This is a genomic window from Hyalangium ruber, from assembly GCF_034259325.1.
GTDB lineage: Bacteria > Myxococcota > Myxococcia > Myxococcales > Myxococcaceae > Hyalangium_A > Hyalangium_A rubrum.
The window spans coordinates 1-57,671 of the sequence record NZ_JAXIVS010000029.1 but is presented as its reverse complement, the minus strand read 5'-3'; the positions used below and the strand labels follow the sequence as shown (position 1 = coordinate 57,671).

45 protein-coding genes (1 of these 45 running past the window's edge) are annotated in these 57,671 nt (G+C 69.7%); 16 read left to right on the top strand and 29 right to left on the bottom strand.

Annotated elements, in window-relative coordinates:
* A protein-coding gene (locus SYV04_RS42815) for an amidohydrolase family protein (protein WP_321551907.1) crosses the window boundary here: on the top strand, positions 1 to 1,486 show its 3' portion. Its footprint begins 140 nt before the window's first position; only the last 1,486 of its 1,626 coding nucleotides appear in the window; its start codon lies beyond the left edge, outside the window; its stop codon occupies positions 1,484 to 1,486.
* Positions 1,487 to 1,812: 326 nt separating this feature from the next.
* Here SYV04_RS42815 and rsgA read toward each other — a convergent pair whose 3' ends face one another.
* The 8 genes from rsgA to SYV04_RS42775 all read right to left on the bottom strand — a co-directional run bounded on the left by rsgA (position 1,813) and on the right by SYV04_RS42775 (position 13,281).
* A complete protein-coding gene (rsgA, locus tag SYV04_RS42810; protein WP_321551906.1) occupies positions 1,813 to 2,898 on the bottom strand; it encodes a ribosome small subunit-dependent GTPase A in 1,086 nt (361 codons plus the stop codon).
* Positions 2,899 to 3,129: 231 nt separating this feature from the next.
* Positions 3,130 to 5,877 carry a beta-propeller fold lactonase family protein gene (locus SYV04_RS42805; protein ID WP_321551905.1) on the bottom strand — a complete coding sequence of 916 codons (2,748 nt, stop codon included), beginning with the start codon at positions 5,875 to 5,877 and terminating at the stop codon, positions 3,130 to 3,132.
* Positions 5,878 to 6,141: 264 nt separating this feature from the next.
* The gene (locus SYV04_RS42800; protein ID WP_321551904.1) at positions 6,142 to 6,585 is read right to left on the bottom strand and encodes a response regulator; all 444 of its coding nucleotides are present in this window, start codon (positions 6,583 to 6,585) and stop codon (positions 6,142 to 6,144) included.
* 79 nt (positions 6,586 to 6,664) lie between these two features.
* Positions 6,665 to 8,038: a sigma-54-dependent transcriptional regulator gene (locus SYV04_RS42795; protein WP_321551903.1), complete on the bottom strand. Its 1,374-nt coding sequence runs from the start codon at positions 8,036 to 8,038 to the stop codon at positions 6,665 to 6,667.
* Positions 8,007 to 9,491: a sensor histidine kinase gene (locus tag SYV04_RS42790; protein WP_321551902.1), complete on the bottom strand. Its 1,485-nt coding sequence runs from the start codon at positions 9,489 to 9,491 to the stop codon at positions 8,007 to 8,009. Before SYV04_RS42790 ends, SYV04_RS42795 begins: the two co-directional genes overlap by 32 nt.
* 142 nt (positions 9,492 to 9,633) lie before the next feature.
* Positions 9,634 to 10,155 carry a DUF3592 domain-containing protein gene (locus SYV04_RS42785; RefSeq protein WP_321551901.1) on the bottom strand — a complete coding sequence of 174 codons (522 nt, stop codon included), beginning with the start codon at positions 10,153 to 10,155 and terminating at the stop codon, positions 9,634 to 9,636.
* Between the two features lie 342 nt (positions 10,156 to 10,497).
* Complete coding sequence (locus SYV04_RS42780; protein WP_321551900.1) at positions 10,498 to 11,736, bottom strand: MFS transporter; 1,239 nt, start codon at positions 11,734 to 11,736, stop codon at positions 10,498 to 10,500.
* A gap of 75 nt (positions 11,737 to 11,811) precedes the next feature.
* Positions 11,812 to 13,281, bottom strand: a complete 1,470-nt coding sequence (locus SYV04_RS42775) for a CapA family protein (RefSeq protein WP_321551899.1) — start codon at positions 13,279 to 13,281, stop codon at positions 11,812 to 11,814.
* A gap of 185 nt (positions 13,282 to 13,466) precedes the next feature.
* Here SYV04_RS42775 and SYV04_RS42770 point away from each other — a divergent pair, with 185 nt between their 5' ends.
* Positions 13,467 to 14,621: a hypothetical protein gene (locus SYV04_RS42770; RefSeq protein ID WP_321551898.1), complete on the top strand. Its 1,155-nt coding sequence runs from the start codon at positions 13,467 to 13,469 to the stop codon at positions 14,619 to 14,621.
* Positions 14,622 to 14,705: 84 nt separating this feature from the next.
* Here the strand turns inward: SYV04_RS42770 and SYV04_RS42765 are convergent, their stop codons facing one another.
* From SYV04_RS42765 to SYV04_RS42735, 7 genes are all read right to left on the bottom strand, one after another.
* Complete coding sequence (locus tag SYV04_RS42765) at positions 14,706 to 16,175, bottom strand: serine/threonine protein kinase (protein ID WP_321551897.1); 1,470 nt, start codon at positions 16,173 to 16,175, stop codon at positions 14,706 to 14,708.
* A gap of 29 nt (positions 16,176 to 16,204) precedes the next feature.
* Positions 16,205 to 16,993, bottom strand: coding sequence for a hypothetical protein (locus tag SYV04_RS42760; RefSeq protein ID WP_321551896.1), 789 nt, complete (start codon positions 16,991 to 16,993; stop codon positions 16,205 to 16,207).
* Between the two features lie 62 nt (positions 16,994 to 17,055).
* A complete protein-coding gene (locus SYV04_RS42755) occupies positions 17,056 to 17,421 on the bottom strand; it encodes a hypothetical protein (protein ID WP_321551895.1) in 366 nt (121 codons plus the stop codon).
* Positions 17,422 to 17,485: 64 nt separating this feature from the next.
* Positions 17,486 to 21,361, bottom strand: a complete 3,876-nt coding sequence (locus SYV04_RS42750; protein WP_321551894.1) for a DEAD/DEAH box helicase — start codon at positions 21,359 to 21,361, stop codon at positions 17,486 to 17,488.
* Positions 21,362 to 21,462: 101 nt separating this feature from the next.
* Entirely contained in the window at positions 21,463 to 22,242 is a 780-nt protein-coding gene (locus SYV04_RS42745) for a tRNA1(Val) (adenine(37)-N6)-methyltransferase (protein ID WP_321551893.1), read from the bottom strand.
* Positions 22,239 to 23,195 (bottom strand): glutathione synthase, encoded by a 957-nt coding sequence (gshB, locus tag SYV04_RS42740; RefSeq protein WP_321551892.1) that lies wholly within the window; start codon positions 23,193 to 23,195, stop codon positions 22,239 to 22,241. Before gshB ends, SYV04_RS42745 begins: the two co-directional genes overlap by 4 nt.
* A 49-nt stretch (positions 23,196 to 23,244) precedes the next feature.
* Complete coding sequence (locus SYV04_RS42735) at positions 23,245 to 25,047, bottom strand: serine/threonine-protein kinase (protein WP_321551891.1); 1,803 nt, start codon at positions 25,045 to 25,047, stop codon at positions 23,245 to 23,247.
* 429 nt (positions 25,048 to 25,476) lie between these two features.
* Between SYV04_RS42735 and SYV04_RS42730 the strand changes: the two genes are divergently transcribed.
* On the top strand, positions 25,477 to 26,286 hold the full coding sequence (locus SYV04_RS42730) for a hypothetical protein (protein ID WP_321551890.1): 810 nt from the start codon (positions 25,477 to 25,479) through the stop codon (positions 26,284 to 26,286).
* Positions 26,283 to 27,035, top strand: coding sequence for a hypothetical protein (locus SYV04_RS42725; protein WP_321551889.1), 753 nt, complete (start codon positions 26,283 to 26,285; stop codon positions 27,033 to 27,035). The genes SYV04_RS42730 and SYV04_RS42725 overlap by 4 nt, the downstream gene beginning before the upstream one ends.
* Before the next feature lie 29 nt (positions 27,036 to 27,064).
* Here the strand turns inward: SYV04_RS42725 and SYV04_RS42720 are convergent, their stop codons facing one another.
* Positions 27,065 to 27,358, bottom strand: a complete 294-nt coding sequence (locus tag SYV04_RS42720; protein WP_321551888.1) for a hypothetical protein — start codon at positions 27,356 to 27,358, stop codon at positions 27,065 to 27,067.
* 36 nt (positions 27,359 to 27,394) lie between these two features.
* Positions 27,395 to 27,679 carry a hypothetical protein gene (locus SYV04_RS42715; protein WP_321551887.1) on the bottom strand — a complete coding sequence of 95 codons (285 nt, stop codon included), beginning with the start codon at positions 27,677 to 27,679 and terminating at the stop codon, positions 27,395 to 27,397.
* A gap of 400 nt (positions 27,680 to 28,079) precedes the next feature.
* Between SYV04_RS42715 and SYV04_RS42710 the strand changes: the two genes are divergently transcribed.
* Both SYV04_RS42710 and SYV04_RS42705 read left to right on the top strand, forming a co-directional pair.
* A complete protein-coding gene (locus SYV04_RS42710; RefSeq protein WP_321551886.1) occupies positions 28,080 to 30,236 on the top strand; it encodes a tenascin-X in 2,157 nt (718 codons plus the stop codon).
* Between the two features lie 62 nt (positions 30,237 to 30,298).
* Positions 30,299 to 31,159 (top strand): trypsin-like serine protease, encoded by an 861-nt coding sequence (locus SYV04_RS42705; protein ID WP_321551885.1) that lies wholly within the window; start codon positions 30,299 to 30,301, stop codon positions 31,157 to 31,159.
* Positions 31,160 to 31,371: 212 nt separating this feature from the next.
* Here the strand turns inward: SYV04_RS42705 and SYV04_RS42700 are convergent, their stop codons facing one another.
* Positions 31,372 to 32,031 (bottom strand): DUF429 domain-containing protein, encoded by a 660-nt coding sequence (locus tag SYV04_RS42700; protein ID WP_321551884.1) that lies wholly within the window; start codon positions 32,029 to 32,031, stop codon positions 31,372 to 31,374.
* Positions 32,032 to 32,136: 105 nt separating this feature from the next.
* On the opposite strand from SYV04_RS42700, the gene SYV04_RS42695 reads away from it, so the two are divergent.
* Complete coding sequence (locus tag SYV04_RS42695) at positions 32,137 to 33,156, top strand: aldo/keto reductase (protein ID WP_321551883.1); 1,020 nt, start codon at positions 32,137 to 32,139, stop codon at positions 33,154 to 33,156.
* Between the two features lie 9 nt (positions 33,157 to 33,165).
* Here the strand turns inward: SYV04_RS42695 and SYV04_RS42690 are convergent, their stop codons facing one another.
* Positions 33,166 to 33,786 (bottom strand): acyltransferase, encoded by a 621-nt coding sequence (locus SYV04_RS42690; RefSeq protein ID WP_321551882.1) that lies wholly within the window; start codon positions 33,784 to 33,786, stop codon positions 33,166 to 33,168.
* A 67-nt stretch (positions 33,787 to 33,853) separates the two neighbouring features.
* Here SYV04_RS42690 and msrB point away from each other — a divergent pair, with 67 nt between their 5' ends.
* Positions 33,854 to 34,378 carry a peptide-methionine (R)-S-oxide reductase MsrB gene (gene msrB / locus SYV04_RS42685; RefSeq protein WP_321551881.1) on the top strand — a complete coding sequence of 175 codons (525 nt, stop codon included), beginning with the start codon at positions 33,854 to 33,856 and terminating at the stop codon, positions 34,376 to 34,378.
* A 1-nt stretch (position 34,379) separates the two neighbouring features.
* Here the strand turns inward: msrB and SYV04_RS42680 are convergent, their stop codons facing one another.
* Entirely contained in the window at positions 34,380 to 34,823 is a 444-nt protein-coding gene (locus tag SYV04_RS42680) for a DofB protein (protein ID WP_321551880.1), read from the bottom strand.
* A gap of 107 nt (positions 34,824 to 34,930) precedes the next feature.
* Positions 34,931 to 36,256: a hypothetical protein gene (locus tag SYV04_RS42675; protein ID WP_321551879.1), complete on the bottom strand. Its 1,326-nt coding sequence runs from the start codon at positions 36,254 to 36,256 to the stop codon at positions 34,931 to 34,933.
* A gap of 252 nt (positions 36,257 to 36,508) precedes the next feature.
* On the opposite strand from SYV04_RS42675, the gene SYV04_RS42670 reads away from it, so the two are divergent.
* Positions 36,509 to 37,960: an alkaline phosphatase D family protein gene (locus SYV04_RS42670; protein ID WP_321551878.1), complete on the top strand. Its 1,452-nt coding sequence runs from the start codon at positions 36,509 to 36,511 to the stop codon at positions 37,958 to 37,960.
* Here SYV04_RS42670 and SYV04_RS42665 read toward each other — a convergent pair whose 3' ends face one another.
* Positions 37,961 to 38,674: a head GIN domain-containing protein gene (locus SYV04_RS42665; protein WP_321551877.1), complete on the bottom strand. Its 714-nt coding sequence runs from the start codon at positions 38,672 to 38,674 to the stop codon at positions 37,961 to 37,963.
* 100 nt (positions 38,675 to 38,774) lie between these two features.
* Entirely contained in the window at positions 38,775 to 41,483 is a 2,709-nt protein-coding gene (locus tag SYV04_RS42660; RefSeq protein ID WP_321551876.1) for a serine/threonine-protein kinase, read from the bottom strand.
* A 99-nt stretch (positions 41,484 to 41,582) separates the two neighbouring features.
* On the opposite strand from SYV04_RS42660, the gene SYV04_RS42655 reads away from it, so the two are divergent.
* From SYV04_RS42655 to SYV04_RS42635, 5 genes are all read left to right on the top strand, one after another.
* Positions 41,583 to 42,938 carry a restriction endonuclease fold toxin 5 domain-containing protein gene (locus SYV04_RS42655; RefSeq protein WP_321551875.1) on the top strand — a complete coding sequence of 452 codons (1,356 nt, stop codon included), beginning with the start codon at positions 41,583 to 41,585 and terminating at the stop codon, positions 42,936 to 42,938.
* A 13-nt stretch (positions 42,939 to 42,951) separates the two neighbouring features.
* On the top strand, positions 42,952 to 43,665 hold the full coding sequence (locus SYV04_RS42650; RefSeq protein ID WP_321551874.1) for an immunity 52 family protein: 714 nt from the start codon (positions 42,952 to 42,954) through the stop codon (positions 43,663 to 43,665).
* Between the two features lie 31 nt (positions 43,666 to 43,696).
* Complete coding sequence (locus SYV04_RS42645; protein WP_321551873.1) at positions 43,697 to 45,280, top strand: Kelch repeat-containing protein; 1,584 nt, start codon at positions 43,697 to 43,699, stop codon at positions 45,278 to 45,280.
* 420 nt (positions 45,281 to 45,700) lie between these two features.
* Entirely contained in the window at positions 45,701 to 47,761 is a 2,061-nt protein-coding gene (locus tag SYV04_RS42640) for a PilZ domain-containing protein (protein WP_321551872.1), read from the top strand.
* Between the two features lie 121 nt (positions 47,762 to 47,882).
* Positions 47,883 to 48,311 carry a hypothetical protein gene (locus SYV04_RS42635; RefSeq protein WP_321551871.1) on the top strand — a complete coding sequence of 143 codons (429 nt, stop codon included), beginning with the start codon at positions 47,883 to 47,885 and terminating at the stop codon, positions 48,309 to 48,311.
* A 6-nt stretch (positions 48,312 to 48,317) separates the two neighbouring features.
* Here SYV04_RS42635 and SYV04_RS42630 read toward each other — a convergent pair whose 3' ends face one another.
* The 3 genes from SYV04_RS42630 to SYV04_RS42620 all read right to left on the bottom strand — a co-directional run bounded on the left by SYV04_RS42630 (position 48,318) and on the right by SYV04_RS42620 (position 51,054).
* Complete coding sequence (locus SYV04_RS42630) at positions 48,318 to 49,334, bottom strand: ABC transporter substrate-binding protein (protein WP_321551870.1); 1,017 nt, start codon at positions 49,332 to 49,334, stop codon at positions 48,318 to 48,320.
* A 69-nt stretch (positions 49,335 to 49,403) separates the two neighbouring features.
* Entirely contained in the window at positions 49,404 to 50,165 is a 762-nt protein-coding gene (locus SYV04_RS42625; RefSeq protein ID WP_321551869.1) for an ABC transporter permease, read from the bottom strand.
* A 13-nt stretch (positions 50,166 to 50,178) separates the two neighbouring features.
* The gene (locus SYV04_RS42620; protein ID WP_321551868.1) at positions 50,179 to 51,054 is read right to left on the bottom strand and encodes an ABC transporter ATP-binding protein; all 876 of its coding nucleotides are present in this window, start codon (positions 51,052 to 51,054) and stop codon (positions 50,179 to 50,181) included.
* 175 nt (positions 51,055 to 51,229) lie between these two features.
* Here SYV04_RS42620 and SYV04_RS42615 point away from each other — a divergent pair, with 175 nt between their 5' ends.
* Both SYV04_RS42615 and SYV04_RS42610 read left to right on the top strand, forming a co-directional pair.
* Positions 51,230 to 53,965 (top strand): CHAT domain-containing protein, encoded by a 2,736-nt coding sequence (locus SYV04_RS42615; protein ID WP_321551867.1) that lies wholly within the window; start codon positions 51,230 to 51,232, stop codon positions 53,963 to 53,965.
* Positions 53,966 to 54,006: 41 nt separating this feature from the next.
* Positions 54,007 to 54,657, top strand: a complete 651-nt coding sequence (locus SYV04_RS42610; RefSeq protein ID WP_321551866.1) for a hypothetical protein — start codon at positions 54,007 to 54,009, stop codon at positions 54,655 to 54,657.
* Between the two features lie 68 nt (positions 54,658 to 54,725).
* Here the strand turns inward: SYV04_RS42610 and SYV04_RS43860 are convergent, their stop codons facing one another.
* The 3 genes from SYV04_RS43860 to SYV04_RS42595 form a co-directional block, all read right to left on the bottom strand.
* Positions 54,726 to 54,848 carry a hypothetical protein gene (locus SYV04_RS43860; RefSeq protein ID WP_422724031.1) on the bottom strand — a complete coding sequence of 41 codons (123 nt, stop codon included), beginning with the start codon at positions 54,846 to 54,848 and terminating at the stop codon, positions 54,726 to 54,728.
* 230 nt (positions 54,849 to 55,078) lie between these two features.
* The gene (locus SYV04_RS42600; protein ID WP_340371391.1) at positions 55,079 to 55,810 is read right to left on the bottom strand and encodes an immunity 52 family protein; all 732 of its coding nucleotides are present in this window, start codon (positions 55,808 to 55,810) and stop codon (positions 55,079 to 55,081) included.
* Between the two features lie 15 nt (positions 55,811 to 55,825).
* Complete coding sequence (locus SYV04_RS42595; RefSeq protein ID WP_321551865.1) at positions 55,826 to 57,310, bottom strand: Tox-REase-5 domain-containing protein; 1,485 nt, start codon at positions 57,308 to 57,310, stop codon at positions 55,826 to 55,828.
* Positions 57,311 to 57,671 lie beyond the last annotated feature (361 nt).

Below are 57,671 nucleotides of genomic sequence, written 5' to 3'. Positions count from 1 at the left end.
CGAGCTCTCGCCGCCCACGCAGCGGTTCCCGGACTACCAGGCGGAGCTCCAGAGGCCGATCGAGTGGCCCCGTCCTCAGAAGAGGCCGGCGCTGGCCATCACCCATGTGACGGTCATCGATGTGACCGGGGGTCCTCCACGTCCGGACATGACGGTGCTCGTGGAGGGGAATCAGATCACGGACATCACCCCGAGCCAGGGGGCCCCCTCCCTCGCTGGCGTCATGGTCGTGGATGGACGGGGGAAGTTCCTCATCCCCGGGCTCTGGGACATGCACGTGCATACTACGTACTCCTTCTTCTGGCAGCCGGGCGAGAAGGAGCTACCGAGCGTGGAGGACACGTTGGCCCTCTTCGTCGCCAGCGGTGTCACAGGCGTGCGTGACATGGGCGGCTGGGGCACCTACACGGTCGATCTCAAGCGCCGCGCGAATGCAGGGCTCATCCTCAGCCCGACCATGGTGGTGGGCGCCATGGTGGATGGTCCCAACGGGGTGGCCGGGAAGCACATCCGGCTGGTCAGCGGCCCGAAGCAGGCGCGTCGGATGGTTCGCAAGATCAAGGAGGAAGGCTTCGACTTCGTGAAGGTGTACTCGTTTGTCCCGCGCAACATCTACCGCGCCATTGTCGATGAGTGCCGGCGTAATGACATACCCTGGGTAGGCCATGTCCCCTTGGATATGCCGTTCGCGGAGGTGGCCAAGGAGGGCCAGCGCAGCATCGAGCACATGGGGGACGTGTTCACGCTCGCGATCGCGTGCTCCCGCCGAGAGGGGGCTGTGCGCACGCTCCTGAGTTCCCCGCTCAAAGACGGCGAGACGGTGTATGATGCCCTGATCGAGATCGCTGATCTGGCGATGGAGACTTATGACGAGAAGAGGTGCGCGGCGCTCTACGAGCAACTGGCGCGGTCGCACACCAGGCTGGTCCCCACGCTCAGCGCCTTCGCGATACCCACCACCCAGGAGCGCCAGATCGCCGAGCGCCGCTTCCTGCCCTACTACATCGAGCGCTACTGGAGTTGGGGGCGCTTCGACTCGACCACGCTTCCCAAACCGTACATGGAGATGCTCAAGCGCAACTGGCAGTACTACACCGCGCGGCTGAAGGAGATGGTGAATGCGGGCGTGCCCGTCATGACGGGGACGGACACACCGCTGTACCCGCTCTACCCGGGGCTGAGCCTCCACTACGAGTTGGAGCATCTGGTCGCCGTGGGGCTCACCCCCCTGCAGGCGCTCCAGGCGGCCACGATGGAGCCAGCGCGCTTCCTGGGGAAAGAGGGGATTCAAGGCACCCTCGAGAAGAACAAGGTGGCGGACATGGTGCTCCTGCGGGGCAACCCGCTGGAGGACATCCGGAACACACTGGAGATCGAGGCGGTGGTGCTCCAAGGCCACCTGTTCACGCGTATCCAGCTCGATCAGATCCATGAGGGCGTAGCCCGCCGCGCGGAGGCGGAGCTGAAGAACGCGAGACGGAGGTAAGGGACGGGGCTCAGTCCCTGGGGTAACTCATCATCGGCAAGCTCCGGTTGGCGCGGTGACTCAAAAGAGGGGACCTCGCCGGATCCACCACGACGCCCCGCGCCGCCGAGGCCGGGTTCCTGGAAGACATCGACGCGGGCTGTGTCCTCGAGTTGGAGCACGAGGACTGCGAGAATGGTCGGCTCACGTTCCGGTTCAACGACAGCTGAGCCTTGGGAGCCGAGAAGGCGCTCAACGCCCAGACGGCGAAGACGCGGCAGTGTCAATGCAGGTGCTGAGAGAAGCTGCTCCGCCGCCCGCGGAGCAGCCTCGGCGCTCAGCCGCCGTCAGTTGCCTCGGCGCTTGGCACGCGAATACTCCCAGCCCGCCAGGGTCTGAGTGCGCTCGTGGCGCCGCTGCTCGCGCTGGGCCAGGGGGCTCGCCTGGCGCGCGTGGTAGGCCTGCTCTCGCCGCAGCTTGTCGAAGCTCTCCAGCCGCTCCGGCGTCAGCGCTCCGGCCTCCACCGCCCCTCTCACCGCGCACCCCGGCTCACGCTGGTGTCCGCAGTCCCGGAAGCGGCAGCCCTCCGCCAGCTCCACCACGTCCGAGAAGGCATGCTCCAGGCCCTCCTCGTCTCCCCACAACCCCAGCTCGCGCATCCCCGGCCCATCGATGAGCAGCCCTCCATGCGGCAGCACGAAGAGCTCGCGGTGCGTCGTCGTGTGGCGGCCCTTGTCATCCTCCGGCCGTACCTCCTGCGTGGCCAGTCGCTCCGCGCCCAGCAGTTGGTTGACCAGCGTTGACTTGCCCACCCCTGAGGAGCCCAGCAGCACGCCCGTTTTTCCCGCCGGGAGCTCTGCCTTCAGCGCCTCGAGGCCCTCGCCCGTCCGCGCGCTCAGCGCCAGCACCGGTACACCCGGCGCCAGCGCCTCGACTTCTTCCACGCGCTCGGACACCTCGGGCTGGAGGTCCGCCTTGCTCAGCACCACCACCGGTGCCGCGCCGCTGTTCCATGCCACCGTGAGCGCCCGTTCGATGCGGCGGGGGTTGAAGTTGCCATCCAGCCCCGCCACCAGGAACACCACATCCAGGTTGGCGGCGATGACCTGGCCCTCGCGCTCGCTGCCCGCCTCGCGTCGCATCAGCACGCTCTGGCGGGGGAGGACTTCGTGGAGCAGGGCCTCGCCCTCTCCCGAGGGCACCATCAGCGCCACCCAGTCACCGATGGTGGGCAGCGCCTCGGCGCTCAGCGCGTGGTGGAGCAGCCGTCCCGTGGGGCGCGCGAGGCACACCCGCTCGGACGTCTGGACGGTCAGCAGCCCGCGCTCCTGGCGCACCACGCGCCCAGGAACGAGGGGAAGAGAAGACTGCGAGAGGAGAACGGAAAACGCGTGGGCGTGGGATGGACCCCAGCCAAGGGACTCGAGGAACACTGGGAAGACTCCAGACACAGCTGTGCCTTGCGGCGCACGGATTGCTCAGGGCGCCCAGCCGACGACGACACCGCTCTGTCAGGGACCTTCCGGACCTACCAGGCGGCGCGCGCCCTCTGGGCGAACACGACTTCCACCGCGGCAAGATCACTGGGGGCGTGCATGGAAGCCTCCGGGAGTTCGCTCGGGCGGCGTCCATCGCCGCCCCACACTTTCCTTATAACACACCGTCTAGCTCGCATCCTCCGCGCAGGCGAGGGGACTCTGCTCATCCCGGTCGAATGTGCCATCCAGGTCCTGGTCCACGCCAATGCGCCACTCGGTCCCTTTGGGAACCACCGTCCACGTCAGCTCGCTGCCCTGACCCCCCAACGTCCGCAGCAGCGCCGCGCTCACCGTCTCGTTGGCCCGGTCGGACTGGAACTGTCCGTTGCCCAGATAGGTGTAGCCCCGCGCGTGGCCCCCCTGCCGGCCCTTCACCACCAGCCCCACCTTGCCGCTGTTGGCCAGCGCGAGGAAGGTGTTCAGCAGCGCGCTCTGCCCCGGGGAGGGCCAGGCCGAGGCCAACGTCACCTGCCGGCCCACCGCCGCGTGCGTGTCCCGGCTGTCCGGGCCCGGGGCCTCGAGCAGGTTGCTCACCGAGCCGGCCGGCAGTTCCGAGCCGGAGAACGCCAGCAGGAACGCCACCAGGTCGGCCACCTCCTGGTCGCTCATTGGGAAGAAGTTGGGGGTGCTCGCGATGAAGCGCGCGATGGAGTCCATGGCGCCGTGGTGGGTGAAGCCAAAGCCCGCCAGGCTCTCCATCTGCGTCAGCTCCATGCCCACCTTCTCATAGAGGTTGCGCAGCTGGGGCACCTTGAGCACCACGTTGGTGTTGGAGTCCGAGGACACCAGGCCCATGTGGTTCTCTCCGTTGGGCCCCGCAGGGAGCGGGACGAATTGCGTACCGCTCCAGGTCATGTTCGTGGCCAGGCCGGTGGGCAGCGAGTGGCAGGTGGAGCAGGCGATCGCGTTGCCCGCCATCAGGCGCGGAGGCCGGAAGATGGCCAGCCCGTTGACGGCGTTGCCGTTGGGCAGCGGCTGCCCGGCCGGCGCGAAGCGGCCCGTGGTGAAGTGTCCCGGCAGCGGCAGGTTCGTGGGCAGCGAGTTGTCCAGGTTGCGGAACGGGTTGGGCGGGAAGGTGAGCGTGGCCAGGAAGTTCTCGAACTGCTGCATCTCCACCAGGGAGAGCTTCGCGTCATCGCCCTGGAGCTTCGTGAACGACGGGTTGAAGTCCTCCAGGCCCTTGCGGTCCCCGCGCCAGTGCAGCGCCTCCTTGCCGATGATGTCCTGCAGCGTCTGCGTCACCATCGGCCCCTTCATCGGGTGCGCCGGCTCGAAGCCCGCCACCAGCGGCGGGATGCCCATGCCCGTGTTCTGCCCGGTGTATGCGTGCATGTCTCCCGTCGGGTCTCCCAGGTCCCACGCCAGCCGGTCCATGCGCCCGTCCACGTGGCACGAGGCGCACGCGACGTGACCCAGTCCCGAGGTCTCATGCGTGCCGTACAGGTGCTTGCGGCCCACCTTGATGACCGTGGGCGTCGGATCGAAGAAGGGCACCCGCGCCTTCTCCTGGTAGTCATTCAAGCCCACCACCGAGACGCTGGCGGCGAAGCGGTTGAGCACGTAGAGCCGGCCGCGCGCCTCGTCCACCGCCAGGCCCGTGGGCCCCTCGCCGACCTCCACGCGCCCCACGCGCTGGCCCGTGTCGCTCACCACCACCACGTTGTTGGAGCCCATGCCCGCCACGAACCCGCGCGTGCCCGCCGCGTTCCAGGCGATGGCGCGCGGATCTCCGATGGACTTGTCCCGCTCGGACTGCACCACCGTGGGCGTGCCGTAGTTCAGGTGCGGGTTGAGGTCCCAGCGTCCCACGACGGAGGGCGCGGCCGGATGCACCGCCGCCAACCGCACCCGCAGGAAGCGGCCGTTGACGTTCGGCTCGAAGCGCACCTCGTTGGTGGCATCTGTGCCGACCACGGTGACGACGCCGCTGGGGTGAACCGCCAGCGCCATGTTCAGGTTCATCAACCCCCGGGCATAGGAGACAGACAGGGTGGCCGCGTCGATGATGGCCAAATCCCTATCAGGCAAATCCCAGCCCACCCGACGCCCCGAGGCTCCCGCGTTCGCGCCACTGACGAGCGCCGTCCAGTCATGAGCGTTGTCATCCATCCACCGGCCCTGGGCGTTCTTCTTCACGATGAGGGGCACAGGGGGAGGTGCTGTAAGACCCGGGCGGATGGGCGGGTAGAACCCCGAGCCCGCGTTGGGCGGCGGGTTGATGCCGCCGTAGGGGCCGCTGGGGTCGCTCACGGCGTTGGGCGGGAAGCGGTTCGTCAGCAGGTTGCCGCCGCCGAGCACCGTGCTGCCGTTGCCCGACTCGAAGATGGCCGCGTACACCTTCGCGCCGTCCGGGCTCACCGCCAGGGCCCGGGGGTCCTCTCCCAGCAGCTTCACCCGCTGGGCAGGGGCCAGGGGCCAGGCCGGGTTCACCACCAGCACCGTGTTGACCTGGGAGCAGGTGATGAAGGCCTTCCGGGGGGAACCGGCGAAGACGACGTCCGCGGGCTCATCGTCGGTGGGGATGGTGGCCACCACGTTGAGCGTGGCCAGGTTCACGATGCTCACGCTGTCGGAGATGTGGTTGACGACCCAGGCCTCCGTGTTGGAGCGAGCCCGCACCGACACCGGCTCGAGCCCCACGGGGATGGAGGCCACCAGCCTCGGCCCCTGGCTCAGGTTCGTCAGGTCGAACACCAGCAGCCGGTTGTCCGCCGTGTTCACGGCCAGCAGCCGCGTGCCATCCGGCGTCAGCTCCAGGGGGTGGACGTGGGGATTCTCCCAGTTCACGAACGAGCCCGTGGCTTGGACCACCGAGGGGAGGGCCAGCACCACCACGACGCTCCACAGGACCACGCCACGCTTGAAGAAACCCATCTGGTCCCCCTCCAGGACTGGGTGAGCGCTGCGCTCAGGAGCAATTCCCTGACCACACCCTCCAATTCAAGCTCAAGCCGCGAAACCTGTCGGGTTTGACACGTGTTTTCCGGGGACCGCGAAAACGTCCGTTCCCGGACGACGATCGCCTGCCCCCCGAGAGCGAGTCTTTCTTCACACGCGAGTCATCTCCGACTCCGCCCCGTCGGAGAGGCCTCTCGGCGCACGAGAAAGACAGACATCTCAATGCCTATCAAACAGTGCTCAGGACGTTGGCACGAGCGTGCGCGCGGCCGAGCACAGCTCATCCACGTCGAATGGCTTGTCCAGCACCCGCGCGGCGCCGAGCCGGTGCGCCTCGTCGTGCGTCTCCATGTCCCCGAAGGCGGTGATGAGGATGACGGGGGTGGTCCACTCCACGCGCCGCATGCGCGCCAGCACCTCCAGCCCCGTGCAGCCCGGCATCCGCACGTCGCTGATGATCAGATCCGGCAGCTGCTCGGGCGTGTCCTTCACGCAGCGGATCAGCGCGTTCACCAGCGCGCGCCCATCCTCCACCTCGACAACGCGATAGCCGGCCCGGCGCAAGGCCCGGCACACCAGGCGCCGCATCTCCGGATCATCCTCCGCCACGAGGACGCAGCGTTCCCGGGACTCTGCCCCCTGTCCCTTCGGACAGGGTCCGGCCTCCGTCTCTTCGGGGTTCATTCGCTCCTCCTGTCTGGGCAGCAGGCAAGCCATCGCGGCGGCCTGCCCGCATGCGAGGAGCACTTCCCATGCCACGGCCTCAGGGCTTCGGGCCGTCTTCCTCGGCGCGGCGCTCTAGCTTGCGGTAGAGCGTCTTGCGGTCCACCCCGAGGATGCGCGCGGCCAGGGTGCGGCTGCCGCCCACGGCCTCCAGCACCCGCTGGATGTAGCGGCGCTCCACCTCTTCGAGTGTGACGAGCTCGGACATGTCCGCCACCTCGGGCACCACCCGCGGGGCGCTGTAGTTGCGGATGCGCTCGGGCAGGTCCTCCACCGTGAGCTGCTCGAAGGAGGTGAGCGCCACGGCGCGCTCGATGCAGTTCTGCAGCTCGCGCACGTTGCCCGGCCAGCCATAGGTGAGCAGGCGCTGGGCCGCCGCCGGGCTCAGCCCCACCACGCGCTTGCCCGTGCGCGCGGCGAAGTGCTCGATGAAGCGCTGCGATAGAAGCAGCGCGTCATTTCCCCGCGCGCGCAGCGGCGGCAGCTCGATGTTGATGACGTTGAGCCGGTAGTACAAATCCTCCCGGAAGCGCCCCTCGGCCACCGCCAGCTCCAAGTCCCGGTTGGTGGCGGCGACGATGCGCGCGTCGAACTCCACCTCCTCGTTGCCTCCCACGGGCCGCACCTTGCGCTCCTGCAGCGCGCGCAGGAGCTTGGGCTGGAGCGCCAGCGGCAGCTCGCCCACCTCGTCCAGGAAGAGCGTGCCTCCAGTAGCCTCGACGAACAGGCCCGTGCGTGGGGTGCGCGCGTCCGTGAAAGCGCCCTTCACATGGCCAAACAGCTCACTCTCCAGGAGCTGCTCGGGCATGGCCGCGCAGTTGAGCGCCACGAAGGGCCCCGTGCGCCGCCGCCCCCGGGTGTGCAGCGCCCGCGCGGCCACCTCCTTGCCGGTGCCGCTCTCGCCCGTAATCAGCACCGTGGTGTCCACGTCCGCCACCCGGTCGATGAGCGCGTACGCCTGCCGCAGCGAGGGGCTCTCGCCCAGCAGCTCCCCCATGCCCGCCCGCTCGCCCAGCTCCTGGCGCAGCCGCCGGACTTCCTGACGCAGCGCGCGGTGCTGCACCGCCCGCTCCAGCACGAACACCAGCGCGTCCACGTCCACCGGCTTGGTGATGAAGTCGTAGGCCCCCACCCGCATGGCGGCCACCGCCGTCTCCAGACTGCCGAAGGCCGTCACCACCACCACGGGGATGTCCGGGCGGTTGAGGGCGATGCGCTCGCACAGCGCCAGCCCGTTCATCCCCGGCATCTGCAGGTCCGTGAGCACCACGTCGAAGTCCTCGGTGCCCAGCCGCTCCAGCGCCTCGTCCGAGGTGGCGTACCCATGCGGCTCGAAGCCGCGGCGCGTCAGCCCCTTCTCCAGCATCGCGCGCATCTCACGCTCATCCTCGACCATCAAGATGCGGCCCGGCATCGGCGCCTCCTCGCGGCAGGTAGATGGAGAAGCAGGTACCTCGCTCCGGCTCGCTGCGCGCGGAGATCCACCCCCCGTGGTCCCTCACGAGCCCGTAGGAGACGGCCAGCCCCAGCCCGGTGCCCTCGCCCACGTCCTTGGTGGTGAAGAAGGGCTCGAAGATGTGGGGCATGACTTCGGCGGGGATGCCCTTGCCCTCATCCTCCACGTCCACCCGGAGCCAGTCCGCCTCGGGCCCGCCCACGTCCGTCGGCGGCAGGGCCCGCTCCGGCCGGGCGCGCACCCTCAAGGTGCCGGGGTACTCGGCCGCCTGGATGCCATTCATCACCAGGTTGGTGAGCACCTGCTGGAGCTGGCCCGCGTCCACCTCCAGCACCAGGGACTCGGGCACCTCGGACACCAGCGTCACCCGCTTCTTGGCGGCCAGCGGGCGCAGCAGGCTCAGGGTGCGGGTGACCAGCTGCGACAGGTCCTCCGGCGCCCGCTGCGGGGTGCGGCGCCGCGCGAAGTCCAACAGCTGGCGGATGATGCGCGTCATGTGCTGCGCCTGCTGGGAGATGATGCGGGCGCTCTCGCCCACCTCCTCGCCCTCCGCCTCACCCGAGGAGATCATCTTCGCCCGGCCCAGCACCACGTTGAGCGGAGTGCCCAGCTCGTGGGCGACGCCCGAGGCCAGCTTGCCCACGGTGGTGAGCCGGTCCGCGTGGCGCAGGTGCTCGAGGGTGGACAGGCGCCCCGCCGTCTCCGCGGCGATGGTCTCCCGGGCGCGCAGCAGCAGCTCTCCCATGCGGTTCATCGCCGTGGCCAGCGTCTCCAGCTCGTCGTTCTGCCGCAGCTCCACCCGCGTCTCCAGGCGCCCCTCGCCCATGGCGTGGGCCAGCTCCACCAGCCGCTGCACCGGGTAGCCCACCAGCTTCCGCCCCATGGCCATGGCGACCACCAGGAAGGTGATGGCCAGCGCCAGGGTGCCGATGGCCGCGCTCTGCACCGTGTGCTGCACGTGCTGGCGCTCCCGGGCCAGGGACTCGGAGATTTCGATGGCGCCCAGCTGGCCCTTGATGAAGACAGGGGTGTAGGAGCGCAGCACTCCCGGCTTCGTCGCCTCATCCACCACCGAGCCGTCCTGGCCTTGGCGCAGCGTGTCGAGCAGCTCCGTGGAGATGGGCGTGGAGGGAGGGCTGCGCGGGGTGCCATCGAGCCACACCCAGCGCATGCGCACCTGCTCCTGGAAGCGGTTGGCCTGGTCCAGCCGGGTCAGCGCCTCGCCCTCGCCCAGCTGCATCCACGCCCGGCTCAGCGAGCCGGCGACCATGTGGCCCAGCAGGCGATGGTCATGCCGCATGTCGAGCGCCGAGTGCTCCAGCTCCCGGCGGACCTCCAAGGTCTCCAGCACGGTGATGATGAGGATGGCCAGCAGGGTGAGGGCGAAGGTGATTTTGCGCGCGAGCTTCACGGGGCCTTGGAGGATGGGCGGACGCGGTGGCCGGAGATACGGGAAAGCTGGGGACGGAGCGGCGGGGGACACACGCCCGGCTCCCGTGCCTGGCGTGGCCACGGGGAGCCGCGGGCTGCGCTCGGGCGCTCGACCCCCAACCCTAGGAGGCGCGCCGACCAGGACCGCCCGCCAGCGAGGCCCGGTGCTCCAGGCGCCGCATGCGCAGCTCGAAGCGCGCCGTCTCCACGAGGCTCAGCACCGCCAGCCCCACCAGCACCGCCCCGCCTCCGGTGACGCCATAGTCGGCGAGCGACACCCGCTGGCAGTCCAGGCACACCAGCGAGGCATCCCCCGGCGCGTAGTGCAGCTGCACCGGGGCCCCCTCCGGCAGCCGCCGCACGAAGGCGTTGGCCTCTTCCAGGGTTTCGCCCGCGGCGCCTCCTCCAAAGGAGATGTTCTCGGAGGTGTAGCTCGCCCCGTCCACGGTGTAGCGGTAGCGCACATGGGGCTGGAAGCTCACCGCGCGCTTGTTGCGCACCGTCTCCACGACGGAGGAGACCACGCTGCCCTCCACGACGGGCCAGCTCCGGCTGGCATGGGCCCGGTAGAGCGTCCTCCCGCCGCCGAAGGCGAGGGCGCCACCGAACACCAGCATGGCCAGCCCCAGCAGCACGCTTTTCATCCAGGAACCTCGGAGCTTCGCCTGCGACAGCTCGGGGGAGAGGGGGAGGAGGCACGGCGGGGAAACACCCCACCCGGGCCAAGGCGGATGCACACCCTGCGCCACCTCTCCCGCGCGCTGGGAGCAGCGCCTCGGGGGGTCTGCCTGGACGGGGCATTGTGCCCCACGGGGCAGATTGCCCCGCGCCTCCCGCCCACTTGGGAAGGAAGGACCCACACTTCCAGGCGGTGTGAAAGCTCACTCCCACCGTGGGCTCAATACCCGCGTACTTCCCTGATTGCCAAATAAATCAGGACAATCAGTTATTTCCTGAAAAGTTCAGGAGTACCTTCTCCCACGGCCTCACGCCTCGGTGGCGTCGAAGATGCGCGGGCGCAGCAGGCGCAGGCTGAGCACCAGCGCCAGGAAGAAGATGCTGGCCGACACGGTGATGAAGCGCACCCCCAGGCGGTCGGCCAGCGCGCCCTGCAGCCACACGCCCAGGGCATAACCGCCGCTGAGCAGCATGCTGTAGAGGCTGCTGATGCGCGCCTGCATCTCCCGAGGCGCGCGCGACTGGACGGTGGTGTGGACGCCGGTGAGGCAGAGCATGTAGCCGGCGCCGAGCAGGAAGATGCCCACGCCGGCCAGCGGCAGGGACGGCGCGAGCCAGTAGAGCGCGGTGATGGGGCCCAGGGCGAGCAGCACTCCCTCCAGCACGCGCTTGCGGCCGAAGGCATCCACCAGCACGCCCCCGCCCACCGCGGCCAGCACCGCGCCGGCGCCCTGGCAGGTGACGAGCATGGAGGTGGCCGAGGCGCCCTGTCCGAAGACGCGGATGGCGAACACCGGCACCAGGCCGATGAAGGGGGCAATCAATACCGCGACGACCAGGGTGCTGATCAGCATCAGGCTGATGCCCGCGTCCTGGTGCGCCGCCTTCATGCCTCGGCCGATGTCCTCCACCAGGCCCGGCACGGACAGCTTGCTGGAGCTGGGGGGCTGCGTGCGCACGCGGGACAGGGCGACCAGCACCGCCAGGAAGGACAGGGCGTTGATGAGCAGCGTCCAGGCGATGCCGCCCGAGGCCAGCATGGCGGCGGCCGCCAGCGGGCCCAGCACGCGCCCGAGGTTGAACTGGGCGGAGCTGAGGCTCAGGGCGCTGTGCAAATCCCGGGGCGGGACGAGCTCGGCCAGCAGCGCCGAGAAGGCGGGGCCGGTGAGCTGGCCGATGCAGCCATTGAGGAAGGCGACGATGGCCACCACCGGCACGCTGAGCTGGTGGGTGAAGGCGAGCACCGTGAGCAGGATGGCCAGCAGCAACTGGCCCACGGCGCCCAGCGCCAGATAGGTGCGCCGATCGAAGCGGTCCGCCAGCGCCCCACCCAGCGGAGAGAGGACGAGGCCGGGGAGATAGGAGAGCGCCGCCACGCCACCGGTCCACTCGGCCCGGCCCGTCACCTCGGTGACGTACACCCCGAGGGCAACGGCCTCCATCCAAGTGCCGATGTTGGACACCAGGGAGCCCGTCCACACCGGGAGATAACCGGGGTGTTCAAAGGCTCGAAGCGAAGAGAGACGCGGCAGACGGAGGGCGGGCACGGCGATATTCCTTGTAACGCAACCGCCAGACACGCGCTCGGTGGGCACCGGTCCCACTTTTTGGGCAGCAATGAATCAGGGTGCGGACTGCTGAGAGGAAAGCTTCGCCGCCTTGCCGCGTGGAGTGAGGGTGCCGTCGTCGGCCACCTGCGCTCCGCTCTGGGGGAAGTCCTCGGCCGACAGCCGACGCACCAGGGAGATGACACCTCCATTGGGGTCCGGCACGACGATGCCCTCGCCCTGCTGCTTCGTGGGGAGGATGCGGCCGGAGAGGAAGCGGCCGTCGGCGCCAAGCTCCACCTCGAGCACCATGCCCAGGCCCTGGGGACCCTGGAGGTTGAAGCGGCCGTAGGTGGCGAAGTTGCCCATGGAGTAGGCGATGAGGCGGCCCTTGTAGAACTCCATGGCGCGGGCGACGTGAGGGCCGTGGCCGAGGACGACATGGGCGCCGGCGTCCACCATGGCGCGGGTGAAGGTGCGCAGGTCTCCGCGGTCCTCGCCCATGAACTTCTCCTTGCCGTGGGGCACGTGCAGCGCCTTGCCGCCCTCGGCGCCGCCGTGGAAGGAGACGACGACGAGGTCATGCGAGGCGGCCACCGCGCTCACCAGCGCCTTGGCGGTGGGCAGGTTGTTGAGGTGGTTGCAGCCCGGTGAGGTGTGGAAGGCCACGGTGCCGATGCGCAGGCCGTTGCGCTCCACGGTGGCCACGCTGCCCGGTGGGCCGCTCCAGGCGATGCCCAGCTTGTCGAGGGTGGCTTCCGTCTGCCGGCGGCACTCCTCTCCGAAGTCTCCGGAGTGGTTGTTGGCCGTGGAGGCCACGTCCACACCGGCCTCCTTGAGCACCTCTCCATAGGAGGTGGGCGAGCGGAAGGCGTAGCACTGCTTGTTGGAGCGACACTTGGTCGTCTTGCCGCCGTCGCACAGCGGGCCCTCGAGGTTGACGAAGGTGAGGTCCGCGTCCTCCAGCAGCCCGCGCACGGCGGCGATGACGCTCTGGGCGCCGTCCGGGGGCAGGTAGCCCTCGGGCACGGTGGTGCCGAGCATCACGTCTCCGGTGGCGCGCAGGCGCACCTTGGCGTCCTTGGGCGGGGCAGGGCGCTGAGAGGGCTCGGGAGGCTTCGACAGCCGCTCCTGGAGGGCGGCCTGACCCTGGGCCTGGGCGAGAGCGCTCTCCAGGTCGGGTTGATCCGGCTTGAGCTTCTGCACTTCGGTCCACTGCGCGAGGGCCTCGGTCCAGCGGTTCTCCAGCGAGTACGCCCAACCCAGCTCCCAGCGACAGTCGACGCGCGAGGGCAGGGTCTGCACGCAGGCGGAGAGCGCGGTGATGGCGGCGGCGGAGTCCCGGGCCTTGATGGCCTCGATGCCCCGGGCGAAGTGGGCGTCCGCAGCGGCGGTGGTGGGGTCCTGGGAAGGGGAGAGGAGCGCGTTCACCACGGCGGCGTGGAGCTGCTGGGTCGCGACGGTGGCCTCATCCGAGAGGGAGTCCTCCGGGGCGGCGGGAGGCATGGTGGCGAGGGCCAGCAGCAGGAGGAGGTGCGAGGGCATGGCGCGCGCATATTACGGATACGGGGCCGGGCCCGAGAGAAACCCGCCGCCTTGGGTTCGGCGCTCGCCCATCGGGCAGGCAGGGAGCCCTCTTCCTCCCGTGGGCTCCGGGCCGGGCATCGGCCAACCGCCCGACGCCAGCCCAGAGGAGGGGGGGTATAGTGGGCCCCTGTATGTCGCAGCCCGTGACCTTGACCTCCGCTCCTCCGGCCGTGGCGGTGCCCTCGCTGGGTGCCGGCGCGCCCTGGCTCTTCTCTCAGCGCCAGGACGTCAACCTGCTGTTCATCCCGGCGGCGGTGGCCCTGTTCTGCCTGTGGATGTCGAGCTTCCTCGGCGCGGCGGACGGCGGGCTGTCTCGCGCCATCGGCCGGTGGGTGTCGCAGTACCTGCTCTTCAACGGCACCCACGTCATCCTCACCTTCCTGCTCATCCTCGTGCGCAGGGACCTGCTGCACACCACGCCGCACCAGAAGAGCCTGCTGCTCGGTGGCTCGGGCGCTGTGTTCGTCGTCACCCTGGCGATGGCCTGGTACACCAAGGAGCACATGCCGCTGGCGAACCTGCTCCTGGGCGCCACCATCTATGTCTTCGCCGCGCACCACACGCTCTCCCAGGTGAAGGGGCTGTGGGCGCTGCACAACCTGCGCGGCCGCACCGCCGGGGCACCGCCTCCCTCCGAGACCGAGCGCAACCTCCAGAAGTACTGGGTGCCCATGGCGCTCACGCTGATGCTGGTGCGCATCTTCTGGGTGCCGCTCACCTCCGAGCGGGGTGACTTCCCGCTGATGGATGTGGGGCAGGCCGAGCGCGGCAGCCTCCCGTTCTCCACTTGTTACGTGCTGTTGGCCGTGTGGCTCGTGTACGCGGGACGGCTCGCCAGCACGTTGATCGCCACGAAGCAGAGCGGGCCCAAGTGCTTCTATCTGCTGGGCTGGTGCAGCATCGTCTCCATCGCCCTGATCTGGCCGGGTTGGGGCGCGGTGCTCAGCGCGGGCACCCACGGCCTGGAGTACGCGTTCCTCACCGGGCGCATGCTCGAGCCCACCGCCAAGGAGCCCGAGGCACGGCTGGGCAAGGCCGCAGTCTGGCCGGCGATGGTGGCGGCGATGCTGCCGCTCATCCTCGTGGGCGTGGCCAACAGCCCCTTCGTCACCCTGGTGGACACGGCCACCCAGGGCGCTGCCACGGACTTCTTCCTGCGCCAGCAGCCGATGTGGTCCATGGGCGTGCTCGTGGGCAACTCCATCGTGCTGGCCCACTACTTCGCCGACGCCTTCCTCTATCGCTTCCGCATCCCCAAGGTGCGCGAGGTGACGCTGCCTCGGATTGGCTTGGGCTGAGCGGCGCGGCTCGGTGGTGCTCCCTCCAAACCTGTCCGGTTGTCTGACAGGTTTGCCCAGTGCCCTCTCCCTGCCCGACAACCGCTATGGATGATCCGAGGTGGCTGGCGGTGCGGCGGGAATGATGGGCAGGTAGCAGCCGCCCTTCCATTCGTAGGCATACTCCTGACAGTCCGGTGCCTGGGTCTCCAGCTTGGTCCAGCACCCTCCCCGAATCTCGACATCGCCTTTTGGGCACGGAGCCTTGCGCTGCCCCTTGAATGGCTTGGGAGGAATTTCCAGTCGGATACCCTTTGGGGACGGTGCAGGCGCGGATGCCACGACAAAGGTCCGTGCGTCGTCTCCCAGGCCCGCCGTGCCGCCATCCTCTGGTGAGGCTTCCCGAGGCTCTCCCCGCCAGTCCCCCACCAGCATCAGCACGCCCACTGCCAGCGCGGTGAGTCGGGTTCGCCATGGAGAACCCTCCGCGGGAGCTCTTACCCGGGTCAGCTCTTCTGCCTTCTCAGCGGCATCCCTTTGCTCCGACAAGCGCACCACTTGCCTGTCTCGCCGGCGCGGGCGCTGGTGAAGGCCCACGGCGATGGCAACATCCTCCGGGCTCCACGAGGCGGGCGAGAGCGCCTCCCAGGCGAAGAGGGGATGATCCGCTTCCGGGCCCGCTTGTTCCGCCACCTCTTCCAGCGTTCGCGCTAGCTCCGCCGAGGTGCCACGTGCCTCGGGCCGCGCAGAGAGTAGCTGGAGGATGAGCGCATTGAGTCGCAGTTCCACGCGGAAGTTGATCGCCGCCGGAGGCCTCGGTCCTTCACTGTCCACTCGCCACAAGCCCGCCGTGTCCTCTCCAGGCTCCGTCGAGGGAGGGTACTCGTCCGTCACCAGGCGGCAGGCGGTCACTCCCAATGCGAAGAGATCATCGGCGGGTGTGGCGGCGTAGCGCGCGCTGGAGTCATGGCCGAAGCGTTGGACGAACCGCCATGCCTCGGGACTGCGGTAGGCGGGCGTACCGGGAGGCAGTACCTGCTGCGTGAGCGATGAAGCCCCCGCGTAGTGGCCCGAGCCCAGGTCCGTCAGGAAGACGCGCCCATCCGCCGGCCGCACCAGGACGTTCCCTCCCTTGACGTCCCGATGCACCGCGTGGACCGCATGCACGGCTTCGAGCGCACGCGCCACCTGCGCCAGCACCCGAAGCACCTGACGCGAGCTTGGGTTGCGCTGGGCAGCCCAGTCGTAGAGCGGCCTTCCGTGAATCCACTGCATGGCCAGGTAGGGATGCACGGCGCCGGAAGGGTGCCTCCAACCTCCGTGCCCGTGGAAGCGCGGGACACTCGGATGGCGCAGGCTGGACAGCAGCTTCACCTCTCTCTCGAAGCGCGGGTCTTCGGGATGCAAAGCCAGCTTCAGCGCCACGCAGCCCGCTTCCTCGCGCCCCACTCGAACAGCACGATAGACGACGCCGTAGGTGCCTCGGCCGCCCCAGCCCTCCAGACGCCAGGGCCCCACCTGTGTCCCCATGGGCAGCGAGGCCGGGTCCAGCTCCGGCACGGCAGACCTCTCCATGGGCTTCACCCTACCTCAGGGGTGGTGACTCAAGCACCCTCCTGTCTCGTTCTCTCCGGCTGCCCGATGAGATAGGTGATGACCATTCCCTTCACGCTCTGGGTTCCGCTGCTCCAGCGGTACCCGCCGTCGGCACCGAGCCCCGTCGTCAGCCTCTCGAGGTCCGCCGGAGCATAGGTCCGCAGCGACGACACCACGCCATCCCAGAGGACGAGCAGGGGAATGATGGGCACCAGGTAGGTGAGGACCAGGCGCCACCAGCGCACCGGGCGGATGAGCGGGGTGAAGCCCCACACCAGGGGCACGACGAGCAGGAGCTGGCCTAGAAGGTACGGCAGCGAGCGCTGGGTGAGCTCGAAGGCGGCGATGGGGACTGAGCGCGCTGCGGCATCCGCGAGCAGAGCGCGAGCCCGCTCCGGGGGGAAATGGTGCAGCCCCTCGAAGAGGGTCCGCACTCCCGTCAGCTCCTCGGGAATGCGCGTGGCGTCGACGGGGGTGTCGCGGTAGTGCGCGCCAGGAGGCAGCTCCTGCCCTGGGTTGGGATGGAGGTCGGTGAGCACCACCTCGGCCCGGTCATGCACCGCTCGCAGCGCCGGGAGCAGGGTGCGCCATGGGCCCCCCGAGCCGGAGCAGAGATCGACGACCCGGTCCGTGCCCGCCGTGCGGAGCAGCTCCGCCAGCTGCGGCGCCACGCTGTCATAGGGCCGCATGCGGTCGAGCACGACGCGCAGGTAATCCACCTCGCCACGGCGCAACGGCGCGGGCAGCCACGGCTGATCGAGGAATTCGAAGAGCTGGAGACGGGGGAGCAGAGGCATCGAGAAAGGATAGAGCCGACTCGCGACTCCAGTCCCCCAAATCCCGGCTGGAAGTAATCAGCTCAGCCGACCGAGGGCGGCACGCACACCTTCTGCGAACCCGATTCCACGCGGGTGACGTTCGACGAGCAGTTCGACTCGTTCTCCGACGAGCGGTTCTCGTTGCAGTCCGCCTTCTCGTCGCAAGTCCGGAAGCAGTAGTTCACGCCTTCCTCGGTCACGCAGATGGACCCGCCCGGACAGTCCGCGTTCGCCCTGCAGCCCGTGAAGCCACAGTAGCCGCCCTTGAACTGAAACAGGCAGCTGAGCTCCTCATCCTCACATGACGCGCTCTCGGTGCATTCCCCACCGAGGTGCTCCGAGGTGTTGCCGCAGCCCATCACCCCCACCGCCAGCGCCATTGCCGCCCACTTCCAAAGTGCCTTCATCCGTGTGTCCTCCCGTTGAGAGGCCACACCGTTACGCGAAGTGGGGCTGTCTTCAAGCTTCCAGTCAGTGAACGAGGCGGGTGCGCGGCTCTTCCTCGTCGTCCTGCCGCTCTCGCGGAGCCTCGCCCCCCGCCAGCAACGCCAGCAGATCCTTCGTGGTCAGCCGCGCCGCGACATCCGTCCCTTCGAGCACTCCGGCCACCAGCGCCCGCTTGTCCGAGTGCAGCGAGAGGATCTGCTCCTCGATGGTCCCCCGAGCGATCAATCGGTACACCGTCACCGGTCGCGTCTGGCCAATGCGGTGGGCCCGGTCCGTGGCCTGATCCTCCACCGCTGGGTTCCACCACGGATCCAGGTGGATGACGTAGTCGGCCGCGGTGAGGTTGATGCCCGTGCCTCCCGCTTTGAGAGAAATCAAGAACAGCTCGCCCTCGCCCTCCTGGAACGCCTGGATCCGCTTCGCGCGCGCCGCCGCGGGCGTTGAGCCATCGAGGTACTGGTACGTGAAACCGGCACGCTCCAGCTCCTCGCGGACGAGGTCCAAGTGCGAGGTGAACTGGCTGAACACCAGCGCCCGGTGGCCCTCGCTTCGCAGTTCCTCCAGCAGCTCGAGGAGCCGTCGCATCTTGGAGGAGGTGATTTCCGACTGCGAGTCGTAGAGACGGGGGTGCGAGGCGAGCAGGCGCAGCCGCGTCAGCGCCGCGAGCACCTGGAAGCGCTGCTGCTCATTGCGCAGGCCCTTGCCCTGCTTGCTGACCTCCGCGACCGCCGCCAGCCGCGCGTCCTCGTACAGCGTCCACTCCTCCTCGGAGAGCGCCACCGGCACCTGAATCTCCGTGCGCGGGGGCAGCTCGCGGGCGACCTCCTGCTTCGTACGGCGGAGCAGGAAGGGGCTGATCACCCGCGAGAGGGCCACGCTCGCGTCGGGATCCTTGCCGCGCTCGATGGGGGCGGCGAAGCGCTCCCGGAATTGCTCCCAGCTTCCGAGCAGGCCTGGGAAGACGACCGTGAAGAGGCTCCACAGCTCGCCCAGGTGGTTCTCCAGGGGCGTTCCCGACAGCGCGATGCGGAAGCCCGCGTTCAGCTGCCTCGCGGCGCGGGCCCGGCGGGTGCTCGGGTTCTTCAGCGCCTGTGCCTCGTCGACCACGAGCGTCGAGAACGAGATGGCGCCGAGGTTCGCCGCATCACGCACGAGCAGGCCATAGCTCACGATGAGCACGTCGTTCTTCTTGAGCTTCGACAGGCACTTCACCCGGTCCGGCTGCTCCGCGTAGAGCACGGGACGGAGGCTCGGTGCGAAGCGCTGGAGCTCCTGCACCCAGTTGAAGGCGACCGAGGTCGGCGCCAGCACGAGGGCGGGGCCGAGTCGCGCGCGGTCGAGGAGTACCGCGATCGCCTGCACGGTCTTCCCGAGCCCCATGTCATCGGCCAGGCACGCTCCGGCGCCCCAGGCCGCGACGCGGCTGAGCCAGGCATGGCCCTCCACCTGGTAGTCGCGCAGCGTGGTCCCCAGCGTGGCGGGCGGCTTCGGCTTGAGCGAGAGCGAGGAGGCGAGGCGCTCGGTCATGAGCTGCCACGCCGGGGCGGTTTCGATCTCCGCGCCTGCGTCGAACAGGGCGCTGATGGCAGGAACCGCTCCCGGGGAGATCTCCACACGGTTCTTGCCAATGAAGGTGTGGTCCGCCACCGCGAGCAGGCGCTTCCGCAAGGTGTCGCTGAGCTCCACCCACCGCTGTGCATCCACGCGCACGAAGCGCTTCTGTCGCCGGGCCGCGTCCAGGAGCACCGCGAGTTCGAGCCTTCCTGCTTCGACCTTCAAGTCTCCCGACAGGCCGAACCAGTCTCGCTTGCGCTCGATCTGCACCCTCAGGGCTTCAGGACCGACAGCCGAGGCGATGAACGGCCGCTCGTCGATCCACTCGACCTCGAGGCCCTTTGGCGGCTTCTGGAGCGCGGCGACGAGTTCCAGTGCCGCCTCCGTGTCTCCCATGCGGAAACAGAAGGGTGGGCCCTCTTCCGCGCCATCGAGGGGCAGCGGGAGGATCGCCGCGCGGGCCCGCTGCTCCTCCTGGATCAACTGGCGGCGCACGTAGCCACGCTCCCCGTTGCGGGAGAGCAGCACGTCGCGCGGGCCGATGCCGGGATGGAACAGAGGCGCTCCCGGGCCCGGCCGCACGAACAGCTCCATTTCGAGGGACACGTCCGGGAGCAGGCGCAGGCGCACGACAGGGGTCGTCTCCGTCTGGAGTTCGCGCCCTTTCAGCGTGGGGGGGACGACGAGCGGAAGGCGTGCTTCGAGGCGGGACAGACGCTCGAGGAGCTGCTCGTGGCTCTCGGGAGGGAACTGGTCGCCGTGCTTTTCGAGCACGCTCCAGATCCGCCGCGCCTCTTCGTTCATGTCGATGAGGAGACAGCGGCTCCGTTGCTCCTCGACGGTGAACAGCGGCTCTCCCGGAGCGAAGGCGCGCAGCAGGGCCCCGAGGAGCTTCGGGTTGAAGCGCTCTCCGTCGATGGAGGGTTCCAGGCGAATGTGGTCCCCAGCCGAGAGCGCGGTGAAGCCGAGTTGGACGCGCTTCACCTCGATGGGCTCTTCGGGGCGAAGATCGAGCGAGACGCGGGGATGTCCGACGAGCGCGAGGAACGCCCGCGAGGGATAGGTTCCAGCCGCGCGAGATGCCGGAGCCCAGGAGGCCAGGTACTCGGCGATTCGGAGATCGGCCTCGGAGAGCAGCTCGCGGTGGTCTTCGAGCAACCGGGCCGCGGGCATCCGTGCGCCGGGGCTCAGGGTGCCTCGGCGGGTCTGCTTCCGCACCAGGGGGGACACAGTGAGCGTCCCAAGCTCATGCTCGATGCACCACCACACCTCGATGGCGGCACGGGGCTTTGCCGCCTCGGCCTCGAACAGCTCGAGTTCCTTCAGCGCGCGCGCCCAGCTTGGACGCAGGAGTTCCTCGGCGATCCGCCGTGCCTCGGCGACCCGGGTGCTGTCTTCGAGCACGTCCAGGGTCGTGTCGATGAGCGCGAGCACATGGACGCAGCCACGCTGCCGAGTGATGCAGTTGCACTCCACCTGGCCCTCGCCGCCTCCGGGGAACGTCAACCGGGCCACGGGGCCGACGGTGCCGTAGTCCGGGCCCGAGCGAACGACGCGCTCGGGCTCCTTCCACGTGAGCGCGCACGTCGCCGCATCGAAGTTCCAGGTACACGAGGCCCGCCGCTCGCGAGAGCGCGGGACGGCATGGGACCGGAACAGGCGGCGCACTTCGAGCAGGCGGGTCCACAGCGGAGCGAGCTGAGGGTCCGCGTGAGACTCCAGACGCGTGGCCTCCTCGGTGAGGGCTCGCTGCACCGAGCTGGCTTCCTGCTGCAGATAAGCCCATGCCGCTTCGGTAAGCGCCGTCTCCAGGCCCTTCCCGCGCGCACCTCCGTGCCGCTGGGTGCCCTCTCGGGAGCCCACGTCGCGGACGGCGAGGCCGTTCAGGGCATAGCGGAGACCGTTCCGCTGGGCCTCGTTGATAGGCAGATCCGAGAAGAGGACCTCCGCGGAGACCGTGAGCGCATGCCGAACGTGGTGGCCTTCCGCCCAGCGCTCGAGCTCGTTTCGCGTCGCGAACGGCCCCTCTCTCGACTCGGCCGCGACGACCTCTCTCGGCGATTCGAAAGAAACTCCTCGCTGCGCGAGGAAGGAGAGACCGAGGGCAACGGCGTGTTTACAGACCTCCTCCCGAACCGGGCAGGTGCATTGGCCCACGAGGGCGCCGCTGAGCGCCTTGAGCCGAACGCGGTACCTGGCGGTTCCCTCGACGAGGCCTTCCAGGACGTCGTCCTCGAAAACACAGGAGAGGACGCGTCCCTCGCGCCAGTACGCTTCGCCGCGCGCGAAGGCACCTCCCGCGCTGGCGCGGAGGTTCTCGGCGGTGAGCAGCACGGGCAGCGACATGGGAGGCGGACTCTACCCGCGTCTCGAGCGCCCGGCGGGTTGTTCTGGAGGCTTGGGAAGCTCGCTTGCTCGCCTGCCGGGAAGCGCTGGGTGGACCGCGCTCAGGCACTCTCAGCGAGCGGCGGGTCCATCAGGGCGGCGACTTCCGGGGCGTAACCTCCTGGGCCTTCTCCGTGGACGATGAGCGGTGGGCGCACGCCGAGGCCTCGATCCTGGTCTCTCAGCGCATGCACGAGGAAGCGCGTCGCGGGTGCTCCCACGCGCGCGTGAATCAATCGCAGGGCGCGTGGGAAGAGTCGGGCCGCCGTGAGCAACCCGAACACCTCCGTCAGCCGGGCCGCCGGGTACACCAGGCTCACGCCCCCTCCGGGAGCCAGGGCGTGCCGGGCCGCCGCCACCACGGCCGCCGCATCGCAGGCCAGTTCCTGCTTGGAGATGGCGCGCTCCTCATCCGGGCTGCGAACCCCCGCGCTCGCGGGACGAAAAGGAGGATTGGAGACCACGAGGCCATAGGCGCCAGCGGAAAACAGGGTGCGGGCCTCGCGCAGGTCTCCGAGCACCGGACATACCCGGCCTTCCAGCGCGTTGAGCGTCACGCCGCGCACCAACCGCGCGTACACCGCTGGCTGGAGTTCCAGCGCGTCCACGGGCCCTCGGCCGAACTGCCGCGCGAGCAGGAAGGACACCACGCCGCTGCCCGCGCCGAGCTCCAACGCAGGCACTGCCTCCGGGCTCTCCTCGGCGGCGAAGGCCGCCAGCAGCACCGCATCCAGGTTGAAGCGGTAGCCTCCCCTCCGCTGCACCACTCGCACGCCGGACGTGCCGATGGAGTCCAGCGTCTCGTCCGGCTCGGCTACGAAAGGGGAGGCCTCCTCGCTCACCGCTTCGCCGCCAGCTTCTCCGCCAGGTCGATGACGTTCGCCTCGATGCACACGCCATCCAGCGTGTCGATCTCCGCCAGCCCCGTGGGGCTCGTCACGTTCACCTCCGTGAGGTAGTCGCCCAGCACGTCGATGCCCACCAGAAGCAGCCCTCGCTCGCGCAGCATCGGCTTCAGGCGCGCGCAGATCTCCCGCTCCCGGTCCGTCAGCGTCGTCTTCTTCGGAATGCCTCCCACCGCCATGTTGCCCCGGTGGTCATCCTCCGAGGGCACGCGCAGCACCGCTCCCAACGGCTCACCATCCACCAGGATGATGCGCTTGTCCCCCTGCCGGCTCTGCGGCACGTACGCCTGCGCGATGATCGCCTCGCGCCCGTGGCTCGTGAGCAGCTCCAGCAACGACCGGGTGTTGCGGTCTCCCGCCCGCGCGAAGACGATGCCCTTGCCGCCAAAGCCATCGATGGGCTTGAGAATCGCCCCATCCGGGTGCCGGGCAATGAACTCCGTCAGCACCGCATGGTCCCTCGCCACGCACGTCTCCGGCATCAAGTCCGGGAAGTGCAACGCGAAGAGCTTCTCGTTCGCCTCGCGCAGCCCCGCCGGGCTGTTGATGTAGACCGGAGGCTTGCCCGCGCACAGCTCCACCAGCTGCGTGGCGTGCAGGAACTCCACATCCACCGGCGGATCCTTGCGCAGGAAGAGCACGTCCAGGCTCGACATCGGCCGCACCGACTCTTCCAGGATGTCGAAGTGGCGGCCGGGCTCCCGTCTTACCGCCACGGTCCTCATGCGCGCCTCGGTACAGCGGCCGCTAAAGCGCAGCCAGCCCTGCTCGAAGTAGCGCACCGTGTGTCCCCGCCGGTGCGCCTCCAGCATCATCGCGAAGGTCGAGTCATGGTCCACTCGCACCTGCTCGAGCGGGTCCATCAAGAAGCCTAGGTTGAGCTTTGCCATTGGCCCCAGGGTAGACCAGGAAGCGCCTCCGGGCACGGTGACAAGTCGCTCAACCGGCCTCGGGAAGATCTCCCAGTGCGAAGCGCAGCTTCGTCGTCTCCCCCTTCTTGATGGGGACCGACAACTTCCGCTTCTTTCCATCCGGGCCGACGATGCGCAGCAGGTGCGTCCCCACCGGCAGCGTCTCGTTGAACATCGGCGTCTTGCCCAGCGAGCGCTTGCCCCGGAACACCTCTGCCTCCGGGTTGATGATGAGCGTCAGCTTCCCCTGCGCCACCCGCCCCGACTTGCCCGGCTTGTCCTCCGCCTCCTCCGCTTCCTCTCCCGGCGCTGGCTTTTTCTCCGCCCCCGCCGTGCCACCCGCCACCGTCCCGCCGTCGGTCGCCGCGCTCGGTGTTCCCGGCTCCGGCTGCCCAGGCTCGGGGAAGATCTTCAGCGCCGGGCCCCCAGGGGCCGCCACCTTCGGCGGAGGCTCCTGTGGCACCTGCTCTTCCATCTTCCGGCCCAGGTCCATCGCCACGTAGGTGCCGCCCGCCGCGATGCCCATCAGCAGCACCCCCCACAGCAGCACCGTCATCCATCGGCTCTCCGAGGATGTGCCCTCCACCCGCGGAATGGACACCTGCGTGCTCGCCGCGCTCCCTGCCTCCGGCGGCCCCGCCTCCGTCCTCGCTCGGGAGGCCTTGTCTCCCGACACCTTCTTGCCCGCCGGCGCCTTCTTCTCCGCCGCTCCCTTCTTCTCGGGCGGCGCCTTCTTCTCCGGCGCCTTCTTCTCGTAGATCTCCGTGCCCACCGACGATGAGCCGCCGCCCTCGTCCGACCAGGGCACCGCCGCCGCCTCGCCGCTCATCCGCGGATCCGCGCTCTCCAGCAGCTGCCGCGTCGCCGCCATCTTCTCCGCGAACAGCTCGCGCATCGCCTGCGCCCGCCGATCCGCGTCGAACATCATCTCGCCCGCCGCCGTCTCCAGCGCCCGCGCCATCTCCTTGCCGCTCTGCCAGCGTTCCCCGGGGTTGCGGTCCAGCGCCCGGAGGATGACCGCCGAGAGCTCCTCCGGCACCGTCACCAGCTTGTGGCGCGGCGTCGGAATGGGCGCCTCGAGGATCTTGATCATCTCGTCGCGCTCCGACTCGCCGGCGAACAGGCGCTCGCCCGTCACCAGCTCCCAGAGCACCACGCCCACCGAGAACAAGTCACTGCGCCCATCCAGCGGGTCTCCCCGCACCTGCTCCGGCGACATGTACCCCGCCGTGCCCTTCACCGTGCCCGCGCGCGTGCGCTCCAGGCTGTTGCGCGCCTTGGCGATGCCGAAGTCCAACAGCTTCACCACGCCGTCGTACGTCACCATGATGTTCTTCTGGGCGACGTCGCGGTGGATGACGGGGCTGGGCCGGCCCGAGGGGTCCGTGAACGTATGCGCGTACTGCAGCGCCAGGCACACGTCCCGAACCACCCCCAGGCTCAGGCCCAGCGGGATGGGCTCCTTGCGCCGCCGGTACGCCGCGGCGACGTGGTCCAGGTCCTGCCCCGAGATGAACTCCAGGGACAGGTACAGCCCGTCCTCCTCCTGCCCCAGCTCGTACACCTGCGCGATGTTGGGGTGGTTGAAGGCCGCGGTGATGCGCGCCTCATCCAGGAACATGCGCTCGAACTGCTCGTTGCTGCGCACGTCCGGCAGGATTCGCTTGAGCGCCACGTACTTGCGGAAGCCTCCGGGCCCCGCCGTGAAGCCCAGGAACAGCTCGGCCATGCCCCCCACCGACAGCCGGGTGATGACCTGGTACTTGCCGATCTGCACGCCTTGGTAGTCGTAGGACGACCTACCCGGCGTTCCTTTTCCCGGTGCGGCCATGGGCCGGAACCATAGCGCGGCCCCTTGCCGCGCGTGGCCCGCATCCTTATATGCATTGGGCCCGCCCCACCCTCGCTCCCCGTCCCAGCAGCCACACCAGGGGTGGAACTGTCCAGGGCCAGCAAACATGTGGGAGTCCTGTTGGCGACAGTCGGGCCCCTGTGGACAAGCTCGCCCCGGGCTGTGGGCATGTGGGAGCCTGGGGAAAAGCGCCAAGTTCTCCACATGTGGCGGGTAGCGAATTCCTGAGCATCCTCAGGGGCTTACTGACTTGTCCCCAAGTCCGGGCGACCTGCTGTCACTACTGCTAGATCCTCTCTACTATTCACTTCTGGAAATAGAAGCCGGTGCCTGGGGAAACCGGGGCTGGGGAGAAGCTTTCAAGCCGGTTGATCCGCGGGGCCGGGGTTGGGGTATGAGGGGCCCCCCGTGCGTTTCTTCCTGGTGCTCCTGGTGTGTCTCGGTGCCGCTTCCGCCTCTGCCGCGGAGCGGGCGCTCGTGCGCGCCGAGCGCCTCTTCGACGCGCTGGAGTTCGACTCCGCCGCGGCCGCCTTCGAGGATGCGCTGCGAGAGCCCGGCACCCGGCAGGAGCGCATTCGCGCGTGGCGAGGCCTCGCCCTGTCCGAGGCGTTCATGGGCCAGGCCAAGCAGGCGCAGGCCCACTTCGAAACGCTGCTGAGCATCGAGCCCGAGGTGGACGTGAGCCGCGCGCTCGGGCCGAAGATTCGCCGGCCCTACGAGGCCGCGCGCAAGAAGATGCAGAACCGACCGCGCGCCGCGCTGAAGCTGGTGCGGCGCCAGGATGGCCAACTGGAGGCGGTGCTGGAGCAGCCGCCCGCGGTGGTGACGGAGCTCTCGCTCTACGTGCGGCAGCCAGGCGAGTCCGGCTTCACTCGGACGCAGGGCGCTTCTCCGGGGCCCGTGGTGGCGCCGGCGCCCGCGGTGCGCGCGGTAGAGGCCTATGCCCAGGTGCTCGACGCGGCCGACGGCGTCCTCTTCGAGCAGGGCAGCGCGGAGGCCCCCATGCGCTTCGATGCCACCGAGGAGCGGCTGGCCGCGGTGGCGGGCGCCCAGGAGCCCACGCGCGACGAAGGCCTCGACGAGGGCCGACGGCCGGTGTGGCCCTGGGTGGTGGGTGGCGTCGGGCTGGTGGCCGCGGGCGTAGTGGCGGGCGTGGTGCTCTCGCAGCCTCCGGCGCTGAACCTGCCCGCGGCGGACCGAACGGGGCGACTGCCTTGAGGCTCGCGCTCGCGGGCGTGGTGGCGCTGCTGGCGCTCGCCGCGTGCGAGACGACGGCGGACCTGGTGGTGCCGGACCTGTGCGCCAACGTGGCGTGCCCCGCGGGCCAGGCCTGCGCGGAGGGCCGGTGCCTGGCCACCACCTGCCGGGGCGTGAGCTGCGGCCTCGGACAGGTGTGTGAGCGCGAGGCGTGCGTGGAGGTGGCGTGCCTGGGGGTGAACTGCCTCCAGGGGCAGCGCTGCCGCGCGGGCGCGTGCGTGCGTGTGTCCTGCTCGCGGGAGTCGGCCGCGGCGTGCTTTCCCACCGAGCGGTGCATCGAGAACGCGTGCGCCCTCGACACGTGCATGGGGGTGAAGTGCCCCCAGGGGACGGTGTGCCGCGCGGACGGCCGGTGCCAGAGCGTGGCATGCACAGGGGACTTCGCCTGCGAGGCGATGGAGCGCTGTGGCTCCGAGGGCCGCTGCGTGCCCACGGCGGGCTGTGCGGCGGTGAGCTGCCCAGTGCAGCAGGTGTGTCGGGACGGGACGTGTCTGCCGCTGGCCTGCGTCTCGGCCACGGACTGTGGCGCGGGCGAGGTGTGTCGCTCGGGCACGTGCCTGCTGGCCACGGATCCATGCGCGCAGGTGCCCTCGTGCTTCGTGGGTCAGGTGTGCCGGGAGGGTGCCTGTGGACAGGTGTCCTGCGGTCCGGGCATGCCCTGCCAGGGGCTCGAGGGCTGCCAGTCGGGCCGCTGCGAGGAGCCGCGCTGACGCGGGCCGCCTGAGCGCGCTCCGAGGCCTCAGAGGCTCGGGCTCAAGCGCTCCAGCAACGCCGGGAGCTCTCGCAGCAGTTGCGAGTCGAGCTGTTCGAGCGAGCTGCGAATCGAGTGAATGTGTTCGAGGGAGCCCTGGGTGCGCGTGAGCCGGTGCAGCACGCGCAGCCGCTGGTTGCGGGTGACGAGCCGCGCGAGCACCGTCTCCAGCTCCCCGCCGAGGGAAGCATCGGGAGGAGGCTCGGCGCCCAGCCGCTCGCGCAGCTGTTCAATCAGGTAGGTGAGCTCCCAGGACTCGTTGTAGCCGGCCGCGCGTTGCATGGGAGACTGCGCCCCTCTTCATCAAGGCCTGGCGGCTCAGGAGTGGAGCCGGTTCCAGGCGAGCCCGGTGAGCATCAGCCTCGAGCGCGGATCATCCATCTCCACGCTCACCACGCAGTCGGACACCTCGAGCCGGAGGGCGTAGGTGAAGCTGCTGGCCTCGCCGGCGCGCTCCTGGGTGGTCCTCGCGGCCAGGTGGAACAGCTCGGCCAGTACGCGCTGACGCACCTCCGTGGGCAGCGCGTTCATCGCGGGCTGCAGCGCACGGGGAATGAGGACGGTGAAGGCCTGGGGCCTTGGGGAGAACCTGACGGTACTCACGGAGTCGACGCTGTCCATGCGCCGGAGCTTTGCGAGAACCGTACCTTGGGTGTGGCCAGCAATTCCGGACGGTTGGAGGCCTCGCGCCTCGTTCCGGGGGGCTGAGGCTGTAGTTATGACTGGATCTGGGCGGACCCTGGGGAGCGCCGGTTCAGGGGGGCGGCACGGCGGTGCATGGCGTAGGCGGTGGGAACGGCGGGGGTGCTCGGCACACATCGCCGGGAGCCACGGGAGTGTACGGGAGTGACCCCTCTTGAGCCTTCGGGTGGCTCCGGATGTCGGGCCCAGAGCCGTGCGAGGCAGGAGGCCCGAAGGGGGCGCTCGCGCGTACTGGGCGTGGGGGCTATACGCGTACGGGCGAGGGTCACCGATGGGACGCGCGGAGACGACAGGCAGAGCGGTGTGGCTGCTGCTCCTGACAGGGCTCATGGGGGTGCTGGGGGCGGCCTGCCGCGAGGAGCGGCCGCCGCTGGTGGGCGTGGAGGGGCGGCTGCGGTTGTCGCAGGCCTCGGTGGTCTTCCCGCGGACGTACGTGGGCGTGAGCCGCGAGGAGACGGTGCGCGTGTCCAACGGAGGCCGCGCGCCGCTGGAGGTGAGCTGGACGCAGGTGGCGGCGCCCTTCACGGTGCAGGGGCTGCCGGAGCGGGTGGCCTCGAGCGAAGTCGAAGTGCGGGTGCGCTTCTCGCCCACGGAGCCGGGGCCGTACTCCGCCACGCTCACCGGCACCTCCTCGGGGGGCGGGACGGTGGCGCTGACGCTCACGGGCGAGGGGCTCGCCATCCCCGAGTGCCCCACGCCGTCGGCCTGCCACGGCATCAGCTTCAACGTGAACGCGGGCAGGTGCGTGGAGCAGCGGCTGCCGGACGGCACCGCGTGCGACCCGGGCAACGAGTGCCTGCTGGAGAGCACCTGCGTGCTGGGCGTGTGCAAGGGCCGTGAGAGGACGTGTGACGACGGCAACGCCTGCACCACGGACGTGTGCAACCCGCTGGACGGGTGCCAGACGGTGCCAGCGCCGCCGTGCCCGGGGGATGGGAAGTGCCAGCAGGGGGTGTGTGATCCGCTGACGGGCTGCGGGTTGGCGATGGCGCCGGACGGCACCTTCTGCGGGGAGCGGCGTGGCTGCGACGTGGCGGACGTGTGCGTGGAAGGCACGTGCGTGGTGCGGGACTTGCCGGATGGCTTCACGTGCGCGCCATCCACGCCGTGCCAGCGCGAGGGCCGGTGCCAGGGTCCGGTGTGCCAGCGCCCTTCGCCCACGGTGCTGGCGCCGAACTGGACGCGGGACACGCGGGAAGAGCTGCGGGAGCTGCACGACATGATGGTGTGGCCCGACGGGAGCGTGACGCTGTCGGGCTTCTTCGAGGCGCCGGTGCTGAACGCGACGGGAGAGACGCCGGTGCAGTCGAACCAGACGGGGCGGCGCTGCATGCTGTGGAACGAGCGGCTGCTGTGCATGGACATGCCCCGGCAGGGGGAGGTGTCGCTGCTGGAGAAGACGACGGGCTCGCCGCGGTGGACCTTCGTCCTGGCACAGGCGCGGCCGGACATGGCGGCGGAGGCAACCACCATCTTCATGGCGCGGCTGGCGGTGATGGCGCCGGACCGGCTGGCAGCGCTCTTCGAGGCATACCCGGCGGGGTCGGAGAACTCGACGCTGTGCCGGGTGTACTTCCTGGTGGTGCTGAACGCGAAGGGCGCACTGGTATCGGCGACGAAGTTCACGGATCCGCTGCTGTCCCAGTGCAACCACCCGCACCCGTTCGGGCTGGTCTCGGACACGCGAGGGAACCTGTACGTGGCGTTCTCGCCGACGGTGAATTCGGGAGCGCCGCTGATGCCGGGCTCGCCGACGCTGGTGCTGGCGTACTCGCCGGACGGGGTGGAGCTGTGGCGGCGCACGCTGCCCATGGCGGGAGGTGAGTTCGGCGCGGTGAACGGGCTGCTGTTGCCGGAGCGTGGCACCACGGCGCTGCGCATGGCGGATGGGGCGGAGGTGGGAACGTTGCCGGTGCTGGGCCGGGCGGTGGCGACGCGGGAGCGGGTGGTGCCGAGTCCGGAGGGCACCTCGTTGAACCCGGAGGGGTGGGGGGTGGTCTCTCCCGAGCTGCGGGGGTACGCGCTGCCGGGGCTGACGCCGGCGTGGACGTATCGGCTGGGGGAGGGCGAGAGCTTCGTGACGAAGGAGCTGCGGCTGGCGGATACGAAGCCGAGACCGGGCGAGCTGCCGGAGACGCTGGTGGTGAGCTTCGTGGCGCAGGGCATCAGCCCGACGCTGTTGGGGGTGCGGGCGCGGGATGGCTCGGAGGCGTTCCGGTGCGAGCTGGCCTATACGCCGCGCACGGTGCCGCAGTTGTTCGAGCTGGGGCCGGAGAGCCTGGTGATGATGGATGGGGCGGAGACCTGCGGGGAGTGTGATCCGCCGTTCGCCTACAGCAGCCCGCGCTTCCAACGCTTCCCGCTCACAGGGCTACAGCCGTCGAAGGCGTCGTGGCCGGGCACATTCGGAGGACCGGGGCACAGCCACCACGAGACCCCGGTGCGCGCCGCGCCGTGAGATATCTGTTCGCCGCCATGGTTCTGCTCCTTGCCTGCGATGGGTGCAAGGAGCAGGCACCCGTGAGCGAGACGGATGCGGGTGCTGTCCTCGAAGAAGAGCAAGAGTACGTGCGCATTCCGATGGAAGAGTTGCCGCAGGTAGCGACGGTTCTAATCATGAATGCCCACTTGCTGGAGCTGGCTGGCGAGGTGGATGTCTCGAATCGCTACCTGTCCGCCGTTCGGGTCCACGTCGACTTCAGTGAAGAGAAGGACCAGGCCTGTGGAGGAGCCGTCATCGGCCGTCGCGTCGTCCTGACCGCGGGACATTGTGTATGCCCACAGCGGCAAACGCCCTCGGAAGGTAGCGGCACCCAGCGCATCATCGACGTTACTGGGTGCGCGAAGACCGCGAGCGTGATGACGTTTTTCTACGAGCCAGGAGGGCGAACGAGGAGAAGTTATTCCGGGGTGGTTCATGCTCACCCGGACCTACGGATTCTCTTGGATGATCAAGGTCATGTGGTCTCCAGCCAGGCTGATCTGGCAGTCATTTTCTTGGACGACCCCCTGGAGAAAGGGGTCAAGCCCATCCGTGTGGCGGACCAGGAACTCGAGCTCAACGAATCCGTGACCATTGTCGGCACGGGTTACGATGAGATGGCCCGTGCCTATGATTTCGAGCGGCGCGCCAGTCGCAACACGGTCATCGAGCGGTTGGCCTCTGGTGGTGGAAGGATGCGGATCAAGCAGCCCGAGGGTCATCTCTATCGGGGTGACAGTGGAGGGCCCTGTCTCCGCGAAGGTGCCAAAGATGCCGTCCTCGTAGGTGTCTCCAGCAGGAATCTGGGAGAAGGGTCGGCTCTGACGAGCACGTACGGGTACCGGGATTGGATACAGGACCAGCTCCAGCGCGCGAAGAAGCAGAAGGCCTCCCCATAGCCGCGATCATTCGAAAGAGGGGTTCCTACAGTACCCATGGTGACAGCGGAGGCCCCTGCTTCCGCGAGCGAAAGGGAACCTTGAAGTTGGTGGGAATCGCTCGGTCGTCACACGGTCCTCCGCTGGAATTCTCGGTGTACACGATCACGCACACATACCGGGATTGGCTGCGCCAGAAGATCGATGAGGTAAGCAGCACTCCTACGGATTGATTAGGACACGTCCAGGATGCGCCCCTCGCGAAGCCAGCCTTCGGAGTCCATTCTCAGCGGCAGGCCGACTGCATGCACACGTTCCGGCGCGGCGCGGGTAAGCCATCCGAGCCATGCGCACAACGTGGCGTCGAGCTGATCGTGCGTCGGCAACTCGCCCGTCGGAAAGCACAACCCCTCGGCTTCGAGCAATGCACGCCTCGTCGCCCTTCCCTCGGGTGAGGCCTTCTTCCCCAACTTCTCCACATTCCACTGGCGCCACGTAGCCCCGGGGAACGCCTCGAACAGTCGAGCCCGTCCCAGCTCCGTCGTGTCCACGTCCAGCATCTCCAGCGTCCCAAGTCGGTGCAACGCCGCGAAGAGCAGCACGCTGCCGCGAACGAACCCGCAGAAGGGCTTGCCCGGCACCGGGAGCACATCTGGCGTCCGCCCCGGAGCCCGCAGCAGTCGCTCTGCCTCGCGTACCGAGGCCCCCGGTCGTGCGAGCGCCTGGGGCCCGTCCACCACCACCACGTCCAACGGCTCCACGGGAAACGCGGCCACCAGCGCTTCCGCGTCGAGCGCCTTGGGCCACCGCCGCTCCTCGAAGCTCACCCGTCCCCGAGCATCCACCACGGCCACGTCCACGGGACGCGGGCGGCGCGCGAACGGATCGCTCAAGTCCCAACCCACGAAACGCACCCGCAGAGCCTAACCGATACCCAAACGACACTGCGCCGCGCGAGCCTCCGCGTTAAGTCCCCGCCTCCTTATAAGAGGGCACCCATGAACTACCGCATGCTGGGCCGCACCGGCCTCTACGTATCGGAGTTGTGCTTCGGGACGATGACCTTTGGCGGAGAGGGCTTCTGGAAGGCCATCGGCGCCCAGGGCCAGGCCGAGGCCGACAAGCTCGTCGCCCGCAGCCTCGATGCCGGCATCAACTTCTTCGACACCGCGGACGTCTACTCCAACGGTGTCTCCGAGCAGCTGACCGGCAAGGCCCTGGGTGCCCGCCGCAAGGACGTCATCCTCGCCACCAAGGTGCGCGGCCGCACCGGCCCCGGCGTCAACGACGTGGGCCTGTCCCGGGGCCACATCATGGACTCGGTCCACGCCAGCCTCCGCCGCCTGGGCACCGACTACATCGACCTGTACCAGATCCACGGCTACGACAAGGTCACCCCCCTCGACGAGACGATGCGCGCCCTCGATGACCTCGTGCGCCAGGGCAAGGTGCGCTACCTCGGCGCCTCCAACCTCGCCGCCTGGCAGCTCATGAAGACCCTGGGCCTCAGCGAGCACCGCCACCTCTCGCGCTTCGAGTCCCTCCAGGCCTACTACTCCATCGCCGGCCGCGACCTGGAGCGCGAGCTGGTGCCCCTCATGCAGGACCAGCAGCTCGGCCTCATGGTGTGGAGCCCCCTGGCCGGCGGCTTCCTCAGCGGCAAGTACCGCCGCAACGCCCAGGGCCCCGAGGGTGCCCGCCGCGCCGTCTTCGACTTCCCGCCCGTGGACAAGGAGCGCGCCTACAACATCATCGACGTGATGGATGGCATCGCCAAGGCACACAACGTCTCCGTGGCGCGCGTCGCCCTGGCGTGGCTGCTCCACCAGCAGCATGTGACGACCCTCATCATCGGCGCCAAGACGTCCGAGCAGCTCGAGGACAACCTTGCCGCTCCCTCCCTGAAGCTCACCCCCGAGCAGCTCGCCGCGCTCAACACCGCCTCCACCCTGCCGCCCGAGTACCCAGGCTGGATGATCACCCGCCAGAACGAGGACCGCATCCCCAAGTCCACCTAGCCCGAGGGCTCACCGCTTCTGGCGCCGGTCTCCCACCACCCTCGCGGGCACTCCCGCGACGATGGCCCACGCGGGCACATCCCGCGTCACCACGGCGCCCATGGCCACCACCGAGTGGTCTCCCAACGTCACCCCATCGGTGACGCCCGCGTTGGCGCCGATCCACACATCGGCGCCCACCCGGATGCCTCGGGACGTCACCGGCTGCTCCCGAATGGGGCGATCCGGATCCAACCCGTGGTTGAACGCGTAGAGCGTGGCGCCCGTGGCGATGCGCGTGCCCTCGCCGATGTGGATGCCCGCGGCCCCTCCATCCAGGCTGGCCCGCGCGTTGATGCTCACGCTGGGCCCCAGCACCACCGGGCCGTGGATGAAGGTATCCGCCGCGATGCTACAGCCCGGGCCGATGACGAGGGTGCGCCCGGGCTCGGCGAACAGGCGCGCCTGGGGCGCCACGAAGCAGCCCTCGGCGATCTGGACCGTCTCCAGCTCCATGAAGTGTGCCTGCACCTCCTGCTGCCAGGCCTCCGCCCACTTCCGGTGGCGGGGCTTCAGCGAGAAATACAGCCACGGCATCCACGAGAGCCGCAGCTTGTGCTGCTCCCGACGACGGGCCTCGAGCTCGTCCATACAGGAGGCAGGGTGCCACAAATCCCCGGGCCGGTAACTCAAAGCCGGGCTCACGCGTACTCACGGTATGAACCGACGACAGACGTGGTGGTGGGCTGGCCTGCTCGTACTTCCGCTGGTGGCCCTGGCGGCGGGGGCCGGCGAGAAGGCCCCGAACGCGCAGCCCAAGCCGGCCACCAGCACCGCTCCGGCCAACCCCGACCGGGTGAACAAGTCCGAGGAGGAGTGGCGCAAGCAGCTCACCCCCCAGCAGTTCCACGTGCTGCGGGAGCAGGGCACCGAGCGCGCCTTCACTGGCAAGTACTGGGACCACCACGAGGCGGGCACCTACCACTGTGCCGCGTGTGGCCATCCGCTCTTCTCCTCGGAGACCAAGTTCGACTCGGGCACCGGCTGGCCCAGCTACTGGCAGCCCCTCAACCCCGGCGCGGTGACACTCCACGAGGACACCAGCTTCTTCATGACCCGCACCGAGGTGGTGTGCGCGCGCTGCGGCGGGCACCTCGGCCACGTCTTCAATGACGGACCCGAGCCCACGGGGCTGCGCTACTGCATCAACTCCGTGTCCCTGTCCTTCAAGAAGAAGCCCTGAGCTACGTCACCAGGCCCCGCTCGCGCGCCAGCCGGATGATGGGCGCCGCGTCCTTGCCCAGGCGCCGTGCCAGCTCCGGCGCCACCGACTCGGCGCTCTTGTGGACCGCCAGGAAGTCGTCATACGTCCGGGTGACAATCAGCATCCCCGAGATGATGACCCGCTGCAGGCTGTTCTGCAGGTCGTTTCCCTCGATGATGATGTGACACGCCTCGGCGATGGGGCGCCCCTCGCTCAACAGGTGGTTGAGGTTGGCGCGCTCCTCGGCGTTCGGAATCTTCACCTTCGAGTCGATGGAGGCCACATACAGGATGGGTCGGCCCAGCCGATCGCGAATCGCCTTGCTCTGGGTGAGCAACGCGTTGACGTCCTCCTTCGTGGGCGGACTGACCCACCGGGCAAACAGCACCCGATCAATCAGGTCTATCCGGACTCCCGCAGTCACTGCGTCCTCCCCTCCTAGGCGGTACGCATTCTGCATTAACGCGGAGGGCGGGGAAAGGCAGGTGAAAACCCCCCCCGAAACTGTCCTCCCAGCAACGCAACCCCGGCCTACTGGGGCCGGGCGCTCCACAGCGCGACGTCACCCACATAACTGTCGTACTGCCGAAGCACGGCGTCCACGCTCACGTGCAACAGCGACAGGAAGCGCCGCAGCTGCAGCTCCGTGCGCAGGTAGTGCGACAACATCATCAGGTTGCCCTGCCAGTGCCCATCATCCCCGCCGTCGAACTCGATGTGGGAGCTGATGAAGCGCATGGCCTTCTGGGGCTCCTTCACCCCCCAGGAGCCCACCAGCGCCTGGAGCTTCTCCACCATGGGGCTGTCCAGGTTGCCGCTGACGCCCTCGGCCGCCAGCGGCGCGGCCAGCATCAGCACCGGGTCTCCATAGAAGCCGATGGCGCTCTCCTGGGTACACATGAACTGGCGCGTGGCGGCGTTGGGCTGCGCGGCGTCCTTCACGTACTGCGAGTCCTCGCCCAGGTGCTCGAGGTCCCGCTCGATGATGACCTCGTGGTTTATCTCCCCGGTGAGGTGGTGGATGAAGTGGTTGCGCATCGCGCTCTCGTTGGAGAGCGCCACGCAGCGGCCCAGCAGGCGCGTGGTGTAGCGCACGAACTGGTGCAGCTGGGTGAGCACGTAGGTGTACTGCTCGCGCGTGAGCGTGCCCGTCTCCACCGCCTGGAAGAAGTGCGCCTGCCGCACCCGGTCCAGGAAGTCGGTCTCGATGGTCTCGCGGATCTCCGTCACCAGGAAGACGGGGTCCAGGGGCTGGCCGGCGGCGGCGGCCTCCTCGCTCGTCTTGTGGAGCAGGATGTCCAGCCGCTGCGCCTTGGCCCGGAAGGCGCCGGTGCCCGCCACGTCCATCCGGGGCACGGACGCGAGGGGCGTGAAGCCATAGCGCGGGGCCAGGGGCGTCTGGTCGTCCGCCATGAGGACGCCCACGGTCGTCAGCCCCCAGCCCCGGGCCTGCCGGAGCCCGGCGTACAGCAGCACCGGCAGTGTCCCGTTCGGCGCGTCCGGGGCCACGTATACGCGGGTGAGGAAGGCGGCCTTCTCCAGCGCGGCGTCGGCCAGGCGGGTGTACTCCTGGAACGTGCTGCCCTGGGAGTGCAGCACGGTGGCGAAGGCCACGGTGCGGCCCGAGGTGCGCTCCACCACCGCCACGTCGCAGCCCCGGGAGGGGCTCACACCCTGGGGCGCGAGGAGCTCGGCGGTGCGCGCGGCGGGGTGGGCCGCCAGGGGTTCCAGCAGCGCCGGCTTCTCCTGGGGCAGGCGGTCCACCACCACATCGAAGGAGGGACTGGCCTGCATCCGCGTGGTCTGCGGACGCGTCCGGTGGACCCACACCGGGGCGGACTTCGAAGCGGCGGTCATGGTGATGAGCTCCTGCTGAGGGATGAAGCGGGCGAGAGTATCCGCCCCAGGGCGTGGCACCATTATCAACGAGAGCCAGTGCCGGTTTCCAACAGGGGGGTGCGGGGCTCCACCCTTGGAAGCGGAGCAGGCGGGTACGCGCGGCGGGGGAGTGTCACCCGAGCGACGTCGGGTATTTGACGGAGCGGGGAGCCTCCGGGAAGGTGTCACCCTGGCCGGCCATGCTGGCGCGGACGCGAGAGGGGGCAGCTCATGGCAGTCGTGTTTCCCGTGAAGCCGGTGACGGTGGGCCCCCTCGTGGGCCACACCACGGACACCACGGTGCGCTTGTGGGGCCGAGGCGAGCGCCCCACGGCCTCCGGGGGCCAGTTCTGCTACGGCGTGGCGCAGGTGCTCGAGTCCGGCTCCACCACGCCCGCCCAGGCCGCCTACTTCAAGCTGCGGCCGGAGGACGACTTCACCGGCACCGTGGACTTCCAGGGACTGCGGCCCGGCAAGCCCTACGCCTACCGCATGGGCTACTTCTTCTCGGATGTGGAGCAGCACCTCATGTTGCCGGCCCTGGGCCTGCAGCTGGAGGGCGCCATCTCCGGGGTGTTCCGCACCGCGCGCGCGCCGGGCAGCCCGGAGTTCTCCCTGGTGTTCGGCTCGTGCCGCCACCCCACGCCGGGCGTCGAGGACGGCCTGCCGGGGGTGCCCGAGCGCGGTGACCGCATCTTCGGCACCATCCTGGAGCAGGTGGAGGGCGGCACCCCCACGGACGCGTTGCTGATGGTGGGAGACCAGATCTACGCCGACGTGCGCGCCGATGACCGGACGTTCGCTCAGTACTGCGCCCGGCACCGGCAGGCCTTCATCCAGCCCAACCTGCGACGGCTGATGGCGCGCGTGCCCACGTACATGGCGATGGACGACCATGAGATCGCCGACAACTGGTCCATGGACAGGCTCAATGACCCGAAGCTCTCCGAGGCGGAGCGCGCGGCCAACAAGGGCCGCTTCCTGTCCGCCATCGAGGCGTACCGCTGCTATCAGGTGGTCCACAGCCCGGCGCTCAAGCGCGTCAACGAGCAGGGCGCCACCAACGCCATCACCGAGCTCTGGTACACGTTCCAGTCCGGGCCGGCGCACTTCTTCGTGATGGATGTGCGCACCGAGCGCTTCAACCGTGCCCAGCCACCGCAGCTCATCAGCGCGCGGCAGATGCAGGCGGTGCGGGCGTGGATGGCGGCCCACAAGGGGGAGCTGAAGTTCGTGGTGACGGCGGTGCCCTTCTACCCGGACGTGAAGCTGGGGGGCCTGGCCATGTGGGAGCGCAACGACAAGTGGGCGGGCTTCATGCACCAGCGCCAGCAGCTCCTGGACTTCATGCGCGACGAGGGCGTGCGGCGCACGGTGTTCCTCTCCGGAGACGTCCACGTGTCGCTGTGGGCCGAGCTCACGAGCACCTCGCGGCCCGACTTCCGCGCCTACTCCATCATCTCCTCGGCCTTCAACGCCCCGGCCTTCACGCCCCCCGAGTTCATCTTCGAGCACACGGGCATTCTCGACGGGCAGGCCGACTACGTCGTCAGCCGCCACGGGGGCTACACCTCGGCGAGCAACTTCACCCGCCTGACGTGGAAGGCGCCCACCCTGCGCGTCGAAGTGTTCGAGCGCAAGGGCAAGCGCCTGCACGTGTCCGAGCTCAACCTCGACGGGTAGCTACTTGCGGAAGAGTACCCGCGAGCCGCCGGAGCTGGACACCACGCGCTGAGACGGCGCGCTGTTCACGTGGACGGTGCTGCCGCCGGACAGCTCGGCCACCACGCGGTCGGAGGGGTTGGCCTCCACCTGGGAGCCGCCGCTGGCATCCACCGTCATCGCCTGGAGGTTCGACAGGTCCTGGCCGTGGACCTGGGAGCCGCCGCTGGCCTCCACCGTGAGGGACTCGGCGCGCCCCTGGAGCTTCACCTCGGCGCCGCCGCTGGCCTCCACCGCCAGTTGCTTCGCGTCCACGTTGCGCACGGAGATTTCACTGCCCCCGCTGGCCTCGGCCGCGAAGGCCTGCGAGGAGCTGGCCTCCGCCTCGACCTCGGCGCCGCCGCTGGCCTCCACGCTGGTGATTTTCGGGCTGGAGAGGGTGATGCGCAGCCCCGAGGTGGAGCGAATCCGCGAGTTCTTCTCCAGGCGCACCACCAACTTGCCGTCCACCACCTCGGTGCGTACCAGGGCCACGAGGTTCTCGTCTCCGGAGACGCGGACCTCCTTGGGACCTACCTTCACCTGGGCCTTCAGGCCCTGGCTCACGCTGACCCCGTCGAAGTCCTCCACCTGGCGCGAGTCCTCGCGGGAGACGCCGTTGCCCACGGTCTGGGCGAAGGCACAGGCGGAGAACAGCAGGGCGGGAACGGCCAGGGCAATGCGCAGCGGCTTCATGGGGCCCTCTCTTTCAGGAAGGATGGAAGCCAGTGGCCTCCGGGCATCGAGCGGTACGCACGAGCCCCCTGGGCCATTGCATGCCTTGGGAGAAGGCGGGCTATTCCCGAGCGAGGGTGTTGAGCTCGATGCGCACGGCCGTCGTCTCTCCGGCCTTCACTTCCACCGGCAGCCGTAGGTTCTGCCCATCCGGGCCGACCAGCCGTAGCGAGTGCTTGCCCGACGGCAGGCTGATCTTGAAGAGCGGGGTGTCGCCCAGGTAGCGCTTGCCCAGGTACACCTTGGCGTACGGGTCGGTGACCAGGGTGAAGGTGCCCGTGCTGTCCGCGGAGGCGGGGGCCTCGTCCTTCTTGTCCTCCACGGGCGCCCAGTCGCTCGGCGGCGGCTCGGCCTCCACGGCCTTCGTGTCCCGCTTGGGGGTGCGCTTGGGGGGCGGGGGACGCGTCGGCTTGCGGGTCTGCTGGGCCGGCTCGTCCTCCTCCTCCTCCGGCTCCGGGGTGACGGCCGCCACGGGCTCGGGGGTCTCGTCCGGCTTCGGGACGGAGGGCTCCACGGGAGGGGTGGAGGGCTTCACCTCCTCGGCGGGAGCGATGGAGGTGGCGGTGACCGCGGGCGGCGGGGGGGTGGCCGGAGGGGTGACCGGAGTCGGAGGGTTGGCGGGCGGCGGGGGGGCCTGCGCCGTGAGCTCGGCGGCGGACTTGGGAGGTGTGCTCGGCTTCACCGGCTCCGGGGTGCCCGGAACCGTGGCGGGAGGCGGGGAGGCCAGGGCCTGGAGACGGCCTCCATCCAGGCCGAGCCCGACGACGAGACCTCCACCCACCAGCAGCAGCCCCACGCAGGCCAGAGCGAGCCACAGCCCCCAGCGCCGAGGCTCCCGTTGGGGGGGATCGCCCGGCGTGGTGATGGCGCTCAGCCCGTCCTCGGACTCGGGGATGTGCGTCTCGTTGGTGTCCTCGGGCGGCGCGTCCTCCACCCGGTACGCGGGCACGGGGTGGGTGATGATTTCGGCCTGGCCGGACTCCTCTTCTTCCGGGGGAGGCGTGGGGGCACGGCGCCGGGCGTTCCGGGCATTGCCAGGAGGGTAGACGCGCTCGCTGGAGGTCGACCTCGGACGGCCTGAGCCCGAGCGTGAGTCGCGAGGGCTGACGTCCTGCGTGGTGCTCTCCTCGTCCGACTCCACCTCGGGCTCCGAGGCTCGCGCCGGAGGGGGAGGTGGCTCCGCGGCGCGCATGTCCAGGCGGGAGGGACGACCTCGGCCCTCACCCCGCTCGGAGGCAGGCGCGCGTGCGACGCTCGTCTCGCGGGACAGGGTGCGCCCGCGGCCCTCGGAGCGCGGCTGGGGCTCCTCGGGAGGGGCGGCGCGCGTGGCGTTCCCGTCCTTCCAGGCTGGAACGCTCCCGTTGCCCGTGTTGTCCGGCGGAGGCGGTGGAGGCGGCAGGGCATCGTTCACCGGCAGCGGCGTGGTGACGGAGCGCTTCTGCGGCAGCGGCTCGAACACGGGCCGGCGCACGGCGCCGGACTCCGGGGAGGCGGGCGGCGTCTGGACCATGCCGCTGGTGTGGCGGCGCGGGGCGGGCGCGCCCTTGGAGGGCGTCGGCGTCTTCGGGGGCTCGGGCGGAGGGGGCGGCTGGGGCGGCGGCTGCTTCACCGTGGGGAGCGCCGTCAGCGCGGGGGAGGCCACCGGGCGCGCGTTCAGCGCGGGGGTGATCTGCGGCAGGCCGGGCGCGGTGCTCTCCTCCGGCTGCACGGGCGCCTGCTGGAAGGCGGCGAGGGAGAAGATCTGCGAGACGCGCACCTCGCCGGTGGCGTCTCCGCTCAGCGCCTGGCCGGCCATCAACAGCTGTCGGGTCTGCTCGCGCCGCTCGGAGAACAGGCGGCGGATCAGCTCGGCGTTCTGCTCGGGGTGCCAGATGAGCGGGCCCACCGCGCGCTCCAGGGCGCGGGCGAACTCCAGCGTGGAGGCATAGCGGTCCTCGCGCTTGCGCGAGAGCGTCCGCAGCACGATGGCGTCCAGCTCCGGCGGCACCGACTTGTTGCTGCGCGAGGGGGCCGGCACCTGGCCCTGCAGCACCGCGCCGGCGCCCTCCATGGGGTTCTTGGCGTGGAACAGGCGCAGGCCGGTGAGGCACTCGTGCAGCACCACGCCCAGGCTGAACAAGTCACTGCGCGGGTCGAGCGGCTCGCCGAGGATCTGCTCCGGGGACATGTAGCCGCTGGTGCCCTTCACCATGCCCACCTGGGTGCGGCTCTTGCGGGCCAGGTTCTTGGCGATGCCGAAGTCGAGCAGCTTGGTGACGCCCTCGTACGTCACCATGATGTTCTTCTCGGCCACGTCCCGGTGGATGACGGAGGCGGGGCGGCCGAGCGGGTCCGTGAAGGTGTGCGCGTAGTGCAGCGCCAGGGCCGTGTCGCGCGCGGCGGCCAGGCTCAGGCCGATGGGGATGGGCTCGTTGGCGGCGCGGCACGCCTTGGCAACCTCCACCAGCGTGGCGCCCTGGACGAACTCCATGGCCAGGAACAGCTCACCGTCGGCGACGTCCAGGTCATACACCTGGGCGATGTGCGGGTGGTTGAAGACGGCGGTGACGCGGGCCTCGTCCAGGAACATCCGGACGAACTCCTCCTCGCCCTTGATGTCCGGGAGGATCTGCTTGAGCACCACGAGCTTGCGGAAGCCGGCGAGGCCGCGTTGGGCAGCGAGGAAAATCTCCGCCATCCCGCCCGTGGACAGGCGGCAGAGCACCTCGTATTTGCCCAGCATCCGGCCGCTGAAGGCGTCCGGGGCGAGCGGCAGCGTCGTCCCACCCATGTAAGAGAATCGAGTCTACACCGCGAAAGCCCTGGGACCGAAAGGGTGAGTCTGGGGTTTTCTCACCCCATGCATCCTCTCAGTTTTTGAAAGGCGTTGATGGCTCCTCGGCTGGCGGTTGTTTTTCTGCTGGTTCTCTCCGCGTGTAGCACCCCGCGCGGGGTGCGGCTGGACACGGGCCAGGGGGCGCCAAGGCAGTACGTCCCCCCTACCCGGGACAGGTTCGTGGAGGTGGACGCGGATGCGTTCGAGCAGGCGCTGTCGCGGCTGGTGCTGGAGGCGCCCCTGACGCTCCGCCCCGCTCCGAAAGGCGGGCTGGTGCGCGCCTCCTACTCGGCCGACCCAGGGCAGCCATCCTGGCAGCACTGGATGCGCAAGAGCTTGGGCGGGGTGTGCGGGGTGGGCCAGCCGAAGGACGGGTGCCTGTCGCTCTTGGATGACGTGATGGGCCTGAGTGAAGGGGACAAGCTGGCGGTGGCCCTGGGCCTGTCGCTCGAGCCCATGCGCCAGGGCATCGCCGAGGCCGTGGAGGACACCCTGGCGCCCCAGCTCTTCTACGCCGCCATCGCCACGAGCCTGGTGACCTGGGTGGTGTTGGCGGCAAACCCCGAGCCGGTGTTCACGAAGGCGGCGGCGATCGTCTCGGCGGTGATGCTGGTGTACCTGGGGGTGGATGCCTTCCTGGATGTGCTGAAGGCGAGCTTCGAGCTGAAGCGGGCCACTGACAGGGCTACCACCTTCGAGGAGCTGGAGGAGGCCAGCCAACGTTACGGCAGCGCGGTGGGGCCCCGGTTCGCCCGCGCCTTCATCCTCGCGGTGACGGTGCTGGTGAGCCGAGGCACGGCGGTGGGCGCCTCGGGGCTGGCCTCGCGGCTTCCCCTGCTGCCCCACTTCTCGGAGGCGTCGGCGCTGGGGGCCTCGCAGCTGGGCATCCGGCTGGCGCAGGTGGGACAGGTGAGCGCGGTGGCGGTGGTGGAGGGCACCCTCGTCATCTCCCTGGCGCCCACGGCGGTGGCCATGGCCGCCATGGGCCCTGGCGACGGAGGCGCACGAGCGCCCCCCGCCGAAGGTCCTGGGGAGTGGGTGCAGGTGGACGAGTCCATGTCCGAGAGTGCCCGCGGCTACCAGGCGCAGGTGACGGGCGCCCCCAAAGGGTATGCCTATCGCGTCAAGGCAGGCGGCAAGGAGGCGGACTTCGATGGCTATCAGGAAGGCGTGCTGCTGGAAGCCAAGGGGCCCCATCTCGCGCGGTTCATCGACGACACGCTCGAGCCGAAGAGCTTCTTCAAGGGCGCGGACAAGCTCCTCGAACAGGCCGAGCGCCAGATCATGACCGCCCGGGGCACTCCCATCCGATGGATTGTCGCCGAGGAGAAGTTCGCCGCCGCGCTGCGCAAGCTGTTCGGGCGGGCCGGACTCAAGATCCAGGTCGTCCACGTTCCTCCCGCTCCATAATGACGGCGCGTCGATGATTGAGACCTACTATGTGGGCGCCTACTGGGGCCCCCGACACGAAGCCGCCGAGGCCTGCGCCCGCCGCGCGGAGCGCTTCTTCGAGCTCCTCGGCTGCTGCGAGCCGGTCTGGAAGCATTGGTTCGAGGCCGGAGATTCCTTCGAGCACGCGCGCACGCTCCCGTTCACCCCTACCGCCGAGAACTTCATGAGGCTCTTCGGACGGGAGGCGAACCAGGTGGGCGGCGGCTTTCGGTACTGGCTGTGGGCGGGTGAGACTCCAGAGGAGGTCACCACCCTTCACGGGCGCTGTGGCTTGAGTGATGCCTGGCTCATGCCCGCCTGCGTGCTCACGCCCCCCGCGCAAGGTCCGCTCTCCCAGCGGGTGGTGACGGCCGGGGTGCTGAGCGAAGTGGTGCGCGCCATGGCCCTGGCTTGGGAGCCGGACTGGTGCGTGGCCACCTCCGACTCACACCGGGACATGCTGGAGATGGCTGGGCAGTCCTCGGACGGCTTCGGGGGCTGGGTCACGTACTTCTCGCGCCAGCGGGGCACGGTGCCTTCACTTCCCGCCCCCGCACGGAGCGAGCCCGTGGAGGACAAGGGCAGCCTCGTGGTCCTCACCCCCGAGCGGTTCAGTGTCTCCAACCCGGAACATATGGCCCTGGCCGCCCGGGTGCAGGAGGTGCTGAGTGGGGCGGGGCTGCTGCGCTCCGAGCACCTGCGGTAACGCTTCGGCTCCATGACATAGACTCCGGGCCGTGCGTCCTCTCCTCGCCCGTCCACGCCTGCTGCCGTTGCTCCTCCTCTGGCCGCTGCTGGCCTGCGAGCCCACGCCCGGGGGCGTGCATGTCGTCGTGGAGGGCTCCCTGGTGCCCGGCACCGACTTCGACCGGCTCTCCGTGGTGGCCTCCCAGCCGGGAGCAGCAGGTACCCCGCTCGCCCTCGCCACGCTGGAGGGCGCCGAGCTGCGCCTGCCCGCCACCTTCAACTTCGAGTCCGGCCCCGCCACCCCCGCCGGCACCCGCATCAGCGTGCGCGCCACCGCCGAGCGCGCCGGCGTGGTGCGCTCCGCCGCCTCCGGCGAGGCCATCCTCACCGAGAAGGGCGGCGCCCGCCTGACGCTGGCCCTGCCCCCCATTCCCTCCCCCCCCGACGCGGGCATGACCACGGAGGCCTGTGACAACGGGCTGGACGACGACGGCGACGGCCTGCGCGACTGCGCCGACTCCGAGTGCGAAAACAAGGCCTGTCAGCCCGGAGGCCTCACCTGCGGCGGCGGCGTATGCGGGTGCGCCGGGAGGCCCGCCGGCCTGCCCGTGGTGCGCTCCGGCTTCGCGCGCCGTGCCAGCCCCGTGGCGGTGGTGCCCGCCTCGGGCCCCCTGGCCAATACCCTCGTGGTGGCCGGCGGCCGCGACAGCCAGGGCCAGCCCTCCGCCGCGCTGGACCTCTTCTTCGTGCAGAGCAGCCGGCTCGCCTCCCTCGCCCTGGCCGTGGAGCGCGCCGAAGCCAGCCTCGTGGTGCTGAACGACGGAGGCGTGGCGGTGGTGGGCGGCGTGCGCGCCGGCGACGCCCCCGAGCCGAGCCTCGAGTGGCTCGCGACCGATGGGGGCACCTCCCGCGTCTACTTCACCCCCAGCCTCACCTCCCGCAATGCCCTGGCGGGCCCCCTGGGCGCCGAGCTGCTGCTGGCCGGAGGCGCGCTGGCCCCGAGCCAGCTGGGCGGCGCCGAGCGGGACAACCTCGCCGTGCGCGTGGCCCCCATCACCGGCGCCCAGTCGGTGCTGGGCCCGCTCTCCCTGGCTTGCCCCGCGGGTGGAGCCTCCCTCGGGGACTCCTTCCTGCTGGCCGGCGGCTGTCCAGGCTCCGGCGCCAGCGCGCGCACGGACCTCATCAGCGCCTCCGGCACCGTGAGCGCCGGCCCCAACCTCCCCGTCGCCCTCGAGGGCCCCGCCGTGGTGTCCCTGTCCGGCGCCCGCGCCCTGGTGCTCGGAGGCAGTGAGCAGGTAGGCGCCTCGCTCGTGCCCTCCGCCCGCGTCTTCCTCGTGGAGCGGCCCGGCGCCGTGGTGCGCGTGCGCGAGCTCCTCCCCATGGACACCGCCCGCGTCGCCCCGCGCGCCGTCCGCGTGGGCAATGGCTGGGTCTACGTCGAGGACGCCGCCGGCACCCCACCCGTCTGGTTCGATCCGGCCGCCGAGCGCTTCACCCCCGCCACCGCCCTGCCCACCCGCCGCGATCACGCCCTGGCCGGAGGTGCCGGCGCCCAGGTGTACGCCGCGGGCGGCACGGGCGCCGACGGAGGCCTGGACGACACCGCCGGAGTGCTCGAGCTGCGCTGTTTCTGAGCGCGCTTCACGCCCCGTCCCACCCTGAGCGCCACCCCCGGCGGTTTTGTTCACCAGTGGGTGACCGTATTGATCCTTCGGGAGTCTCGCTTCATGAGCAGTCCGCCACCATGAAACAGGACTTCCCGGAACAGCAAGAGCAACCAGGACGGCTCCTGGCTGCGGATCAAAAAAAACCTCCCAGAGAGGATGGAAGGTGGACGCTTCAAACCCTCGCCGTCTCAGGGGATGAGAAGCGACTTTCCGCAATGACACACTGCGGAAAGAGGTGGACGGACAGCACCGAGAGCATGCAGATGCGCCGATCGCCTGAACTGTTCACCCTCAGGGTGGAAATTTCCCTTGGGGAAGCCCGGCGGAACCGTGGTATGAAATTGTTCTGCTAAGATCGGAAAGCCTCCCCCCAGTAACGGAGCTCCCATGCAGTCGGACAACCGGATGTCGACCCGCGAGGCAATCCTGGGCTACCGGATGGGAACCGAGCTTTCCGCGATCGCTTCGTTCGGCGGCGTGAACGGGGCGGAGTGCCGACTGGTGCAGCTGTCGCTGGAGCACCTCACGCTGCACCTGACCGCGGGAGCGGAGCTTCGCCCCGGCCAGCGCGCTTCGGTGGTGCTGGGGCCGGGCGAGTGGTGGACCACTTCGCTGCAGGCGGAGGTGACGGATGTCAGCCGCGTGGGGCCCGAGGCCTCGCCGGAGCTGCGCCTGCGCTTCGTGGCGCCGCCGCTGGACGCGGGCCGCCGCATCGTCTCCGCGCTGGAGCTGCTGCGCGACAACGGGCACCTGCTCACGCCCGAGGCGCGCCCGGTGTGGCGCGAGGTGATCCACCGCCAGGACCGAATCCTTCGCATCTGCGAGGCGCTGGTGGCGCGGGGCACGCGCGGCGTGGCGCGGCTGGCGGACGGCTCGCGGGTGGAGGTGCGCGCCGCGCACTTCGACAAGTACGAGGGCGTCCTCGGCTGGAGGGCCGACGGGCCGCTGCCGGCGCAGCCCTTCTCGATGGAGGCCTTCGGCTACAGCTCGGTGCAGTACTTCGCGGTGGACAAGGCCTGGTACGAGGGCGGCATGTGGATGATGCCGCTGCCGGTGGAGCTGACGCGCTACCGGCACCGGTGGCTGCGCCGGGCGAACACCGCCACCGAGTGCTGCCTGTCCTTCGAGCACCCGCTGTGGCCGCAGGTGCGGGTGCGCCGCCAGCTGTTGGACGTGTCCTACGAGGGGCTGTCCTTCCTCACCGAGCCGGGCGAGGACCTGCTCTACCCGGGCATGCGCGTGCCGACCATGGAAGTGGAGATGCCGGGGCGCGCGCCGGTGAAGCTCTTCGCCGAGGTGCGCAACATCTCCAGCCAGAGCAAGGGCCGGCGCTGCGGCATGTGGCTGGCGCCGCTGGACGTGCGCGAGGAGCAGGGCTGGCGCGAGCTGGTGGACGAGCAGATCCACCCGCGCACCCGCGTGGCGGGCGACTGGAACGCGGGCGTGTGGGAGCTGTTCGAGCGCTCGGGTTACTTCCGGCTGTCGGGCAAGGAGCCCACGAAGTTCGCCGCCTTCAAGGCGCAGTTCGAGGAGACGCACGAGAAGCTGCAGCGCCACCCCCGCCTGGGCTACCGGGTGGTGCGGCCCATGCCGGGCGGCGTGGAGGGCACCGCCTCGGTGCTGCGGCCCTACGAGCACACGCTGTTCGCGCACCAGTTGGCGCGCCAGCAGCCGCCGGGGCCCGAGGGTCGCGGCGCCACGGCCCGCGAGGCGCTGCGCGACATCTACCTGCGCACGCTGGAGCCCTCGCAGTTGGACCCGGGCGTGAAGTGGTACCTGGCCTACTGCGAGGCCAACGTCCGGTGGATCCGGCTGATCAACTTCGACTTCGCCAGCTGGTACGAGGACACGGGCCAGGCGGCGGTGATGCCCTTCCGCTTCATGGAGGGCAAGACGGACTGGGAGTGGCCCGCCATCCCCGAGCACCTGGAGCTGGAGGCGCCCACGCCCGAGGAGCTCTCGCAGCTCTTCAGCCACCTGGAGAAGACGCGGCCCCTGGCCTACCGCGAGGCGTTGGACCTGGTGCCCGAGCGGTTCGATCTCGGCACCACGCGGGCGCGCTGGGATACGGCGAAGCTGACGCGCGAGCGCGAGGTGCTGGTGGCGCGCGCCGGGGGCAAGGCGCTGGCGGTGGCCATCCTGGAGACGGCCGAGCCGGGGCTCAACCTCTTCCACGTGCTGGATGGGGTGCGCATCATCCCCCTGCAGGACGAGGCGCTGCCCGAGGTGCAGGAGGCGATGCTGGCCCTGCTGTCTCGCGCCTCGCGGTGGTACCAGGCGCGCGGGCGCTCGGTGTTCGTCCACTACGTGGAGGCGCGGGTCGAGGACTACGCCCGGCGCGCGCAGCTCACGGACCTGGGCGAGGGCAAGGTGTGGATCATCTCCCGCAGCCTGCTGCCCGAGTTCCTCGAGCACCTGTGCGAGGCCTCCACGCCGCGCGCCGAGTAGAGAACGGGCTGGCTGCTGGCTCCTCCTGCCGCCAGGGCAGGTGGGCCTGTTCCCTCGCGCTCCAGCTTCATTCCTAGCTTGTGGGGTGGACGGGTCATCGACCCCAACGCTGGAGCCCACCATGAAGCGAAGTGTCCGCGCCGCGCTGCTCGTGCCTGCCTTCGGCCTGTTGCTTGCTCCCCTGGCCTCACAGGCGCGCGAGAAGGAGGACATGGGGACCGCCGGCGGCATGGTGGGCGACGTGCAGGGCGGGCGCGGTGGCGGCATCGAGGAGTTCAACTTCGGCCCCACGGGCACGGACGTCATCCTCCAGCGAGAGGACGGGCGCAATGAAGGTGGCATGCGGGTGCTGTCCGGTCGGGTGGTGGAGTTGAAGGGGCGCACGCTCTACGTGGACCGCGAGGGCGTGGTGGTGCCGCTGGACCTGAGCGCGCTGCGCATCACCCAGCAGCCCCGCGTGGGGCAGGAGATCATCGCCTCCTACCAGGTGAGCGAGACGAACAACGTCGCCTTGTCCCTGGCAGGGGCGGTGGAGCCCGAGCGCAAGTAGGCCGCGCTACTTCGCCGTGGCGCGCACCTCCTCGAGGAGGCTGGAGTCCACCAGCCCGGAGATGTCATCGCTGGGCAGGTAGCCCAACTCCTTGGCGTGGCGCGCGGCCTCGGCCATGGCGGAGGGGACGGGGTCCAGGCTGGGCTCCAGCCGGGAGAACGCGTCCTTCAGGATGGCGGGCGCCAGCGGCTTGCTGGTGAGCTTGCCGAAGGCGGTGTTGACGGAGGTGGTGAAGGCCTCCGGCTCGGTGCGCCAGCGCTCGGTGAGCCGCGTGTGGACGCGCAGCAGGGCGAGCACCTGGGGCCGGCGCGTCTCCAGCACTTTCTTCGTCGTCACCAGCACGGTGGTGGGGAAGCGGCGATCGGGCCACAGGTCCCGCTCGTCCACGAGAATCTGTCCGCCGCCCTCGGCCACCATGCGCGCGCCCCAGGGCTCCGGCACCCAGGCGCCCTCGAGGCCTCCCTGGATGTACTGGGCCAGGAGGTCCGGGTTGCTCAGGGGCACCACCTGCACATCGCCCCCGGAGTCGGTGGCCACGCTGAGGCCCTGCTGCTTGAGCCAGTGGCGCAGGGCGATGTCCTGCGTGTTGCCAATTTGCGGCGAGCCCAGCTTCTTGCCCTTGAGCTCGGCGGCGGACTTCGCGTTGCGCGTCACCAGCACCGCGCCGCCGTTCACCGCGCCGGAGATGATGCGCAGCTCGCGGCCGGCCTTGAGGTACGTGTTGATGGCGGGGCCGGTGCCCACGTAGGAGACGTCCAGCGAGCCGGACACCAGCGCCTCCATGGCGGAGGGGCCCGCGTTGAACTGCTTCACCTCCAGCTTGCCGACGCCGGGCTCGGCGGCGAAGAGGCCCTCGGTGTGGCCCACCAGGGCCTGGGCGTGGGTGATGTTGGGGAAGAAGCCCAGGCGCAGCGCCGCGTTGGCGTCGCCCGAGGCCTCTCCGCCGGATTTCTTGCAGCCGAGCCCGGCGGTGGCGAGCAGGGCGCAGAGCCCCAGGAGGAGACGGGAGCAGGGTGTAGGCATGGGCGCGGTAATGGGGATGGCGCGCGCGGGCGGCAACCGGCCCCAAGCGCTCCCGTCCGACACCACACATCAAGTGGAGGGCATGAGCCCCCAGCGCCGCCGCACCCGCGTCTCCACCGTCTGGAAGAAGAGGCGGTCCACCAGGATGCCGATGGCGATGATGGCCACCATCACCGCCATCACCTGCGGCACGTCCATCAGCTCGCGGCCCAGGGTGAGCAACTGGCCCAGGCCTCCGGAGACGAAGAGCAGCTCGCCGGCGAGCAGCGCGCGCCAGGCGAAGCTCCAGCCCAGCTTCAGGCCGGTGACGATGCCGGGCAGCGCTGCGGGCAGCAGCACGCCGAAGGAGAAGCGGGGCCCGCGCACCCCCAAGGTATGGGCCACGCGCACGAGCTGCGGATCAATCCCGTTCACGCCATCCTCGGTGGCGATGGCGATGGCGAGCACGCTGCCCATCACCACCACGAAGAGGATGGCCGCGTCATTGAGGCCGAACCACAGCAGGGCCAGCGGCAGCCAGCAGATGGAGGGCAGCGCCTGCAGCCCCATCACCACCGGCTTCACCGCGTGGCGGAAGAAGCCGATGCGCGCGGTGGCCAGGCCCAGGGGAACGCCGATGCCGGCGGAGATGACGTAGGCGCGCCCCAGTCGTCCCAGCGAGCGCAGCGCCGCCGCGCCCAGGCGCCCATCCGCCGCCAGGGCATAGAGGCTCTCGGCCACCTTCACCGGCCCGGGGAAGAGGTGCGGAGACCACAGGCCCACGCGCGTGAGCACCTCCCACGTCACCAATAACAGCGCCATCACTCCCAGCTTCTGTATCCAGCGCTTCATGTCCGCACCTCGCTCAGTGCCGCAGGCCTACCTGGTCCTCGGGGATGGGGCGCGGTGGGGTGAGCGCTCCTTCTGGGCCTTCCACCCGCCGCATCAGCATCCGCAGGTAGCGGGCCATCTCGTTGAGGTTGCGCTCCTCCAGCGAGCGGGGCATGGGCAGGTGGACCTCCAGGTCCTTGACGATGCGGCCCGGCCGGGGTGCCATGAGCACCACGCGCGTGCCGAGCATCAGCGCCTCGTGGACGTCATGGGTGACGAACACCACCGTCTTGGAGGTGCGCAGCCAGATGTTCTGCAAGAGCTCCTGCATGTGGACACGCGTCTGCGCATCCAGCGAGCCGAAGGGCTCGTCCATGAGCAGCACCGCCGAGTCCACCGCGAGCGCCCGAGCCAGGCTGGCGCGCATCTTCATGCCGCCGGAGAGCTGGTGGGGCAGGGTGTCCTCGAAGCCCGAGAGCTGCACGCGGTGGATGAACTCGCGGGCGCGCGGCTCGCGCTCGGCGCGGGGCACGCCTCGGGCGGCCAGGGCGAACTTGAGGTTGCCCAGCACCGTCATCCACGGGAAGAGCGCGGCCTCCTGGAACATGAGCAGCCGGTCCGGGCCGGGGCCGTGAATGGGTTTGCCGTCGATGGAGACGGTGCCACCGGTGGGCACCACGTGGCCGGCCAGGGCGTACAGGAGCGTGGACTTGCCGCACCCCGAGGGCCCCAGCAGACAGACGAACTCGCCCGAGCGGATGTTGAGGTTCACGTCCTGGAGCGCCACCACCTTGTTGCCATAGCGGTGGGCCACCTGCGTGACGGAGATCTTCGCGCGGTGCGCGTGGACCTTCGCCGGTTGGAACAGGCGCAGCGAACTTCTCCATCGGGCCAGTAGGGCTCGGAACATTGGCGCAAAGGTAGGCAGTCCCCCTACGTGGTGCTTGCCTGCCCGCCTGCTCCCGGAGTGGCTTGCTCGCCTGGACGCTGACACTGGGAGTTGTAGCGTGGCGGCCGGGAAGATTCGGCGGGGCCTCCGTTGAGGAGGCATGGCTGGGGGAAGCACAACTCTGGGAGCAGCGGGCTTGGACGCGAAGTGGAAGGGGTCGGGCAGGCTGCTGCTCGCCACGGGAGTGTTGGCGGCGGCGGGCGTGGCGGCCGTCGGTTGGCGCTGGGGCGCGCGCGAGGCTCGGAGCGAAGAGGCCGTGGCGTGGCCGGTGGCGGCGACGCGCTCCCTGGAGGTTCGGCTGAGCCACCCGGGCGTGGCCAGTCACCGCCCGTACCACGCCGTGGCTCGGGGCGGGGGCGGCAAGTCGGTGGGGGTGCCGCTGGAGGTGCTGGCGCGGCTGGAGGCGCAGGGGGACTTCAGAGGGCTGGCCGCCGCGTACCTCCTGCAGGGCGCGCCGGAGTTGGCCGCCTCGTATCTGGAGCGCGCGGGGGACTCGCCGGAGGTGCTGAGTGACCGCGCGGCGGTGGCCCTGGCGCGCAAGGACGCGGCCGGCGCGCTGACGTTGCTGGACCGGGCCTTCCAGGAGCGCCCGCGCCTGGGCCCGGCGCTGTGGAACCGGGGGCTGGCGCTGCGCGAGCTGGAGCTGTGGGCGAAGTCGGCCGAGGCGTTCGAGGCGGTGGAGGCGCTGGCGGAGCCGGGCTGGGCGGACGAGGCGCGCACCCACGCCGAGACGATGCGCGGCCGGATCCAGGCCGAGCAGCAGGGATATAAGGATGCGTGGGCGACCGGGGCCGCGCTGGTGACGGGCCAGGGCACCGTCTCGGCGGAGCAGCTCCGGGCGAGGCCGGACCTCTATCGCCTCTTCCTCTATGACGCCATCCGTGCGGCGCCGACGCTGGAGCGGCTCCAGGCGCTGTGGCCGGTGGCGGAGACGCTCGATGCGCACTTCGGCGGCAGCGCACTGCGCGATGGCCTGCGCTGGGCGGAGGCCCGGGACTTCCAGCGCCGCGCGCCCCTGGCGGCGCTCTACCTGCACGTCTTCCGGGGCGAGGCGGTCCCCGGAGGACTGTCCGCGTACCTGGAGAAGCTCCGGGCCGCGGGCGAGCTCGACATCCTCATGGGGACGCTCGTGCTCACCCAGGAGGTGGCCCGCGATGTGGAGGGCTACGCGCGGCTCGCCGAGGGGACCAAGGACCCATGGTTCACGCTCATCGCCGCGCACGAGCGCGCCAAGGCCGCCATCCGGAAGGGAGAGCTGTTCCAGGCCGAGCAGCTCCTCCTGGCGGCGACGAGGCAATGCCAGGGGGGCACCTTCGCCTATCGCTGCGGCGTGCTGCTGGAGCGGCTGGGAGATGTGTACCGCCAATTGTGGCGCATCCCCGAGGCCACGCGGAGCGTGCGGGAGGCGCGTGCCCTGTACCGGCGCAGTGGCTTCTGGGCCTCGGAGACGGACTTCCTGCTGAGCCTTGGGCAGTTCGCGCGGTTGCAGGGACAAGGGGTGCTGGCGCGCGCGCTGCTCGACGAGGCGCTGGCGTACTTTCCGGAGGACTGCTCCATCCGGCAGTTCGTTCGGGCCAACGACGCGCTGGCGCTGCTGGAGGAGATGCGGGTGGAGGAGGCGCGCGGGGCCATCGGGGAGGCGCTCCAGTGCGGCACCCTGAAGTCCATTCTGGGAGCGATGACCCTGGCGGAGCTGGCGCGCCTGCGCCCGGAGCCCACGCAGGACGGGCGGCTGCTGGAGGCGCTCGAGGCCCGCCGCCGCGCGGGCCGGCTGGATCCGGGCGCCCGGGTCATCCTCTCGCACATCGAGGGGCGCTTCCTCATCGAGCACGAGCGCGCGCGGGGCGAGGAGGTGCTGCGGCGCACCATCACCGAGGCGGAGGCCCTGCCGCGCACCAGCGCGGAGGCGCGAGAGGCGCGGGCCTACAGCTATGCCTCGCTGCTGTTCGCGGCGGGCAAGGGGGGCGAGTGGTCCCAGGTGCTGGCGCTGCTGGAGCAGGAGGCGGGAGGAGCGCTGCCCAGGCGGTGCCTGGTGGCGGTGACGGTGGACCGGGAGCGCACGCTCGCGCTGGCCTTCGGGCCCGAGGGGCGGATGCAGGGGTTCTATGACGGGGGGCGCACGCAGCCGCTGGGAGTCGAGGCACGGGGAATCGTCCCCGAGGCGCTCGTCGCGCCGCTGAGCGCCTGTGAGCAGGTGGATGTGCTGGCGCGACCGCCGCTGCATGGCCGAGCGGGGCTGCTGCCCGATGCGCTCGCGTGGCGCTACCTCACGCCGTCCACCGCGCGGGCGGTGCCCGGCGCGGCGCCGGCGCGGCACGTGGTGGTGAAGGACGTGGAGGCGCCCGCCGCGCTGGAACTGCCGCGCCTGGGGGCCTGGCGGCCGGTGGGGGAGGGCATCACCGTGCTCTCGGGCGCCGACGCGACACCGGGCCGGGTGCTCGAGGCCATGACGCGGGCAACGGAGATCGAAATTCACGCCCACGGGTTGATCAACCCGACGCTCTCGGACGCGTCGCTGCTGGTGCTCTCGCCGGATGCGGGCGGGCGCTACGCGCTCACGGCGGGCGAGGTGCGAGCGCATCGGCTCGAAGGAGCCCCGCTGGTCACCCTGGCCGCGTGCCGGGCGGCGCACACGGCGCAGCGGATCCACGAGCCCTTCAGCCTGCCGGCGGCCTTCCTGGAGGCGGGAGCGCGCACGGTGCTGGCGGCCACCGTGGACATCCCCGACGCGGAGGCAGGGCCCTTCTTCGTCGCGGTGCAGGAGCGCATCCGCGCCGGGCAGCGCGCGGCTGTGGCGCTGAGAGACGTGCGCCAGGAGTGGTTGCGCCGAGACGCGGAGAGCTGGGCGCGCTCGGTGCTCGTGTTCGAGTGAGCTGTCGCAGTACCAGAGGTCCACATCCAAGGAGAGACATCATGAAGAGAGTATGGGTGTTGTTCGCGGCGCTGGGGCTGGCACTGGCGGGATGCAAGACGATGGAGCCGAGGCCCGAGCCTCCTCCAGCCGATTGCTCCGATCCAGGCGGGACGCCTCCCACCGCTCCGCCGATGCAGACCATTCCGGAGACGGGCGTGCTGCCGCCCATTCCGCCGGCCACCAAGAACATCGTGACGACGTTCTGCCCGTCCACGGGCCAGTACCTCGCGGCGGGTATCGACACGGAGTCGCGGCGCTTCACGTTCATGATCCGGGGAGGCCGAGGGACGCAGCAGGCAGCCTTCGCGAGCTTCTACCAGGCGCGAGTGCCGGTCACGGTGTACACGGGCCCGGTGAAGCTGGCGACGCGTGGCACGCCGGCGCCCAAGCCGACAACGCCGCCGCCCGCGCCGGTGCCCACGCCGGCTCCGGGGGGTGGAGAGGATGACGATTCGGGCTCTGGGGGAGGCAAGGTCATTGATCCGTGCCTGAACATCAGCGAGGAGCCGCCTCCTTCTCCGAAGCCTGGGGGAAACAACCCCTACGAGGAGTTCGAGAGCCTGTCGTGGTGGACGGCCTACGCGGTGGAGTCGGTGGCGAAGCCGGTGAATTCGATCACGGCACCCGGCACGGTGCCCGCGCCGCGCTAAGCCAGCCCGAATAGGTCACCCCGGTCCGGACGCAGCGCGGGTCCGGACCGGGAGGCAGAAGAGCTCGCTTACGGTTTTCGCTGGGCCAGCTTTTCGAGCACGATTTCGGCCTCCTCACGGTAGAGGGGCACGACTTCCACCGCGAGCACGTCTTCCAGGTTGAAGTGCATCCGACAATCGGTTGGATCCATCCCGGATGCGCCCGCGAATTTCTCTCAGCAAGCGGGTGGCATTCGACACGCTACGAAGTGAGTTCCAGTGCTTCGCCCCGCTCCAACACCCGCTGCTCGCGGCACTTGTCGCGAGGCCAGTCCTGCCTGCTGACAGTTCTTCAAGTGCGGCTCCCTTGAACGGCAAGGATGCGAGTGCAAGCCCCGGGGGCAGCTGATCTGCCGTCGCAGGTCCGGACCGGGGGTGCGGCTCAATTCTGGGAACTCCCCTGGGCGGGGGAAGGATGGAGCAGACCCGCGCGGTCCAGCAGCTCACGGACACGCTCGGCCAGGGCGACGTGCTCGGGGTTATGCACCGTGAAGCGGTCGGGGGTGAGCAGGATGAGGGTACCCTTGTCCTCCACGCGCTCGATGCGAACGGGTGCGTGCAGGGGAGGCACGGTGCCTAGGCGGCGGGACACATAGGTGATCCATCCCACGCGCACGGTGGGCCGGGTCAGCTCTGGCATCAGGTCCATGTGAGGGCTGGAGAGACATTCCCCCCAATCCGGGTCCCAAGCGGTGGCCATGGTGCGCACGAGCCCGGTGAGAACAGGAGCGGTGAGGATTCGCTCGGCGTTGAAGCCTCGACTCGGTAGGGTGAAGGTGCATGTGTTGAGCACGCGATCGGAGCAGCCTCCGCAGAAGACGGTGAAGGCCGTGGCCTCGTAGTCGTCCTCGCCAGTCCAGCCCCCGAAAGAGAACCCGAGCTGCTCCAAGACTCGATCCTTGCCGCGCCGGATCACCTTTTCCAAAGAAGCTTGATCTGTCTCCAGCCGATGCTTGAGCGCTTCTTTCCGGGAGCGACCCGCTTTGAACCAGCGGCGGAACGAAGGGTCCAGGCTGGCCAGAGCGGTAAGGAAGTCCTTCGCGCGGCACGCACATTCCTCTGGGGATTCGCGGCGAGCACCCCAGTAGGCGCCCACATGGTAGGTCTCGATCATCTGTGAAGCGCTCTGCTAAAGCACCATGGGGGTATGAACGATCTTGATGCTCAGGATGCCGCCGTTCCTTAGCAGCTTGCGAATGGCGTCTGCGGATTTCTTCTCAGCCACATGCCAACGAATGGGAATTCCGTTGGCGACTTGGAGCTGTCTGCGGGCTTGCTCAAGGAGACTCTTGGCCCCCGAGTTCTTGAACCATGGATGGGGATCCAAGGAATCGAGGAACTTATTGGCGTAGCCGGGTCCCTTGGCTTCGAGCAGGACTCCTTCCTGGAAGCCATCGAACTTCACACCGCCCATCTTGGTGTCCACGCCACCGATCCAGTACGCCTCACCGGCCGGTCGGCCGGAGATCTGCGCCTGGTAGCGCGCAGCGCGCCGGCTCATGGACTCGCGCGCCGGGCCCCACTGTCCTGGCCCCTGCGCGGGCTGTGCTCCGCTCGCCGTCTGATTGGCACGCTGGAGGATGATGGCGGCGCCGGGTCCACCGCTCAGGGTCGTGACAAACTGCCCCACTGGCAGTGCCACCCGCTCCATCACCAGCGCTCCCTCCGCTGTGAGGGAGAGCGCGGGCACGGAGATAACCTCCAGTCCTCGCCCCGCCGCAGCCACCGTCCGAGTGGTGCCGCCCGCCACTCCGTACATGGAGAGCAGCGTGGTGGCCATCTTCGAGAGCGCTTCGATCTGCTCTCCCCGCGTCATCAGCTTGAAGCGCGCCAGGTACTCCGGCGACTGGGCGATGAGCTGGGCCAGTGCGCCGGGAAGCTGCGTCAACGCCGCGGCACTGTCGACAGGGTGGACCACCAGAGTGCCAAGCGACTGGCCCAGCTCGAAGAAGGACGCTTCAGCCCCGTCCATCGTTCGGCTGATGACGTCCGCGTCGTCATACACCTCGGCCAGCAACCCGGCCTCGCGCCGCTCGCGCAGGTACTCATCCACAGGGAAGAAGCCCATGTGGTTGCGCGCCGAGTAAAAGCGTCCCACCTCGAACCCGTGGGCCCGGAAGGCGCCGTCCTTCCACTGCACTGGCGCCACCCGCTGCTGGGTCCTCCCATTCAGCGCCCAGGCCAGGTAGCCGTCGGGTCGCAGCACCGCCAGGAACCGGAAGCGCTCGATGCGCTGGAGCAGCTCAGCCCGAGGGACTTCCGTCTGCCCCTCCATGACCTCGTGCAGCATGTGAGCAACCACCCTGCGCGGACCGAAGCCCGCGAGGGTGACAGGCTTTTCCAACAGCAAGTCATACAGCGCCGCCGCGTCCTCGGGCGTGAAGGGCGCCTCGCGCTTGGGCAGGTCGAAGTAGTTGTCCACCCCAGCGGCGCGCAGCAGCTCCTCGAAGGCATCCACCCGCACCAGCCCGCTCGCCACCGAGCGAGTCACCACCGAGCCCGGGCCAGCACGGCCCTGCGAGGCGAGGCGAGCCAGCGCACCGCGCTTCCGGGCGGCTGTCGCGTCCGGGTGTTCCTGGGGCGTGCTGGGCCGGTAGCGCAGGGACTCCTGCACCTTCCAGCCGCGCGAGGGCGCACCGGTGGCGCAGCCGGTCAGGACAACCAGAAGCGCGAGCGCGAAACTCCAACCAAGACAACGAGCCCATGGAAGGGTTCCACGAGCCATCTGATCAAAAGGCATGGCACACCTCTACGGGGCAGTGACGCCACCAGTAGAGACAATGCGTCTGACTGAAAGTTCCGAACCCACACACCACTCGCCCCGCAGGGCGAGTCAGACGTGAGGCATTATAGGCTCTCAGGAAAGTAATGTCAGGGCTGGCGGGATCGGAATCTCCGAGCCCTGCCACAGGCGGCGCAGGAAGGAGTCGTCCCGGCAGATGGCGTCGAGCTCAGCCTCGACGACTGCTGCGAGG

Excerpts from the sequence above, each read along its gene's own strand:
- SYV04_RS42655 (WP_321551875.1), top strand. The coding sequence starts at position 41,583 with ATGGCTCCTCGGCTGGCGGTTGTTTTTCTGCTGGTTCTCTCCGCGTGT.
- SYV04_RS42650 (WP_321551874.1), top strand. The coding sequence starts at position 42,952 with ATGATTGAGACCTACTATGTGGGCGCCTACTGGGGCCCCCGACACGAA.
- SYV04_RS42610 (WP_321551866.1), top strand. The coding sequence starts at position 54,007 with ATGAAGAGAGTATGGGTGTTGTTCGCGGCGCTGGGGCTGGCACTGGCG.
- SYV04_RS42775 (WP_321551899.1), bottom strand. The coding sequence starts at position 13,281 with ATGCCCTCGCACCTCCTCCTGCTGCTGGCCCTCGCCACCATGCCTCCC.
- SYV04_RS42600 (WP_340371391.1), bottom strand. The coding sequence starts at position 55,810 with ATGATCGAGACCTACCATGTGGGCGCCTACTGGGGTGCTCGCCGCGAA.
- SYV04_RS42695 (WP_321551883.1), top strand. The coding sequence starts at position 32,137 with ATGAACTACCGCATGCTGGGCCGCACCGGCCTCTACGTATCGGAGTTG.
- msrB (WP_321551881.1), top strand. The coding sequence starts at position 33,854 with ATGAACCGACGACAGACGTGGTGGTGGGCTGGCCTGCTCGTACTTCCG.
- SYV04_RS42620 (WP_321551868.1), bottom strand. The coding sequence starts at position 51,054 with ATGTTCCGAGCCCTACTGGCCCGATGGAGAAGTTCGCTGCGCCTGTTC.
- SYV04_RS42635 (WP_321551871.1), top strand. The coding sequence starts at position 47,883 with ATGAAGCGAAGTGTCCGCGCCGCGCTGCTCGTGCCTGCCTTCGGCCTG.
- SYV04_RS42675 (WP_321551879.1), bottom strand. The coding sequence starts at position 36,256 with ATGACCGCCGCTTCGAAGTCCGCCCCGGTGTGGGTCCACCGGACGCGT.
- SYV04_RS42690 (WP_321551882.1), bottom strand. The coding sequence starts at position 33,786 with ATGGACGAGCTCGAGGCCCGTCGTCGGGAGCAGCACAAGCTGCGGCTC.
- SYV04_RS42805 (WP_321551905.1), bottom strand. The coding sequence starts at position 5,877 with ATGGGTTTCTTCAAGCGTGGCGTGGTCCTGTGGAGCGTCGTGGTGGTG.
- SYV04_RS42760 (WP_321551896.1), bottom strand. The coding sequence starts at position 16,993 with ATGCCTCTGCTCCCCCGTCTCCAGCTCTTCGAATTCCTCGATCAGCCG.
- SYV04_RS42755 (WP_321551895.1), bottom strand. The coding sequence starts at position 17,421 with ATGAAGGCACTTTGGAAGTGGGCGGCAATGGCGCTGGCGGTGGGGGTG.
- SYV04_RS42640 (WP_321551872.1), top strand. The coding sequence starts at position 45,701 with ATGCAGTCGGACAACCGGATGTCGACCCGCGAGGCAATCCTGGGCTAC.
- SYV04_RS42660 (WP_321551876.1), bottom strand. The coding sequence starts at position 41,483 with ATGGGTGGGACGACGCTGCCGCTCGCCCCGGACGCCTTCAGCGGCCGG.
- SYV04_RS42735 (WP_321551891.1), bottom strand. The coding sequence starts at position 25,047 with ATGGCCGCACCGGGAAAAGGAACGCCGGGTAGGTCGTCCTACGACTAC.
- SYV04_RS42750 (WP_321551894.1), bottom strand. The coding sequence starts at position 21,361 with ATGTCGCTGCCCGTGCTGCTCACCGCCGAGAACCTCCGCGCCAGCGCG.
- SYV04_RS42670 (WP_321551878.1), top strand. The coding sequence starts at position 36,509 with ATGGCAGTCGTGTTTCCCGTGAAGCCGGTGACGGTGGGCCCCCTCGTG.
- SYV04_RS43860 (WP_422724031.1), bottom strand. The coding sequence starts at position 54,848 with ATGGATCCAACCGATTGTCGGATGCACTTCAACCTGGAAGACGTGCTC.
- gshB (WP_321551892.1), bottom strand. The coding sequence starts at position 23,195 with ATGGCAAAGCTCAACCTAGGCTTCTTGATGGACCCGCTCGAGCAGGTG.
- SYV04_RS42765 (WP_321551897.1), bottom strand. The coding sequence starts at position 16,175 with ATGGAGAGGTCTGCCGTGCCGGAGCTGGACCCGGCCTCGCTGCCCATG.
- SYV04_RS42630 (WP_321551870.1), bottom strand. The coding sequence starts at position 49,334 with ATGCCTACACCCTGCTCCCGTCTCCTCCTGGGGCTCTGCGCCCTGCTC.
- SYV04_RS42800 (WP_321551904.1), bottom strand. The coding sequence starts at position 6,585 with ATGAACCCCGAAGAGACGGAGGCCGGACCCTGTCCGAAGGGACAGGGG.
- SYV04_RS42785 (WP_321551901.1), bottom strand. The coding sequence starts at position 10,155 with ATGAAAAGCGTGCTGCTGGGGCTGGCCATGCTGGTGTTCGGTGGCGCC.
- SYV04_RS42795 (WP_321551903.1), bottom strand. The coding sequence starts at position 8,038 with ATGCCGGGCCGCATCTTGATGGTCGAGGATGAGCGTGAGATGCGCGCG.
- SYV04_RS42720 (WP_321551888.1), bottom strand. The coding sequence starts at position 27,358 with ATGCAACGCGCGGCCGGCTACAACGAGTCCTGGGAGCTCACCTACCTG.
- SYV04_RS42625 (WP_321551869.1), bottom strand. The coding sequence starts at position 50,165 with ATGAAGCGCTGGATACAGAAGCTGGGAGTGATGGCGCTGTTATTGGTG.
- SYV04_RS42665 (WP_321551877.1), bottom strand. The coding sequence starts at position 38,674 with ATGAAGCCGCTGCGCATTGCCCTGGCCGTTCCCGCCCTGCTGTTCTCC.